Origin of the sequence: Paraburkholderia sp. J11-2 (assembly GCF_905220185.1) — a bacterium.
Taxonomy (GTDB): Bacteria; Pseudomonadota; Gammaproteobacteria; order Burkholderiales; family Burkholderiaceae; genus Paraburkholderia.
Genome location: NZ_CAJMYY010000026.1, coordinates 57,672 through 113,488, shown reverse-complemented (window position 1 = coordinate 113,488; position 55,817 = coordinate 57,672). Strand labels below are relative to the sequence as shown.

The window sequence follows — 55,817 nt, the reverse complement described above, 5'->3', positions numbered from 1 at the left end:
GCAGAAAAGCGGCGAGCCGAGGGCCGACGAGGTCAAAGCCGATTAAGGCCGGGCACGTTTGGGTTCAGGCGGCGCGCCAGGGTGTTTATTTTTAATTTGTCAGACAAAAACAACAGTCCACATCGCTGAGCGTGGAAATCCGCAGCACCCAGCCTGCGCGAATCCGTCTCTGCGCGGCGCCGCGCTCAAGCGGCGTGCGCCATCGCGCCGAATAGCGCGTGGTGCGTTTGCTGGCTCATCGCGATTTCCAGCGCGACGGCATTTTCCACGCCAATGCGCATCGGCGCGCCAAGCCGGGTCAGTTCGATGCCCGTGCGGCGCAGCAGGCGCTCCATGGGCGTCGTGGTGACCGTCACATAGCTGCTGATGCCCGAGCGGTCGGCGAACGAGACAACGGCGCGCATCGCGTTCATGGTCACGTCGGCGAAGCCGAAAGCCTGGTCGTTGCCCGACTCGATGGCGAAGCGGCTCAGCTCCCAGATGTTGCGGGCCGTGGGCGCAGCCTTGCCCTGGAGCAGTTGCGGGAAGGTGTCGCGCAACATGTTCGGGCCCTCGGTGGGCATCATGCGCCAGCAGCCGCGCACGTGGCCCGTGCCGTCCTGAATCAGCATGTAATGGGGCCCGAGCGCGTCGTAGCCGTCGATTTCCATCCCCGCGATGGTAGGAATGTCCCAGCCCATGCGGTCGCGGAACACGCGCGCGCGCAGCCGGTACATCTCATTGATGTCCTCATTGTCGAAATCCTGTCTCTGTCCGATCCGTATCGCAGCTTGCATGACAACTCTCCCGATTTGTGTGGAAGCGCGGCAGTACGGTTCGAAAGCTATGCGTTATGAATATAAAAAAACACCTATCTAGATAGGTAGGTGCGCAGATAGGGCCTCTTAAGGAGAATCAGTTCCGCGGCAGTCACTCATCAGGCATATCTGACAGCGAGAGTCATCATGGAACTTATGGGCAATCAATGGCACTCGGGTGCGAGCACCATGTCGTCCTCCGGAGATTTGTCTTCGGTCGTCGACCGCGTCCTGATCATTGCGTATCGGAAGAAGAAGAAAGAAAGCCAGCGCCGCTTCTGGGCGCGCTTCGGCGTGACGCAGTCGCGCGGCAGCCGGTTCGAGTCGGGCGCGGAGATTCCGCCGCCGGTGTCGATCCTGCTCGGGCTGTATTTCAACAAGACGATTTCGGACGGCGACCTTGGCCGTGCCGAGCGCGTGTTGCGCGGCGAAGCACCGATGGTGCTTAGCCCGGGTCAATAAGACCCATCTGCGTCGCAATCACGGCGGCCGCCCGCCGTGAGTTGACGCCGAACTTCCCGCGAATGTTCTTCATGTGGAAGTTCACGACGGCCTCAGAGCAATTCAGGATGTGAGAAATTTCCCAAGTGGACTTGCCTAGCGCAGTCCACTTGAGGCATTCCTTTTCCCGTGGCGTGAGCTTGGGAATCAGCGACTGGGCGTGGTCGTTCAGGTGCCGCTGGCTCGTGTCCAGCACGAGATCGCGCAGCAGCACGAGATTCGGCAACGCGCGGTTCACGTCCTCCCAGAAGTTGTCCGTGGGATTGGCGTCGTTGACGAAGCACAGCATGCCCACTTCCTGGCGCGGGCCATGGATCGGCAGCGTGATGCCTGCGCGCAGCCCGTACGAGCGGGCCTCCTCATACATCGATTGTTGCTGCTCGGTCGCGAAAAGCTCCGGCGACCAGATGAGCGGCGCCGAGCGCGTTGTGCAATGCGACACGGTAGGGTCGAAGTAGGCCATGCCGTGGTCGTTGTACGTCTGCCGCCAGGCGGCCGAATAGTTCGTGCGGATAAACGCGTCCTCGAGCCTCATGCCCGGGCGCGGCAGGATAGCCAGCATGAGCTGGCTGAATCCCCACGAACTGGCGAGCTTCGCCACCGCGTCGAACCACGCTGCCTCTTCGGGCGCGTCGAGCACGGGCGACATCTGCTCAATAAAATGTAGAGGCACGTTCAACACTCTCCATCAGCGCTGGGCGAGATCGCGGGGCAAGCCCTCAGACACTCGCTCCTCGCTTCTTATGATGTAAGAATTTATCACTAAATTCCTATCCGATCCCCCCTCGTCTGCAATCCTTCCGCCTTGTGGGGTCATTTCTGTCGGATTTCGGTGACATTGGAGAGAATTTCTGCATTTCCTGAACAAGCGCACCGGTCTGCACCAAAGCATTGCACCGGCACTGAAATAAAGCTGGGCGGCATTTCGAAAGCGGCAAAAGCGTGCATCTCGCCGCGATAATGCCGTCGATTTATCCGCTTTCATTTATTTTCAGGCTTTTCATTTCCACTTTTAACCGCACTCGACTGAATACTGGCTGAATCCGCCAGTGCGTCGATATCGCCTGGATAATCGCAAATGGTTCGCCGCACAACGGGCGGCGAACCATCGTTCAGGGCTTGCGCAGCAGCTCGATCACGCGCGTCGGCCGCATGTGGTTGAGCGCGAAGTGCAGGCGCCCGGGGCTGCGGCGCACACCCGCTTCGCGCTCGGCGTCGCGCTGCCAGTCGTAGAAGTCGCTGGGCGCTTCAGGCGCGCTCATGCCGAGGTCGACGAGTTCGTATCCGGACTCGAGCGCGATCGGCAGCCGGTGCACGTCCTTGCGGCTGTCAAAGCCCGCCAGGCCGTCCCCGGCTTCGGGCACGCTGTTGACGAGCGTGGCGTTCGTGGTCGTCACTTCGTCCGGGCAGATGTAGCCATCGCCCGCGAGGCGCGCAGCTTCGCGGTTCTTGCCATCGGTGTCGACCGAGCTATCGTGCGTGCGGTCGTTGTGGAGTTCGGCGCTGCGCGGCCGCGACGGCGACGCGCTCACGTCTCCCACATTCGCTTTTTGCATGTCGTTAGGACGATTCATGATTCTTCCTCCTTGGAAGATCGGGGTGCCTGCGTTCAGCAGGCAAGTCCGCAAACGCTGTTCCGCTGCAGCGCCGCACCCTTGAATCGGGGTGAAAAGCAAGCCGGTTCGCCAGGAGAACGCCTCCAGCGATTTTGCATTTTTTTCGTTGGTTTGGCCTTTTTCCCAGGAGTATGATCCTCTTTCAACGAGTTGGCGCGCTTTCGATTAATGGGCCGGGCGAGGGCCCATGGCGTGGCTTTGCCACACGATCCTGAATGCACGCGCCACAAAAAATGGACGAGGCAGTCAGGGCGGGTGACACACATGCACTTCGACGCTGCATTTACGCATCGTGGCTATTTGCTGAATTGCGCACCGGCGCGCGCCGGTGACGGCACGTATCAACCTTATGTAGTCATATCGCGATCGAGCGATGGCGAACTCGTCGCCAACCGGTTTTTCCCTGCCGATTTGCGCTTCGCCGATGAAGCGGCCGCTATCGCCCATGCGCGCGACTGGGCCGTGCGCTGGATCGACGCGAGCACGGTCACGCTGTGAACGCGCGCGCCCTGCGGGCGTCGCCCGCCGAGAGCGCTTCGGCGAACTCGCGCAAAACGCGGTAATCTCTGGGGTCGATACACTCACTCCTGCGCGGACCTTGCGTCTGCTGCCGCATCACCATGTCCAAAGCTGCTTCCCCCGACTGGGGCCTGGAACAGATCGTCGCCGATCTGCGTGCGTCGCGTGAAGAACGGCACCGCACGCGCCATCCACTCGGCATTCGCGAATTGCCGTCGCGCGACGCGGTCGTCAACATCGTGGCGGGCCTGCGCGCCGCGCTCTTTCCCACGCACTACGGCGCGCCCGACCTGACCGACGAGAGCATCGACTACTACGTCGGCCATACGCTCGACAGCACCCTGCGGCTGCTTGCCGAACAGATTCGCCGGGCGTTGCGCTTCCTGCCGGAAAACTCGCAGGCGAGCGACGACGAACTGCGCGTGCGCGCATTCGAAGTCGCGCGCGAGTTCGGCCGGCAACTACCCGATATTCGCGCGCTGCTCGTGAGCGACATTCAGGCGGCGTTCACGGGCGACCCGGCCGCGCAGCACATCACCGAGATCCTGCTGTGCTATCCGGGCGTGTGGGCCATGACGCATCATCGGCTAGCGCATGCGCTGCATCGCCTTGGCGTGCCGCTGCTCGCGCGTTTCATCAATGAGATCGCGCATTCGGCCACGGGCATCGACATTCACCCGGGCGCGCAGATCGGATCGAGCTTCTTCATCGATCACGGCACGGGCGTCGTGATCGGCGAGACGGCGATCATCGGCGAGCGCGTGCGCGTGTATCAGGCCGTGACGCTCGGTGCGAAGAGCTTCGCCGCCGACCTCGACGGGGCGCTCGTGAAGGGCAATGCGCGCCATCCGATCGTCGAGGACGACGTGGTGATCTATGCGGGCGCGACGATTCTCGGCCGCGTGACGATCGGGCGCGGCTCCGTGATTGGCGGCAACGTGTGGCTCACGCATAGCGTGCCGCCGGGCAGCAGCGTGCGCCAGGGCAAGATTCGCGAGATCGAGCGGGGCGATGAAGGCCCGATGAAGTGAGGAGGCGAACGGGACATGCCGTCCCGTTCGTTTTCCGCGTGCGGGGTATTCAGGTATTCGCGACGCTCATCGAGCTTGAATTGCCGACGATCGCGAGAAACTCTCGGCGCGTGGAAGGGTCGGTGCGGAACGTGCCGAGCATGCGCGACGTCACCATCTCCACGCCTGCCTTGTGCACGCCGCGCGTCGACATACATTGATGCGCCGCTTCGAGTATCACGCCCACGCCCTTGGGCTGCAGGATTTCATTGAGCGTGTCGGCGATCTGCGCGGTCATCTTCTCCTGGATCTGCAGGCGCTTCGCGAATGCGTCGACGAGGCGCGCAAGCTTCGAGATGCCTACCACGCGGTGCTCCGGGAGATACGCCACGTGCGCGCGCCCGATGATCGGCACCATGTGATGTTCGCAGTAGCTCTCGAAGCGAATGTCCTTCAACACGATCATTTCGTCGTAGCCGTCCACCTCCGAGAAGGTGCGCGACAGGATTTCGCGTGGATCGACCTCATAGCCCGCGAAGAACTCCTCATAGGCACGCACGACGCGGCTCGGCGTATCTATGAGCCCTTCGCGAGCGGGGTCGTCCCCGGCCCAGCGCAGCAGTACGCGCACGGCGTCCTCGGCTTCGGCGCGTGACGGGCGCGTGTTGGACGCTACAGCAGCGCTCGTTGCGCTCTTGCGTGGCTTTGCTTTTCCGGCCTTTTTTTCTTCGCTCATGCATGGGCTCCTGTCATGTGGCGCGACGTCGCTTTGGCGTGCTCCACGAGCGCTCATTGTTTCATGTTTTATCGCGCCCGGTGCGAGGGCGCATCATTTTGGCCATTCGTCCAGGGCGTCGTTGAAGAGTTCCGCCACGACGCTGCGCAGCCATTCGCCGCGCGGCGCGTTGTGATACTTGCGATGCCAGTGCTGCTTGAGATCGAAGCGCGGCAATGGCAGTGGAGGCTCGACGAGCGTGATCGATGCATGCTCGGACACATAGGCGAAGCCGATCGCATGAGGCACGGTCGCGATGAGGTCGGAGCGCGTGAGAATGAACGGCAAGCTCATGAAGTGAGGCGTTTCGAGCACCGCGCGGCGGCGCATGCGCCGCTTCTCCAGATACTGTTCCAGCACTTCCTGGCTGCGCCCTTCGGCGCGCACGACGGCATGGCCCATGGCGAGAAACTGCTCGATCGTCATGGCTTTGCCCGCAAGCGGATGGCCGCTGCGCATCATGCAGATGAAGCGGTGCGTGAAGAGGCGCTGCTGGAAGAAGTTGTTGCCGCCTAGATCGGGGAAATAGCCGACCGCGAGATCGATGTCGCCCGACTCGAGGCCGCGCTCGACCTGGCTTGGCGGCAACGACACCGAACGCAGGTTTGCCTTCGGTGCGCGCTGAGCGAACACCTGCAGGAGGCGCGGAAGAAACACGATCTCGCCGACATCGGACAGTGCGATGGAAAACGTGTGGGTGCTCGTGGCGGGATCGAAGTCCTGCGCTTGCAGCATGCCCTTCTCGATACGCACCAGCGCGTCGCGCGCGGCGGGAATGAGGCCGAGCGCACGAGGCGTGGGCTCCATGCCGCGCGAGGTGCGCACGAAGAGCGGATCGCCGAAATACTCGCGCAGCTTGCCGAGCGCCGTGCTCACGCGCGGCTGGCTCACACCGAGCCGCTCGGCGGCGCGGCTCACGTTGCGCGTTTCCTCCATGGCCACGAGAAAGGGGATGAGATTCAGATCGAGGTCTTGCATGAAGGCGAGGGCGGCGCGGCACTATGTCGAAATCAGATAAAGACTAGTCGACGAATTGGAATTCCGGATATTGGGGTATGTGCCCACGGCCCCAAGTGCCCTGAAAGTGCGTCCGTGCACGAGCCCGCGCGTACCAGCCCAGACATGAAGTAGATTGCCTGTGTGGGTACACCCGTGGGTAGACCCGCCTTGACAAGCGCTTGAATCCACTCCGATAATGCGCTGGACGTTCGCTAAACGAATCAGTGTTCGTATATAGAACTTTTCGCGATCGAGTGACGTGGACCTTCCGCGATGCGCATCGCTTTCAGGAACAGGCATGATCAACAAGATTTTCGACTCGCTTCAAGCCGCTGTGGCCGATGTGCATGACGGCGCCACGGTGATGATCGGCGGCTTCGGCACGGCCGGTATGCCCGCCGAACTGATCGACGCGCTCATCGAGCAGGGCGCGCGCGACCTCACCATCGTCAACAACAACGCAGGCAACGGCGACATTGGTCTTGCCGCGCTGCTCAAGGCGAAGCGTGTGCGCAAGATCATCTGCTCGTTCCCGCGTCAGACCGACTCGTACGTGTTCGACGCGCTCTATCGCGCCGGCGAAATCGAGCTCGAACTCGTGCCGCAGGGCAACCTGGCCGAGCGCATCCGCGCCGCGGGCGCCGGCATCGGCGGTTTCTTCACACCTACGGGCTACGGCACGAAGCTGGCCGAAGGCAAGGAAACGCGCCTGATCGACGGCCGCCACTACGTGCTCGAAGCGCCGCTGCACGCCGACTTCGCGCTCATCAAGGCGTATAAGGGCGATCGCTGGGGCAACCTCGTCTATCGCAAGACGGCGCGCAATTTCGGCCCAATCATGGCGAGCGCGGCGAAGGTCGCCATTGCCCAGGTTTCGGAAGTCGTGCCGCTCGGCGAGCTCGATCCTGAAGTGATCGTGACCCCCGGCATTTTCGTGCAGCGCGTCGTTGAGGTGCCGCAAGCGGCCCATCAAGCGCACGTGCAGCATGGCGGCCAGGCAGCCTGAAGGAACGGAGAGAGGCAATGAAACGACTGAATCGCGATGAAATGGCCAAGCGCGTGGCCGCGGACATTCCCGAAGGCGCGTATGTGAATCTCGGCATCGGCGTCCCGACGCTGGTGGCCAACCACCTCGATCCGAGCAAGGAAATTTTCCTGCACAGCGAGAACGGCCTGCTCGGCATGGGCCCGGCGCCCGCGCCCGGCCGGGAAGACGACGAACTGATCAACGCAGGCAAGCAGCACGTGACGCTGCTCACCGGCGGCGCCTACTTCCATCACGCCGACTCGTTCGCGATGATGCGCGGCGGCCACCTGGACTACTGCGTGCTCGGCGCATTCCAGGTGTCGGTGGGGGGCGACCTCGCGAACTGGCACACCGGCGCGCCCGACGCGATTCCGGCCGTGGGCGGCGCGATGGACCTCGCACTCGGCGCGAAGCAGGTGTTCGTCATGATGGAACTGCTGACCAAGCAAGGCGAAAGCAAGCTCGTGAGCGAATGCTCGTACCCGGTCACGGGCGTGGGCTGCGTGGGCCGCATCTATACGGACCTCGCTGCGTTCGACGTGACGCCCGAAGGCCTCGCCGTGCGCGAGATCTATTCGGACATCGACTTCGACGCGCTGCAGAAGCTTGCCGGCGTGCCGCTGATCGACGCGACGCAAAACCGTCGCGCAGCGTAAACTGTTTGTCGACGTGCGAATTCTTCGCACGTGCGTGGCGCGGCAACCGTCGGCATTCGTCGACGGTTGCCGCGCCCGCTTCGTTGCATCGGTACTCTCTGAACGTCTGCTTTTTTCTACGCGCCACACTCCATGATTGAACGCCTCACGAGCCTGATCTGCGGGACCGAGCCGATGAATGCGGTCTGGTCTCCCGAAGCCACGCTGCAACGCATGCTGGACGTCGAGGCGGCGCTCGCGCGCGCCTCCGCTGCGCATGGCGTGATTCCGCAGTCGGCTGTGGCCGCGATCGCCCGGGCTTGCGCGGCGGACCAGCTCGACGCGCCGGCGCTCGCACGCGACGCGGCGCTGGGCGGCAATCTGGCGATCCCGCTCGTCAAGCAGCTCACGGCGCGCGTAAAGGCCGCCGACGCTGAAGCCGCCAAATACGTTCACTGGGGCGCAACGAGCCAGGACATCATCGATACGGCTACCGTGCTGCAGTTGAGCGATGCATTTGCGCTGATCGAGCGAGGTATCGATGCGCTCTGCGCGACGCTCGCGGACCTCGCGCGCACGCATCGCGCGACGCCGGCGGTAGGCCGCACCTGGCTCCAGCAGGCGCTGCCCATCACGCTCGGAATGAAGTTCGCGCAATGGCTCGATGCCATGCTGCGCCATCGAGAACGACTCGCCGCGCTGCGCGAGCGCGCGCTCGTGCTGCAGTTCGGCGGCGCGGCCGGCACGCTCGCAAGCTTGCGCGACGCGGCGCCGAAGGTGAGCGCGGCGCTCGCGCAAGAACTCGGCCTCGCGTCGCCTGCGCTGCCGTGGCACACGCAGCGCGACCGCATTGCCGAAGCCGCGTCGTTCTTCGGCATGCTCATCGGCACGCTCGGCAAGATCGCGCGTGACATCTCCCTGCAAATGCAGACCGAAGTCAGTGAGCTGGGCGAACCGGCGGCGGCGGGCAAGGGTGGTTCTTCGACCATGCCGCACAAACGCAATCCCGTGGGTTGCGCAGCCGTCCTGACGGCTGCCACGCGCGCGCCTGGCCTTGTGGCAACGGTGTTCGCGGGCATGGTTCAGGAACACGAGCGCGCGCTCGGCGGTTGGCAAGCGGAGTGGGATGCGCTGCCCGATCTCGCGCGCCTCGCCGGCGGCGCGCTCGCGCAGATCGAACAAATCACGGCTGGACTCGAAGTGCGGCCCGAACGGCTCGCGGCGAATCTCGACATCACGCACGGACTCATTCTCGGCGAAGCCGTGATGCTCGCGCTCGGCGACCAGATCGGGCGTCTGGACGCGCATCATCTCGTTGAGCACGCATCGAAATCGGCGGTGCAAAGCGGCCGCACGTTGTATGAAGTCCTCGCGGAGGATCCCGCCGTTACGCGACATCTGGACGAAGCGCGCCTCAAGGCGCTGCTCGATCCGGCCAATTACGTGGGGCAGGCGCACGCTTTCGTCGACGCGGTAGTCGCATCGTACGAAGCGAGTGCAAAACAACGCCCGTCCCATTGATCATAGAAGACACACGAGGAGTAACACGCATGCCTTACGCAGCCGTCAACGACACGCATTTGTTCTACCGCATCGACGGTACGGAGAACCGCTCGGCGCCATGGGTGGTCCTGTCGAATTCGCTTGGTAGCGACGTGTCGATGTGGACGCCGCAAATCACGGCGTTCACGAAGCACTTCCGCGTGCTGCGCTACGACACGCGCGGCCACGGCCACTCGGCAGCGCCGCAGGGCCCGTACACGATCGAGCAACTGACCGGCGACGTGATCGGCCTGATGGACCAGCTCGGCATCGAGCGCGCGCACTTCGCGGGCGTTTCGATGGGCGGTCTGACCGGCGTCGGCCTCGGCGCGCGTTACGCCAACCGTATCGATCGCCTGGTACTCTGCAACACGGCCGCGAAAATCGGCTCGCCGGAAGTGTGGGTGCCGCGCGCAGCGAAGGCTCGCAGCGAAGGCATGCTCGCGCTCGCCGACGCCGTGCTGCCGCGCTGGTACACGCCCGAATTCATCGCGAACAATGCGCTCGTGATGTCGCAAGTGCGCGACGTGTTCGTGCATACCGACAAGGACGGCTATGCTTCGAACTGCGAAGCGATCAACGCCACCGACCTGCGCGGCGAGGCGCCGTCGATCAGGGCGCGCACGCTCGTGATCTCCGGCACGCACGATCTGGCCGCAACACCCGCACAGGGCCGCGAACTGGCCGAGTCGGTGCCCGGTGCGCGCTATGTCGAACTCAACGCCGCGCATATCTCGAACGTCGAACTGGCGGACGAGTACAACAAGATCGTGGTCGATTTCCTGCTGGAGGCGTGATGAACGACGAAGAACGCTACGAAGCGGGCATAAAAGTGCGCCGCGCGGTGCTGGGCGACGCGCACGTCGATCGCTCGCTTGCCAACCGTACGGAAGTGACCGAGGAATTCCAGAATTTCATTTCGCGCTATGCATGGGGCGAGATCTGGACGCGCGATGGCTTGCCTCGCCACACGCGCAGCTTGCTGACGATCGCAATGATGGTGGCGCTCAACCGCAGCGAGGAACTCGCGCTGCATTTGCGCGCCGCGCGCAACAATGGCGTCACGCGCGACGAAATCAAGGAAGTGCTGCTGCAAACCGCGATCTATTGCGGCGTGCCGGCGGCGAACTCGGCGTTCCATCTGGCAGACCGCATCTTCCGCGAGCAGGACGCTGAACAGGCTTAAGCAGGCTGTTTGAACGCGACGCGGGGCACTCGCCCCGCGTTCAGTCGAACACCGGCGACTCCACGCCGAGCACCTTGTGCAGGCGCGTGCTGGTCGTTGTGTACTGCAGATGGATTTTCTTCTCGGGAAACACATGATGCGCGGCGCCGAATGCGGCGAGCGCGGCTTCGTGAAAACCTGAAAGAATTAGCTTCTTCTTGCCCGGATACGTGTTGATATCGCCGACGGCAAAGATGCCCGGCACGCTCGTTTCGAAGCGCGCCGTATCCACCGGCAACTGCTTGCGCTCGATTTCAAGGCCCCATTGCGCGATGGGCCCGAGTTGCGGCGACAAACCGTAAAACACGAGCAGGTAGTCGAGTTCCAGCGAGCGCGTGACGCCGTCGCCGCCCGTCACCTTGATGCGCGTGAGCTTGCCGCCTTCGTCGTCGAAGCCGGTCAGTTGGCCGACGATCGACTGCATGCGCCATTCCTCGCATAGCGCGTGCATTTTCGCGACCGTTGCCGGCGCCGCGCGATAGCCCTCGCGCCGATGCAGCAGGATCACGCTCTGCGCGACGTCCACGAGTTGCAGCGCCCAGTCGAGCGCCGAATCCCCGCCGCCGCACACCACGATGTCCTTGTCGCGAAAGCGTTCGAGATCGCGTACGCGATAAAACAGTTGCGTGTCGCGGTATCGCTCGATGCCGCTCAGCTTGAGCGTGCGCGGCTGGAACGAGCCCACGCCCGCCGCGATGAACACCGTTTTCGCAAGAAACTGCGTACCCTTGCTCGTCTGCACGAAAAAGCGGCCGTCCGCGCGCGGCTCGACGATCTGCACTTCCTGGCCGAGGTGGAACGTCGCGCCGAAAGGCTCGATCTGCTTCATCAGCGCATCCACGAGCTGTTGTCCGGTGCACATCAGCACCGCCGGAATGTCGTAGATCGGCTTGTCGGGGTAAAGCTCGGCGCACTGGCCGCCGACCACGGGCAGCGAATCCACTACGTGCGCGTGTATTTCCATCAGACCGAGTTCGAACACCTGGAAGAGTCCCACCGGTCCCGCGCCGATGATGAGCGCGTCGGTTTCGATGAGCTGGGGCGAGAAGTGATCGTTGCGCTCGTTCATCGGCGCGCGCTCCTTGCGAGAAGGGGAATCGGCAGGGGCAATGCTCAAGAGTCCTATTCTTCAGGCTGCACGTCGGCGACATAGCGGCGCAGACAGGCGAGCAGGGCGGCTTCCTCGGCGCGGCTCGCGGCGTCGCTGGCCGAACCCGCGTCGCGCTCTTCGCCGAACATGGCTGCGGGCGCGGGGATCGTATCGACCACGCGGCCGTCGCGGAACACGCGGATTTGATGGGTCGCTTCCACATATTCGGCGATCCAGTGGATGCCCTCGATATGCGTGCCGATACGGACTGGCATCTTCATGAGATTCCCTCCTGGCGCAGCGCACGTCGGTCGATGCGCACGCGCCGCAATCGCGATTGCTATGGCGGATAGGGCAACAATACGCCGATGGCGTGTTCCGTGCTTGATCCCGGTCCCTCGCGCGTCCGGCTGCGGAACCTGGCGGCCGAAAAAAGAAAAGGCGGCCCGAACCCGGGCCGCCCTTGCGGCGTATTGCCAAATGAAAGCAGGCGGAAAGCCGGCGCGAGCGATTGCTCGCGCTTTAGCGCATTACTGCACCGTGGCCAGCACGTCGCGCACCGTGCCGAACAGGCGCGCGATTTCCTCTTCCGTCACGATGAGCGGCGGCGAGAACGCGAGAATGTCGCCCGTGAAGCGGATCAGCACACCTGCCTCGAAGCACTTCACGAAAACCTCGTAAGCGCGCGCGCCCGGCGCGCCGTCACGCGAATTGAGTTCGATGCCGGCAACGAGGCCGAGATTGCGCACATCCTTGACATGCTTTTCGCCGCGCAGCGCGTGTGCGGCGGCCTCGAACTTCGGCGCGAGTGCGTTGGCGCGCTCGAACAGCCCCTCACGGCGATACAGATCCTGCGTCGCGATCGCGGCGGCGGCGGCGAGCGGGTGCGCCGAATAGGTGTAGCCGTGGAACAGCTCGATTGCGCCTTGCGCGCCGGCGTTCACGATCGTGTCGTGAATCGTGCGGCTCGCGGCCACGCCGCCCATCGGCACGGCGGCGTTGTTGATCGCCTTGGCCATTGTGATGATGTCGGGCGTGACGCCGAAGTACTCGCTGGCCGTGGCCTTGCCGAGGCGTCCGAAGCCCGTGATGACTTCGTCGAAAATCAGCAGGATGCCGTGCTTCGTGCAGATCTCGCGCAGACGCTGCAGGTAGCCCTGCGGCGGAATCAGCACGCCGGTCGAACCCGCCACGGGCTCGACGATCACGGCGGCGATGGTCGAAGCGTCGTGCAGCGCGACGATGCGCTCGAGGTCTTCGGCGAGGTGCGCGCCCCAGCCCGGCTGGCCCTTCGAGAACGCGTTGTGTTCGAGATCGTGCGTGTGCGGCAGATGATCGACGGCAGGCAGCAGCTGGCCCGAAAACGCCTTGCGATTCGGCCCGATGCCGCCCACCGAGATGCCGCCGAAGCCCACGCCGTGATAGCCGCGCTCACGGCCGATCAGCTTGGTGCGCTGGCCTTCGCCGCGTGCGCGATGGTAGGCGAGTGCGATCTTCAACGCGGTGTCGACCGACTCCGAGCCGGAATTCGTGAAGAACACGCGGTCGAGCCCGGCCGGCATGATCTCGGCAACCTTCTGCGCGGCTTCGAACGCAAGCGGGTGGCCCATCTGGAAGGTGGGGGCGAAGTCGAGCTTGGCGGCCTGCTGGGCAATCGCCGCGACGATTTCCTCGCGCCCATGGCCCGCATTCACACACCAGAGCCCCGCGCTGCCGTCGAGCACTTCGCGGCCGTCGGTCGTGCGGTAGTACATGCCCTTGGCCGATTCGAGCAGGCGCGGTGCGGCCTTGAACTGGCGGTTGGCGGTGAAGGGCATCCAGAACGACGAGAGATCGTCGATGACGGGGCGCGAAGTCATGCGTGCTTCTCCTCAGGTGGGTTTGGCTCAACTGTAGCGCCGGGGCTTGAACCACGGCATAGACAGTCTCTATACTGATCTGCAAACCGTGCTGGACAATTCTCGCCAACTGTATTGGTCGGCGCCGGGGTCGTTCGGGTTTTCCCTCGCACTATACGCTTGCTTTTCCCATGATCGAACTCGAACTGGAGCGCGGCCGCGGCGCAGCGACTACGCTGGTCGAGCAGCTCGTACAGGGCTTCACGCGCGCAATCGATGCGCAAACGCTGCGCGCCGGCGCGCTGCTGCCCTCGGTGCGGCAACTCGCGCAAACGCACGAGCTCTCCACCTATACAGTGACCGAGGCGTACAACCGTCTTGTTTCGATGGGTTTCGTGGTCGCGCGGCGCGGCTCGGGCTATCGCGTGGCGCAGCGCACCGAGTCGGCGCGGGCGAGCGCGGCGGGTTGGCAGCCGCCCACGCTCACGGCCACGTGGCTGCTCTCCGACGTGTTCGCCGATCATTCGGTGCCGATCAAGGCGGGCTGCGGCTGGGTGCCGGGCGAGTGGATCAACGAAAGCGGCCTGCAGCACGCCTTGCGCGCCATGAGCCGGGTGCCGGCCGTGCGTCTTGGCGACTACGGGCACCCTTTCGGCTACGCGCCGCTGCGCGAGCGCATTGCGGCGCAGCTGGACCGCCAGGGGCTGCCTGTCGAGGTATCGAACGTCCTGCTTACGCAGGGCGCGACGCAGGGGCTCGATCTGATCGTGCGCACGCTCTTGCGGCCCGGCGACACGGTGCTCGTGGAAGACCCCGGCTACTGCAATCTGCTGCAGATCCTCAAGCTCGCGGGGCTCACGGTGCACGGCGTGCCGCGCACGCCCGCCGGGCTCGACATCGAGGCGCTCGAGCGCCAGGTGGCCGCGCATCAGCCCAAGGCGATCTTCGTGAACACGACGCTGCAGAATCCCACCGGCGCGACGTATGCGATGTCCAACGCGTTCCGCTTGCTGCAGATCGCCGAGCGCCAGCGCATGTGGGTCGTCGAGGACGATGTGAGCCGCGAACTCGCGCCGGCGGGCGCCCCGCTGCTCGCCGCGATGGAGGGCCTGCAGCGCGTGGTGTACGTCAGCGGCTTTTCGAAGACGGTCACGCCCTCGCTGCGTTGCGGCTATGTGGTCGCCGAGCGCGATGTGCTGCGCGAACTGGCGCGCGCGAAGATGGCGGTGGGGCTCACGTCGTCGGCGACCATCGAGCGCATGGTCGACAAGGTGCTGCTCGAAGGGCGCCATGCACGGCATGTCGAGCTGGTGAATGAGCGCCTGAAAGCCGCGCATGCGTGCGTGGAGGAGCGGCTGGATGCGCTGGGGCTCGAAATTTTCCACCGGCCGCGCGCGGGGCTCTTCGTGTGGGCGCGCCTTGCGATCGAACCCGAACGGGCCGGCGCGATTGCCACGGCGGCGCTGCGCGACGGCATCTGGCTCGCGCCCGGCTCCTATTTCCGGCCCGACGACGAACCGAGCGCATGGTTTCGCTTCAACGCGCCGTATTCGACGGACGATGCGCTGTGGCGATTCATCGAGCGTGCGCGGTAGGGCGCGTGTTCAGAACAAGCTCTGCTGCCCCGACATCAGCGTGTCGAAATCCTCGCGCAGGAACGGCAGAATCGCGTCCGCGACCGGCTGTAGCTGGCGGCTCACATAGAATGCGTAGTCGAGCGGCGAGCTCAGCGTTTCGAGCGGCTCGGGCCCGGCCGTCGTCATCACGTAGCTGATCCAGCCGCCGTTCTGATACTGGAGCGGACGGCCTTTCGCGCGATTGAACTCGTCCGCGACGCGCGCGGCCCGCACGTGCGGCGGCACGTTGCGCTGGTACTCGACGAGCGGCCGGCGCAAGCGCTTGCGGTAGACGAGTTGGTCGTCCAGTTCGCCATTGAGCGTGCGCCGCACGTAGTCGCGGATGTACTCCACATAGGGCTCGCGCTGGAAAATGCGCCGGTACAGTTCGCGCTGGAACTCCTGTGCGAGCGGCGTCCAGTCGGTGCGCACGGTTTCGAGGCCCTTGAACACGACTTCTTCGCCGCCGCTCTTCGCAAGCGTGAGCCCGGCGTAGCGCTTTTTACTGCCTTCTTCCGCGCCGCGCACCGTGGGCATGAGAAAGCGCGAGTAATGGCGTTCGAACTGCAATTCCAGGGCGCTTTGGAGACCGAAGCGTTCCCGCAGTTCGGCCTTCCACCATGCATTGACGTGCTCGACGAGCTGCTTGCCGGTGCGCGTGGCGTCGGCTTCGCTGTACGCGTGTTTGAGCCAGACGAAGGTCGAATCGGTGTCGCCGTAGATCACGTCGTAGCCCTGCGACTCGATGAGTTGACGCGTTCTGCGCATGATCTCGTGCCCGCGCATCGTGATCGAGGAGGCAAGGCGCGGGTCGAAGAAACGGCAACCGGTTGAGCCGAGCACGCCGTAAAAGGCGTTCATGATGATCTTGAGCGCCTGCGAGAGCGGGGCGTTGTGGTGCCGCTTCGCGTTTTCGCGCTCGTCCCACACCTGGCGCACGATTTCCGGCAGACAGTGCTTCTCGCGGGAAAAGCGTGCACCAAGAAAGCCGGGCACGGACACATCGTCGGCGGGATCGCTCAAACCTTCGATGAGTCCGACGGGATCGATCAGAAACGTGCGGATGATCGAGGGGTAGAGGCTCTTGTAGTCGAGCACGAGCACCGAGTCGTAGATGCCGGGGCGCGAGTCCATGACGAAGCCGCCTGGGCTGTTTTCGCCCACCACGTCGCCGATGTTAGGCGCCACATAGCCGAGCCTGTGCATCTTGGGCAGATACAGGTGCGTGAACGCGGCGACCGAACCGCCGCTGCGATCCACGGGCAGCCCCGTGACGGACGCGCGTTCGAGCAAAAAGGCGATCAGCTCGGTTTTCTCGAACACACGCGTGACCAGTTCGCAGTCCTTGAGGTTGTAGCGAGCCAGCGCGGGTTTGTCTTCGTCGAAGCGGCGCTGGATCTCGTCCATGCGCTGATACGGGTTGTCGATGGACTTGCCTTCACCGAGCAACGCCTGCGCGACGTATTCGAGGCTGAACGACGGAAAGCTCCAGGTGGCCGAGCGCAGCGCCTCGATGCCGTCGATGATGAGGCGGCCCGCTGCGCCTGCGAAGAAGTGATTCTCGCGCATGCCGTGCTCGCGCCACTCCATGACCTCGCCGCCGCGCCCAAGGCGCAGAGGCACGCCGGTTTGCTGCGCGTGCGCGTGCAACACGCGCAAATCGAACTGCACGAGATTCCAGCCGATGATGGCGTCGGGGTCGTGCTGTGCCATCCACGCGTTCAGGCGTTCGAGCATTTGCGCGCGGCTTTCGCAGTATTCGAAATCGAAATCGATCTGGCTCGCGTCGCCGTTTGCAGGGCCGAGCATGTAGACCTGGCGTTGTCCGCAGCCTTCGAGCGCAATGGAATACAACTCGCCCTGCGCGCTCGTTTCGATGTCGAGCGACACGAGTTTCAGGCGCGGGCGATAGCCGTTGGCGGGTTTCATCTCGCCGTCGAGCAGCACGCCGCTTGCGCTGGAGTCGACGGCGTCGCCGCGAAACAGCACGGGTGCGGTGATGAAGCGCTCCATCATGTAGCGGTCCGGCGGCTGGATGTCGGCTTCGTAGACGTCGACGCCCGCTTTGGCGAGGCGTTTCGCATGCCCCGCGAGGGCGCGATATTGCGGCGAGTAGAGCCCAAGCACCGGACGGTGCTGGAAGTCGCACAGATTGAGCGGGCGGAATTCAGTGCGTGCGTCGCCCTTTAGCGCGGCGCGGGCCGCAGCTTGCTGCGCGGCCGGCACGAATGCCACAGAGGGCTGGGGGCGCAGGCGCAGCTGGCGCGGCCCCGCGTCGGTCGCGAGCCAGAAGTCGACCTCGGTGTGTTCGCCCGTATCGCGCCAATGGCGGGTGAGAATAAAACCCGCTTCAAACTCAGACAAAGTGTGACTCCGCCGCCCATGTTTCCCGGTTGCGATTGTAGCGGTTGAACCGGCGTTTACACCGAAAGGCGGCGGGTCGTATTAGCGCTGCAGCAGGTGCGCGAACATCGGATACAGCGAAACGATCAGCGAGAGCGCCATGGCGACGTTGAACAGGCGCAGCCGCCGCGGGTTCGAGAGAAAACGCCGCATGCTCGTGCCGAACGCGGCCCAGATGCAGATGCACGGCAGGCCGATCACGTAGAACAGGAAGGCCATCGCCATCGTATTGGTGCCGAAGTTCGCAGAAAGGCGGATCGTGGTGGCGGCCGTGAGCACCATCATCCACGCCTTGGGATTGACCCACTGGAACGCGATGGCTTCGTGAAAGCGCATGGGCCGGTGCTCGCCGCTCTTTACCTTGAGGTCGCCAGAGGTACCGATCTTCCACGCGAGATACAGCAGGTACGCAATGCTCGCGACTTCCAGCACGACATAGAGCGACGGAATATGCCGGAACACCTGACCAAGCCCGAAACCCACCGAGAGCATGAGCACGACCACGCCTGCACTAATGCCGAGAATGTGCGGCACCGTGCGGCGAAAGCCGAAGTTGACGCCGGAAGCGAGCAACATGGTGTTATTGGGGCCGGGCGTGATGGTCGTGACCACGACGAAGAGCATGCCGGCGGGCAGCGCACTGAGCATTTCGGGCAGCATGATGGGAGGGGCTCCGGAAAGAGAAGGCAGATTCGATGGAGATCAGTTTATCGACAGTGCGCGGTACAGTACCGGTACAGTTGTGAAGACGCTGAACAGTACGGCTTGGGGCGCGATGGCGCGGTTCGGCCGAACCCTTTGAGCGCCACAGCGGATGAGACTGCTTTGGTGGACTGAAACAAGAGCCGCGGTATCGTAGACGTAGTTGAGAAGTGGACAGGCCTGAGGGGTAGCTGCCAGCGTGCAATGTTGGCTATCCACTGTCGCGTCGGGTGATGGCTGGACGACTTCTCGCACACGGGAGAGCCCGATGCGTTCTCTGGAAGCAAGGCAGACCGCGACACGAAGCTTGATCTGGCGGCTTCTTTTCTGGATGTGTCTGGTTGCTCCGATGCTTCCCGGCTTTGCGCGAGGGATGGACTTCCGTATCTATTACCAACCCCAGCTCAAGCTGAAGATGATCATCGGGGAGGGGCGGATCGAGGACGGCGATGCCCGGAAATTTCTAACGTTTGCGAGCAGGGCCGACCGCGATGGTGATGGACTGGTCGTATTCGTTTTAAGCAGTCCAGGGGGAAATGTTGAAGCGGCATTCCGTGTCGTCGATGCCATGGACAAAGTGCGCGTCCACACGCTGGTTCCGAGCGACGCCAGGTGTGCGTCCGCCTGTGCTTCCATCCTCTTTGCCTCAGGCGAACGCCGAAGTGTCCTTGGCAGCGGTCTGCTCGGGTTTCATAGTTGCTATCGGAAAGCGGGGCAAACCTATGCCGAAGACTCGCTTTGCAACGAAATAATCGCCGCGAACGCCATGCAAAGGGGCGTCAGTCACGCTGCCATCAATCGTTTCGTCAAGCAATACGGTGCGCAAGACATGGCATGGGTTCGGCGCGATGGCGCATGCCAGTCGCTTCAGGGGCTCTGCAAGCCAGGGCGGCTGGAAGCACAACCGGATGCGAAGGCCGCGTTGATGAGCAGTCTCGATTGCAGCAAGCTCATATCCATTCAGGCACAGCTTGTTTGCGGGGACGCCGAGCTTTCCCGTGTCGACAAGAGGCTCACTGAAATCTATAACCAACGGGTCAGTGTGTCGGCAAACAAGGCGCGGTTGCGAGCGGAGCAACGGACATGGCTTCGCGATGTTCGCAATGCGTGTAGCGATAAGGCCTGCTTGCTGCGCAGCTATCGACAGCGTATCGACGATCTAAAGGAGTCCCGATCTTGAGGGGTGGCGGAGACGCTGGCCGCGTGCGGGGATTTTCTCTAATGGCTTAATGCAGGACTGAAGAAAGCACCCCGTGGGACCCGCATGACGCACAACCGTCATATGGCAGAGCGTGACGTGCTTGCGAACGTCTACTCGGCATGCCATGGACGGCGCGGCCGCATCCAGACGGTCGCGGGCCTCCACCGATGGCCCCGGCGTTCCCGGTCCATCAAGATCGGGGTACCGAACTGCCGACTGTTTCATATACTTCTCGTAGCAACATCTCCCGTTGGCAGCTAGCGCAACGTCGCGTTGCCTATTTCGAGTCGAGGCCATATGAGCACGATCATGCCGGCCGGACGCGCCGAGCCCGAACAGCGCGAGCCGATTCTCAATACCGTCGACCGTGTCTGCGAAATATGTTTTGGTCTGTTCATGGCATTGACGTTCGTCGGCGCCGTCAAGGCGGTCACCGCGGGCGAAGACGAGGGGTACAAGATGTTCTTCGCCGCGCTCGGGTGCAATCTTGCGTGGGGCCTCGCCGACGCCGTGATGTATCTCGTACGAACGCTCGCCGATCGGGGGCAGCGTCTGCAACTCGCGCAGACCGTCAAGCGCGAGCAGGACCCGTCGGTTGCCGTACGGGCGCTGCGCGATGCATTGCCCGAAAAAATGGCTACGCTCGTCGAAGATGCCGACCTCGAGCGGATCCGCGTGCGCCTCGCGGCAGCCCCAACGCTGCCGCCTCGGGCGAATTTCGTGAGAGGGGATTTCGTCGGCGCGCTTGGCATTTTTCTGCTTGTGGTCCTGGGAACGTTTCCCGTCGCGTTGCCGTTTCTCGTCGTCAAGGACGTGACAACGGCGCTCATCGCCTCGCGCGTGCTCACACTCGTGATGCTTTTCATCGCCGGCTTTGCGCTGGGGCGCTACACCGGCGCAGGGGCGATGAAGGCAGGTATCGCGATGATCGCGCTCGGCATTCTGCTGACGATGGCCATTATCAAGCTGGGCGGCTAACCGTCGCGACTTTGGCCGACCTGATCCTGCCTGGCGGCGGCGCAGGCATGCCATCGTAGTGGGTGCCGGGACGGATGCGGCACGCCGTTTCGTACTGAAGGGCACGACGCGAGCGCGTAGCCGGGTTGAGCGCGCAGATCGCGCGCTGGTGAAGCGCGCGTCATCCAGGCTGGCGTCCGTCTTCCCAACGCGGGTCCGCGGTGATCTGCATGGTGAGCCGGTTTTCTAGCGGATTCGTGCTGAGTGTTTCCCATATCCGTTCGCGCAATCTGTCCTGCGAGGCGAGATCGCTTAACGCGGACGTTGCGCCGACAAGCACGCTGATTTCGACAAAATTACGCCGGCCCGCCTGGATGACGTGCGTGTGATGGCGCAGAATGCCAAGCTCGCGTTCGAGCTTTGAAAGCGTTTTCTCGATCTCCGAGCGCGGATTGTTCTCTTCGGGGCTCATGTGCAGCAATTCAGCAAAGCTCGTGCGCACGATTTTCACTGGCGCGGAGAGAAATATCAGCGACAGTCCCGCGGTCATTGCACTGTCGACATAGCGCGCCCAGAGATAGTGAACGCTTTCGGGCAAGATCGAATAGACGAAAAAGCCGAGCAGCGTGGCCGCACTGAACGCGAATTTCATGATCCATTTCCAGCCGTCGGTTTTGAGCAGCTTGGAATTGATCTGCGCGGCCGCGCGTTTTTTATAGACCACCATGGCCAGGCAGATCACGCAACTCGCGAGGCTGATCAGCATGACGCCGCGTGCATTCACGACGTGGCCGCCCGAGCGGATCCCCTCGATCCCGTTCACGAGGCCATACACGCAAACGAGCAGCATCATGAGTCCGTTTATGCCATTCACGAGCGGCTCGAGAAACCAATATCCATATTCGAAGCGGGTCGTCGCGGGCCGGCTGACCACGGTGGCCGCGAGCAATCCGAGCGCGGAACTCACGAGGTTGAGCAGATAGAAAATGGCGGTCAGCAGCAGCGTGTCGGACTGCACGAAGAAGCCATAGCCGATGTTGGCCGCGAAACCGAGGCACACGACGTAAATGGAAACTTTCATCGCGCGCTGCTCGACCGCTGCGAGTTGCGCCTTGCGGAGCGCGTAGCTGATAGGCATGGTTCCTCGCTGTCGAACGTTGGGACGTTTGAATGGCGGCGGTGAGACGAAAAGCGGTCAGGGGACCGACGGATGCGGGCGAGCGCGACGGCGTGCGGCTAACGCCATGCAGAGGCGCTCAGCCCGAAGATCGCAACGAGTCCGCCGCCCATCACCACGAGAAATGCGCACCACTCGGGCCGGGAAAAAAACGCCTGCCCGCGCTCGCGCCGCGCCCACATGTAAAGCAGGCTGCCGGGTCCATATAAGAGCGCGGACATGACGAGCAGTTCCACCCCGCAAGCGTAAAGCAGGAACAGCGTATAAATCGTGGCGACGGCCGCTGTGGCATAGCTCTGTGCGCGCTTTCTCGTGCTCATGGCCGATTCCGGGAGCGCACGGATCGCCTTGAGCCCGAAGGTTGCCACGAAAAAATAAGGGATGAGCGCCATGGCGCTCGTGAGGCGCAGCATGAGCGAGAACGCGTCGGTGGACCAGTACGTGCTGATGACGAAGCCCTGCACCACGCTGCTCGTGAGCCATATTGCGGCGGTGGGAAGCTGCCGCGCGTTGCGGCGCGCGAAGATGGTGGGCATGGCGTTCGCTTTCGCGCTGGCATACAGCACTTCCGCGCAGATCAGCGACCATGCAAGGTAAGCGCCGAGCACGGAGACGATGAGCGCGCCGCCAATGAACACCGCACCTGGCGAGCCGATCACGGCGCCAAGCACCGACGCCATGGAAGGTTGCCGCATGGCCGCGATGTCCGCGCGCATGAGATGCGCGTAGGGCAGCAGCGTGACGAGCACGAGCAGCAACAGCACGAAGGCGAAGCCGAGTATCGTGGCAGCGCCCACGTCGGAGCGTTTTTTCGCGTAGCGCGAATACACGCTCGCCCCTTCAATGCCGAGAAACACGAATACCGTGACGAGCATCGTCCCTTTAACCTGCGTGGAAAGCCGCCCGGCACTTTCCGCGAGATTGTTCGTGAATGGCTCCGCGCTTGCGTAGACACTCAAAATACCGATAAAAACGAAAATCGGCAAAATCTTCACGACAGTAAGAATCGCATTGATGAGCGTGGCCTGCTGAATGCCCCGCAAAAGCATCCAGTGAAATGCCCAAATGCCGACCGACGAAACCGCAATGGCAATCGGCGTATTGCCGTTTCCAAATGCCGGCACGAATGCGCCGAGCGTGGATTTGATCAGCACCCAATAGGAGACGTTGCCAAAGCAACCGGCCATCCAGTAGCCGAATGCGGAGAGGAAGCCGGCGTAGCCGCCAAAGCCGTCGCGTGCATAGGCAAAGATGCCGGAGTCGAGGTCGGGCCGGATTTCCGCAAGTAGCTGGAAGACGCGGGCCAGCATATACATGCCGCCTCCCGCAATGCACCATGAGACAACGGCGGCTGTTGGGCCCGCTTCGAGCGCGAAGTTGCGCGGCAGCGAATAGATGCCCGCGCCGACCATGGACCCCACGACCATGGCTGTGAGTACCGGCAGCGACAACTTCTGGTCATCCGTCGATTTCATGTTCGAGCCTTTATCCGATCTTCGATCTGTCGTAATGCGAGCGCGGGAAATCGCGGATTGAAAATGCGCGCCACATTGAATTGCTGAACGATTCTCGAGCGAATGTCACGTTGAATGCATCATGTGCGAATCGTATTCCATAATGTTCGTCAGGTGTCCGGAGGATGGATGGCAAAAGGAGCGTCGCCGGGCACGTATTGGCTGAATGTTCGCTAATGAGTGTGCATGCAATCGTTAGCAAACAGGTCGAACGAATTGGCGAATCCGCAATGCGCCGCATCAGGGGAATGTCATGCGATATCTCGCTGCAGCACTTCTTGGCTCCGTAGTTGGCTCGCTTGCGCTTTCCGGCTGCGAGGCGCCCACTTCAGGTTCCACCTTCACGCCGGCTCAGGCGCAGCAGGTGTTCGTGGTCGAACTCGGAGCGGTCGAATCCGTGCGGCCCGTCACCATCCAGCCAGGTCCGACCGGCATTGGCGCAATCACGGGTGGCGCGCTTGGCGGCATCGCGGCAGGCAGCAACATCGGGCGCGGCACGGGTTCGGTTGCGGCGGGCATAGGCGGTGCTGTGCTGGGCGGCGCGGCGGGCAATGCCGTGGAGCAGCGCGTCACACAGCGCGCGGGCCTTGAAATTGTGGTGCGCCTGGATTCGGGGCAACTGATGTCGGTGGTCCAGGATGCGGATCAGCAGTTCGTGCCGGGCGACCGTGTGCGTGTATTGCTCGGCAACAACTCGGTGCGCGTGACCCGATGAAGTGAACGCAGGTGGGGTTGGTCTCTCGATAAAGCGAAGTTCTGAACAAAGCGAGGAAACCGATGGCCGATACCGAGCAGAAGATGAGTCGCGTGCAGTTGACCGCGATGGTAGTCGGGGGCATGGTGGGCGCCGGGATCTTTTCTCTGCCGCGAACCTTCGCCAATGCAACGGGACCGGTCGGCGCGGCCATTGCGTGGCTCGTGGCGGGCGTGGGCATGTACACGCTCGCACGCGTCTTTCAGTCGCTCGCGGAGCGCAAGCCGAACCTCGACGCCGGTGTGTTCATGTACGCCAAAGAGGGCTTCGGCGACTATCCCGGCTTCCTCTCCGCGTTCGGTTACTGGATCGGCAGTTGCATTGGCAACGTCTCGTACTGGGTGCTGATCAAGTCCACGCTGGGCGCATTTTTCCCGGTTTTCGGCGACGGCAATACGGTTACAGCGATTGTTGTGGCTTCGATCGGCATCTGGCTGTTTCACTTTCTCATTCTGCGCGGCGTGAAGCAGGCCGCGTTCATCAACACGATCGTGACGTTCGCCAAGGTCATCCCGATCCTGGTGTTCGTCGTCATTCTCCTGTTCGTATTCAAGTACGGGACCTTCCAGCTGAATATCCAGTCCGCGGCGCAAGAGGGCGGGCTCATCCAGCAGGTTCGCGCGACGATGCTGGTCACCGTGTTCGTGTTCATCGGCATCGAAGGTGCGAGTGTGTATTCGCGCTACGCGAAGGAGCGCGCGGACGTTGGGCGCGCAACGATATTCGGCTTCGCGGGCGTGACGGCGCTCATGGTGCTCGTTTCCATGCTGCCTTTCGCCGTGCTGCCGCGCGCTGACGTGGCGGGCATGCGCCAGCCCTCCATGGCGGCCGTGCTCGAAAGCGTGGTCGGACCGTGGGGCGGCATCTTTGTGAGCGTGGGTCTAATTGTTTCCGTGCTGGGCGCGTATCTGGCGTGGTCCCTCATCTGTGCCGAGGTGATGTTCGCGGCGGCGCGCAATCAGGACATGCCGGCCGTGTTCGCACGCGAAAACGCCAACAACGTGCCGGCCAATGCGCTCTGGATCACCAATATCGTCGTGCAGTTGCTGGTGGCCAGCACGTATTTCTCGCGCGATGCGTTCTCGCTGATGCTCAACCTCACGAGTTCGATGTCGCTGATTCCGTATCTCTTCGTCGCGGCCTATGGGTTCATGGTTTCGAACCGAGGTGAAAGCTACGAATTGCGGCCCGAAGAGCGCAAGCGCGATCTCGCGCTGGCAGCGGTCGCTGTGATCTACACGTTGTTCATGATCGTTGCCGGGGGGCTCAAGTTCATCCTGCTTTCTGCGATTCTTTACGCGCCTGGCACGGTGTTGTATTTCCTCGCGCGGCGTGAACGCAAGCTGAAGGTTTTCCAGCGTACGAGCGACTGGGTCATTTTCATCGTGGCGGCTGTCGCGGCGATCGTAGGCGTCGTGGCGCTGGCCACGGGCGCCATGGCAATCTAATGAGAACGAGCGGAGATCGATATGTCCAAGGCAAAGGGCGGTGGGAAGAGTGAAAAGAGCGAGAAAGCAGATAAATTAGAAAAGGCCGCGAAGGGGGGCAAGGGCAAGGCGAAGGAAGACAGTGCGTTGGGGGTGTATTCCGAAGTCGGCCAGCTGCGCAAGGTCATGGTGTGTGCGCCCGGCATGGCGCACTCGCGTCTCACGCCGAGCAATTGCGATGAGCTGCTGTTCGACGACGTGCTGTGGGTCGACAACGCGAAGCGCGACCATTTCGACTTCGTCACGAAAATGCGCGACCGTGGTGTAGAGGTCGTGGAAATGCACAACCTGCTCGCCGAAACTGTTGCCGTGCCCGAAGGCAAGAAGTGGATTCTCGACAATCAGATCGTGCCGAACCAGGTCGGGCTGGGGTTTATCGACGAACTGCGCAGCTATCTGGAAGGGCTTGAGGATCGCAAGCTGGCCGAGACCTTGCTTGGCGGCCTGTCGATCTACGACTTCCCCGAATCGCACGGCGGCGCTGCGCTCAAGGTCGTGCGCGAAGCGGCCGGCTCTACTGAATATCTTTTGCCGCCGTTGCCGAACACGCTATACACGCGCGACACCACGTGCTGGATTTACGGCGGCGTGACGCTCAATCCGCTGTACTGGCCCGCGCGCCATGAGGAAACGATCCTGGCGGCGGCAATCTACCGTTTTCATCCGGACTTCGCAGGCAAGGTCAACGTGTGGTGGGGCGACCCCACTGAGGACCACGGCATGGCGACGCTCGAAGGCGGCGATGTCATGCCCATCGGCAACAAGACCGTGCTGATCGGCATGAGCGAGCGCACGTCGCGTCAGGCGATCAGCCAGCTCGCTGCCACGCTGTTCAAGAAGGGCGCGGCCGAGCAGGTGATCGTCGCGGCGATGCCGAAAATTCGCGCGGCCATGCACCTCGATACGGTTTTCACGTTCGCAGATCGCGATTGCGTGCTGATCGCGCCAGATTTCCTCGCGCGCACTCGCACCTTTACCTACCGGCCTAGCGATCACCCGGCGGGTGTGGAATTGCATCAGGAGAAAAAGTCCTTCGTCGAGGTCGTGAGCGCCGCGCTCGGCATCAAGAAAATGCGCGTGGTGGAAGCGGGCGGCAACGACTACCAGCGTGAACGCACGCAGTGGGACAGCGGCGCGAACCTGGTTTGCACTTCGCCTGGCGTCGTGTTCGCTTACGACCGCAACACTTATACGAACACGCTGCTGCGCAAGGCTGGCATCGAAGTCGTGAGTATCGTGGGTGCGGAGCTCGGGCGTGGGCGCGGCGGCGGCCATTGCATGACGTGCCCGATCATTCGCGATGCGGTGGACTTCTAGCGTCGAAGTGCGAGGGGACCGTTGCGGGCGCAAGCAATTGCGCCGCGATGGTGCCGAATAACAGAGGTGGGCGAAGCCGGGTTACGGGTAGGCGGACAGCTACCCGTCCGGCGGCGGCGCGCGCTTGCGGGTGCGCGCATGACGAGCGCCAACGCGGCGCTCACGCAACGCTAGCCCCAGTCAAAGCACGTTGAGCATGGCGAGCGCGCTTTCCTGCAGATGCGGCAGGACGCGCTGAAGCGCGGCCTCCGGGCTTTCATCGCCCATCGGCATGTTGGTGCTGAGCGCGGCGACCACTTCGCCGTTGCGATTCCTGAGCGGCACCGCAATGCCGCGCACGCCCACCTGCAACTGCTGTTCGATGAGCGCATAGCCATCTACGCGCGCACGCCCGATCTTCTCGCGCAGGCGCGCGCCGCTCGTGATGGTATGCGGCGTGAAGGGCGTCAGCTCGACCGTATCGAGCCACGCGGAAACCGCTTCCTGGTCGGCCTCGTGCGCGAGCAGCACCACACCGGGTGAGATGAGCGGCGCGGGCACGCGCGCGCCGAGCACGAAGCCCGTCGTCATCACGCGCGAAACACCATTGCGCGCGATCACCACGAGGTCCCAGCCATCGAGCACGCTCACATAGGCCGATTCGTTGAGCGTCGCGCTCAACTGCTGCAGATACGGCTGCACGGTGCGCGGTAGGCGCGCCGAATCGAAATACGACCAGCCCACGCGCAACACGCGCGGCGTGAGGCCGTACAGCCGGCCGTCCGTGTACACATAGCCCAGCGATTCGAGCGTGAGCAAATAGCGGCGCGCGGCGGTGCGCGAGAGGCCCGTGCGCTCCGCCGCCTGGGTGGGGGTCATGCGCGCGTGCTCGCTGTCGAAGGCTTCGAGAATCGCGAGGCCTTTTTCAAGCCCCGCAATCCAGTCGCGCGGGTCCAGTGGCGGTTTCTTCATCGGCGAACAAGACCCTCTGCCGCAAGTTGCCAAATCAATGGAAAAAGGCGCAGGCGCCAAACGCCTGCGGCTCGCCAGCCTTCGATGTGCGCGCGCTCACGCCGGCTTCATGCGCGCCGCCACGATCAGCGAGATCAGGCAGCCAATCGCCAGATACGCGGCCACGAGGTGCCACGAACCGCCGCCAACGCCCACCAGCGCCACCGCGATGAACGGCGTGAAGCCGCCGCCCACCACGCTCGCGAACTGGTAGCCCACGCCTGCGCCGCTGTAGCGGTACTCCGCGCCGAACAGTTCGGTGAAGAGCGGTTGCTGCACGCTCACGACCATGTCGTGGGCGATGTTCGCGAGCATCACCGAGAAGATCACGATCCAGACCGTGGAGCGCGCTTCGAGCGCGAGGAAGAACGGCACGGCGCTCAGCAAGCCGATGACCGCGCCGATCAGATAGATACGGCGCAGCCCGAGGCGGTCGGCGAGCCACGCGAAGCAGGGGATCGTCACGCAGCTGAGCGCGCCCACGAAGAGGCCGATGCCGAGAAAGAGATCGCGCGACATGCCGAGGTTGCTCGTCGAATAGCTCAGCGCGAAAGCGGTCACGATATACATCGTGAAGAGTTCGGCCAGACGCAGCGCGACGATATAGAGGAAGGCCTTCGGGTGACGCGTGAGCGCCTCGATCACCGGCATCTTGAGCTTGCGATGACCGTGCTCGACCTTTTCGACGAACTCGCGCGACTCGTCCATGCTCGAGCGCACCCAGAGGCCGATCAGCACGAGCACGACGCTGAACACGAACGGCAGGCGCCAGCCCCACGAGCGGAACGACGCCTCGCCGAGCAGGTGGCTCAGGATCGCGACAATGCCCGTGGCGAGCACGAGGCCCACGCCGTAGCCGACCTGCACGCCGCTGCTGTAGAACGCCTTCTTGCCGCGCGGCGCGCTTTCCACGGCCATGAGCGCAGCGCCGCCCCATTCGCCGCCGACCGCGAAGCCTTGCAGCGCGCGGAACGCGACGAGCAGCGCGGGCGCCCACAAGCCGATCGTCGCGTAGGTCGGCAGCAGGCCGATGGCCACGGTGGACAGGCCCATCATCATCACGGTGATCACGAGCATGCGTTTGCGTCCGAGCCGGTCGCCGAAGTGGCCGAACACGATCCCGCCGAGCGGGCGGAACAGGAAGCCCACGCCGAAAGTCGCAAAGGCGGCGAGGGTGCCCGTCGATTTGCTGACCTGAGGGAAGAACGCCCCGTTGAAAACCAGCGCGGCGACAATGCCGTAGAGCAGGAAGTCGTACCAGTCGACTACCGCGCCGACAAAGCTGCCGAGCGCCGCCTTGCGGGCCTGGCTGCGCGACGGCGAAAGAGGGGCGGTGTCGGGCGAGCCGGTGGTGTCGAGGCTTGGGGTCATCAGTTGTCTCCAGACTTTTGCGCATGTGCCATGCTGCGGTATGCGCTAAACGTGAGTCGCAGCATAGGGCGGCCCACGCTATCCGGCAATGCGTGGCGGCGCCGTTTTGCGCGATTATCGCCCAAGTGCGTGCGATTATCGAACGCTTTGCGGGTTTGCACCGAGATGGCGCGTGGACCGCCCGCATACGACGGTCTTCGTCAAAATGAACGAAATGGTTAAAATCGCGCTGCTTCGCCCGTCCGTGCCGGCGAAGTGCCCGTTTCAGCGCTTGCGTCAGGAGCCTATTGCATGTCCAGCCCCTCTAATCCTCCGCCGCAGGCGGACAATCCGCTCGGCATGGCCGGCCTCGAATTCGTCGAGTTCGCCGCGCCCGAGCCGGCCGAACTCGGCCGCCGCTTCGAGCAGTTAGGCTTCAAGGCGATCGCGCGCCATGTGAGCAAGGCGGTCACGCTCTACCGGCAGGGCGAGATGAATTTCCTGCTGAACGCCGAGCCCGACTCGTTCGCCGCGCGTTACGCGCAGGAGTACGGCATGGGCATCTGCGCGATCGGCGTGCGCGTCGACAATGCGAAGCGCGCGTTCAAGCACGCGATCTCGCTCGGCGCGTGGGCGTTCGAAGGCGAGCGCCTCGGGCCTGCGGAGCTGCACATTCCCGCGATCCAGGGCATTGGCGATTCGCACCTCTATTTCATCGACCGCTGGCGCGGACGCGGCGGCCAGCGCGGGGGCGTGGGCGACATTTCGATCTTCGACATCGACTTCCGGCCCATCGACGTCGCCACGGCGCATACCGATCTCGATCACGGCGGCACGGGCCTCACGCGCGTCGATCACCTCACGCAAACGGTGGGCGAGGGGCGCATTGGGGAATGGCTCGACTTCTACCGCGACCTGCTGCATTTCCGCGAGATTCACGAGATCAACGCGAACTGGCATGTGTCCGAGGAGTCGCGCGTGATGGTATCGCCCGACGGCGAGCTGCGCATTCCGGTGTACGAGGAAGGCACGCGGCGCACGCAGCTATTGCACGACTATCTGCCCGAGCATCCCGGCGAAGGCGTGCAGCACATTGCGCTGGCGAGCAACGACATCCTCGCGAGCGTCGACGCGCTCGTGGCCAATGGCGTGGAGTTCGTCGAGCCGCCGCCCGCTTACTACGACACCGTGGATGCGCGTTTGCCCGGCCACGGCGTGGACCTGGCGGCGTTGCGCAAGCGTCACGTGCTGATCGACGGCGAGATTGGCGAAGACGGCGTGCCGCGGCTCTTTTTCCAGACGTTTGCAAAACGCCATCCCGGCGAGATCTTTTTTGAAGTCGTGCAGCGCAGCGGCCACCACGGTTTCGGCGAGGGCAATCTCGACGTGCTCGCGCGAGCGCGCGAGGCGGGCGCGAACCAGGGCTAAAAGCAGGGCTAAAGCAGGTTAAGCCTCAGCAGGCCAAGCCGCGCAATCCGCAACGTTACGGTTCCAAACGTGATTTCGCCGCGCTGCCCGCCGTTTTGCGCGCACGCGCTGTGCCGAGCGCGGCGGCACGCGGCGGGACCATCGTGCGGCAACGATGGCGAATTTCCTTGCTGAACTCGGTGCAAGCTTGGGTCATCAGGTCCGTGGACCGGTACACCATGAACACATGGAAGTCGGGCAACTCGTCGCGAATGGGCAGCGTGTGCAATGCATCGCGCCTGAGGACGAGCGGCCCGCTCATGCCGTAGAACACGAAGTCCGACCACATGCTGATCACATCCGTGCAGGTCGCGAGCTGCAAGCCAAGCAGGTTTGACACGCTGTGCACGATGCGCTTGGGCATGTCGAGGCGGTTGACGCGCATGAGGCTCGCAAGCGGGCTGCCGGGATCGTCCAGCGGGTCGAGCGTGAGCCAGTCGGCCTCGAGCAGATCGCGCAGGCGCGTCGTGTCTGCAAGCGGATGGCCGGGGCGCGCGGCGAGCACCATGCCCACGGAGAACAGCGGCTCCCACTGAAACGCGCTCGTGCTGGGGCCGCTGTTCGTCGAGATGAGCGCGAGGTCGAGGCGGCCTTCGCGCAGCCCTTCGAGTATCTGTTGCGGCCGCATTTCATAGGCGTGCACCTCCACGCCCGGAAAGCGCGCGCGAAACGCCGCGATGGATTCGGGCAGCGGCCCGCTCGACGCCACGGCGGAAAAGCCGATGTTCAGTTGCGCTTCAGCATGGCCGCGCATGCCTTCGATATCTTCCAGCGCGTGGCGCAATTCCTGTTCGACCACGCTCGCGCGCTTCGCGAGCGCGCGCCCGTAATTCGTGAGGCTGACGCCGCGCACCGAGCGCGACATGAGCGTCACGCCCAGTTCGCGCTCCAGCTCCGCAATCGCCTTGGAAAGCGCGGGCTGCGAGATGTGCAGGCTGCGCGACGCCTCGTGCATGCTGCCGTGCTGCGCGAGCGCGAGCAAAACGCGCAACTGGTGCAGTTTCATCCGTGTGCTCCAACGGTTTCCGATCGGAAGAGATTCTAAACGTTGTGCAACGCGGCGACGATGGCTGCGCGGGACCCCCGCCGTTATGTCGAGACCTTGCCGACCAGATGAAAACGCGAAGACGGATGCCAAAGCTCGACAGCCGTGGCAACGGCGCTGCCCACCCACGTACGCCGCCACATCAGCAGGCAGGGCTCGCCGATATTCATCGCAAGATGGCGCCGTATGTCCGCGTCCGGCTTTTGCGCGTAGATCCGGAACTCCGCGCGTTGAACCGGCGCGAGCCGCATCATGTAGTGATTCGGCGTTTCCTGCGTGAAATCCTGCGCCAGATATCCGGGAAACACATGCGGGTTCACATAGCGGTCCTCGTACAGAATCGCTTCGTCTTCCTCGTAGTGAACGATGCGCGAATGGAACACGGAACCGCCGCTGAGCTCGAGCGCGGCCAGCGCCTGATCGTTCGCGCTTGCTTCCAGCGTCAGCACCCGTGCGCTGTGCCGGTGACCCCGCGCGGCGATTTCGTCGGCAATATTGCGCACCTCGAGGACGGTCGATTCGACATCGCGCGACGCGACGAACGTTCCCGCGCCCTGAACGCGCTTGAGGACATGCTCGGCCGACAGTTCGCGCAGCGCGCGCGATACGGTCATTCGCGCGACGCCGAATTCCTTGACGAGCTCCGTTTCCGACGGAATGGCCTCACCGGGTTTCCATGTCCCGTCCGTGATGCGATCGACCACGTAGCGCTTGATCTGCTCATACGCTGGAGCGACCTTGTGCGCGGTAGCGGAACGCGTTGAGGTGTCGATGAGCGAAGAAGGCGCGTGCATGCCTGTCCTCGCTTCAGACGCCGACCGCGCCGGGCAGCGCGTCGTTGCTTGCCGGGGCTGCGGTACTGCGCGCCACGGAGCGCATGTCGGGTTCCGCCTCCCGCGAGATGCCAGGCGAGCGCTCATGCGCGGGGCCGGGAAGCGGCGGCGGCGCGCCGTCGGCCACGAGGCGAAACGCAAACGTCATGTCGTCGGAGAGCGGGCGGTCGTCGCGATAGGTCGGCAGCGCGGCGCGCACGCTGGCGTAGAGCGCGTCCGTGTACGGCGCACGCGCCGCATCGAGCGGCTGCAGATCGTAGGCTTGCGCCGCGGCGAGCAGTTCGATGCCGAGAATCCGGTTGCTGTTCTCGATGATCGTGAGCGCCTTGAGCGCCGCGGGCGTCGCATGGCACAAGTGGTCTTCCTGCAACCCCGAGGTCACGCCGCCGTCGAGACTCGCGGGCGCGGCCTCACGGCGGTTTTGCGCGACGAGCGAGGCGGCCGTGTACTGCGCGATCATGAAACCCGAGCGCGTGCCGCTCGCGTGAGCGAGGAAGGCCGGCAGGCCGCTCACGAGCGGGTTCACCAACCGGTCGAGACGCCGTTCGGCCATGGCGGCGACCTGTGCAATCGCGGTTGCGAGACTGTCCATCGCCAGGGCGATCGAGGCGCCGACCGCGTGCGCCTGCGAGTACACCTGCGGCGATTCCGGTGTGCCCGCAACGATCGGGTTGTCGGTCACCGAGGCAAGCTCGCGGTTCACGACTTCGACCGTCGCGGCGAGCGTGTCTCGCGCGGCGCCGTGCACGTGCGGAATCGTGCGCACGCTGAGCGGGTCCTGCGTGCGCCGCCCGAGCGACTTTTCGAGCAGCGAACTGCCGGTGAGCGCTGCGCGCAGGCGCTCGCCCACACGCGCGAGGCCCGGCGACACGCGAAACGCGAGCGAATGCGTGTCGAACGCCGCGATCTGGCCGCCCAGATTCTCGAAGCTCATCGCGGCGACGACGTCCGCCCAGTCGAGCAGCCGCTCCGCGCGCTGAAGCGCGAGCGCCGCGAGCCCGGTTACGCACGGTGTGCCGTTTACGAGGCTCAAACCCTCTTTCGCCTCGAGCGAGAGGGGCTGCAGACCGAGCCGCTGCAGGGCGTGCGCGCCGCTCAGGCGTTCGCCGTTCCAGCGCACATGTCCCGCGCCCACGCACACGAGCGCGATGTGCGCCATGTGGCTCAGATAGCCGACGGAGCCGAACGCGGGCACTTCGGGCAGGCAATTCGCATCGAGCAGCGCGGCGAGCCGCTCGACGACATCGAGCCGCACGCCCGAATGGCCATGCGCAAAGTTGTTGATGGCCGCAGCCATGATCGCGCGCGTTTCCTCGGCGCCGAGCGGCTCGCCCACGCCCACGGCGTGGCTCATCAGGATGTTGTGCGACAGGTCGTGCTGTTCGTCTTGCGAGACGACCACGTCGCACAGCGCGCCGACGCCCGTGTTCACGCCATAGGCGCGGATGCTGCGCGCGACGATCTGTTCGACGAGGGCACGGGCGCTGCGAATGCTCGCCTGTGCGTGCGCGCCGAGCATCAGCGGTTCGCCCGCGGCAATGGCGGCGATTTCGCGCCAGTCGAGCGGATTCTGGGTACGTGTGATTGCCATGAGAGAGCTTGTGCGTTGCGCGGGTTCAGTGAGCGTTGCGATCCTGGTGACTCGAGACGAACTGGCGGAAGCGTTCGGATTTCAGCTCGCCGAAGACCTCGTCTGGCGTGCCGTCCGAATCCACCTGGCCCTGGTGCAGGAACATCACGCGATTCGAAACGTGGCGCGCGAAACCCATCTCGTGCGTGACGACGAGCATCGTGCGGCCTTCTGCGGCGAGCGTGCGCATCACGCGCAGCACTTCGCCGACCAGTTCGGGATCGAGCGCCGAAGTCGGCTCGTCGAACAGCATTACCTTCGGATGCATGGCGAGCGCGCGCGCAATGGCGACGCGCTGCTGCTGACCGCCCGACAGATGCGCCGGATAGTAGCCGCGCTTGTCCGCGAGACCGACCTTGGCGAGCAGCGCTTCGGCTTCTTCGACCGACTCGGCGCGGCTGCGCTTGAGCACGCGCATGGGCCCTTCGATCAGGTTCTCGAGCACGGTCATGTGCGACCACAGGTTGAAGTTCTGAAACACCATGCCGAGCTGCGAGCGCACGCGGTCGACCTGGCGGCGGTCGCCCGGATGCAGCTTGCCGTCGCGGCGGCGCTTCATCTTGAGCTCTTCGCCCGCGAGCGCGACCGAACCGTCGTCGGGCGTCTCGAGCAGGTTCAGGCAGCGCAGCAACGTGCTTTTGCCCGAGCCGCTCGCGCCGAGAATCGAAATGACGTCGCCTTCGTGTGCGTCGAGCGAAATGCCCTTCAGGACGTGATGGTCGCCGAACGATTTGTGGATGTTGCGTACCGACAGTGCAACGGGTGCAGATGGGTTCATCAATCTCTCCGGATAGGGCGGCGGGTCACGATACGGCGCGGCTGGCTTCGAGCGGCGCGGCGGGCTTGCGTACGGCGGGCGGCGCCGCGCGCAGATGGCGCGAGAGCCGTTGCTCGAGGAAGCCGATCACGCGCACGACGACGAAGTTCAGGAACAGGTAAATGAGCGCCGCGCACGTGAACACCTCGGTCGTGCGATAGGTCTGCTGGATGATCTGCTGCGCGACTCCCGTCACTTCCCACACGGTGACGAGGCTTGCCAGCGCCGTCGACTTGACGAGCAGCACGGCTTCCGTCGAATACGCGGGCAGGCACTGACGCAGCGCGATGGGTCCGATCACGCGGCGCAGCAGGGCGAAACCGGAAAGGCCGATCGAGTACCCGGCTTCGATCTGCCCGACGGGCACGGCCATGAGGCCGCCGCGAATGATCTCGGCCGTATATCCCGCCGTGCACAGCGCGAGCGACAGGACGGCGCAAACATAGGGTTCGCGCAGCACCGGCCACAGAAAGCTCTCGCGAATCACGCCGAACTGCCCGAGGCCGTAATAGACGAGGAACATCTGGATCAGCAGCGGGGAGCCGCGAAATACGAGGATGTATGCGCGCGCAAAGCGGTTCGGCAGCCAGTGCGGCGACACCCGCATCGTGACGATCACGAGCGAGAGCAGGCCGCCCAGCACGAGCGAGGCGAAGAAAAGGCCCAGCGTTGTCGGCACGGCGCCGATGAGCTGGCGCAAGGTGTCGAGCAGGAACGCGAAATCGATGGTCATGATTGAGCGCTCCGTGATCAGTTGCGCGCGAAGTTGCGCTTGAATGAGCGGCCGACGATCGCTTCGGCACGCCCGAAGACACGGTTCGACACGCCCGTCATGGCGAGATACAGCACGCCGCCGGCGACGAAGAAGAGGAAGTACTGGTGGGTCGAGCCCGCCGCGATCTGGCTCGAACGCAGCAGCTCGGCGAGCCCGGTCACCGATATCAGCGCGGAATCCTTGAGGCTCAGTTGCCAGACGTTGCCGATGCCGGGCAGCGCGTAGCGCAGCACCTGCGGGATCAGGATGCGGCGGAACATCGTGAGCGTCGGCATGCCGATCGCGCGAGCGGCTTCGATTTCGCCGCGCGCAACCGCGAGCACGGCGGCGCGATAGACCTCGGCCTGATAGGCGCCCGAAATCATGCCGACCGCGAACGCGCCAACGGCAAAGGGCGGCACGCCGACGAAACCGTCTGCGCCGAACCACTGGCCAACGGTGGTGACGAGCGAGGAGCCGCCGAAGTAGAACAAATAGATGACGAGCAGTTCGGGCACGCCGCGAAACACGGTCGTGTAGAAGTCGCCGAATACGCGCAGCACGCGCCAGCGCGAGAGTTTCGCGGCGGCAATGAGCGCACCGAACACCGCGCCGATCGCGAGTGCGGCAAGCGTCAGGACGACAGTCATCAACGCGCCGAGCAGCAGTACGCTACCCCAGCCGTCCGGCCCGAGGCCGAGTGTGTTGAAGATCGATAACAGAGACATGGCTTGGATCCACGCGGGTCGGGAAACAAAGGCGCGCGCCGGAGGCGGCGCGCGCGTGGCCTGGATGCGGCGCTTATGGCGTCACGTCGGTCTTGAACCACTTCAGGGCGAGTTTCTTCACGGTGCCGTCGGCAAGCGCCGCGGCGATCGCGGTGTCGAACTTCGCCTTCAGGTCGGCGTCCTGCTTGCGGAATGCAAGGCCTTCGCCGGGACCCCAGATCGGACCGGAGATCATCGTGCCGGCAATCACCACAGGCGACTTGTCGGAGTTGGCGGTGTAGTAGGTCACGTCGTCGAAGGTGGCGTCGATGCGGCCGTTTGCGAGGTCGAGGTCTCGCTCGGGCGCGGTCTTGTACACGCGCACCGAGGCGACGTCCTTGAAGTTCGCGTTGATGAAACCCGTATAGACAGTGCCCGACTGGATGCCGATGGTCTTGCCCTTCAGCGCGTGGCGCATCGACTCGATGGCGGGCGCGTTGCTGCGCGAGTCGGCGTCGAGCTTCAGAGGCGGCGTGTTCGGGCCGCCCTTGGGCAGAACCTTCGTATCGGACACGGCGAACGTTGCCGGCGTGGATGCATAGGGCTTCGAGAAGGCGATGATCTTCTCACGCTCGGGCGTGATCGAGATCGCATCCATCAGGACATCGAACTTTCCGGCCTGGAGACCCGGAATCATGCCATCCCAGTCCTGAGCGACGAGCTTGCACTGGATCTGTGCACGCGCGCACAAGTTTTCGACCAGTTCCGGTTCGAAGCCACCGAGTTTGCCGCCGGGCAGCGTCAGGTTCCAGGGGGCATAGCTGCCGTCGAGCGCGATCGTCACGCTTTTCCATTCCTTCGCGCCGGCACTGCCGCTTCCAAGCAGCGTGACGCCGAGTGCTGCGCCGATCAGCGCTTTTGCCAGCCGGGTGTACTTCGCCTGCATGACCATGCTCCTTTGTCGGTGGGTACTGTGGACCCGTGGGTACGTTATTTCGCTCGCGTGACTTGCATAGACAAGAATGGCGAGAAAAGAATTTGAGTGCAAGAGAATTTCAGAAATACGGGCTCATGGAAAACCCTGTAAATCCGCGTGTAATGGCGCTAAATCCATGCGCTTGCGCGCGACGTTGCGTTGCCGGGCGGGCGGCGCTGGTGCTCAGACACGTTCCTTACAAATTTGTCTAGTCATGTCGATAGCCGGGAAATTGGGCCCCGGCGCGATGGCCGTTGCATTTCGCTGCGATTCCATCCGGTTATCAAGATGAAAATTTGTGACTTCTTTCAAAAATGAGAGCGGCCTGAATATCGTTCGGCCAGTTCCCATTCCCGCTGTCCCACCGCACCACCGCTCGCGGAGATCTGCCATGAATGACGCAACGCTCAGCGCCGCCGCCCCGATTGCACCGCCCGCGGCCACTCGCCAGAGCCAGTTCCGCCTGATCGCCGCGTGTTCGATCGGCAATGCGCTCGAAATGTACGACTTCACGGTGTACAGCTTTTTCGCGCTCCTGATCGGCCGGCTCTTTTTCCCCTCGGACAGCCCTTACGGCTCGCTGCTGCTTGCCGTGGCGACGTTCGGCATCGGCTTCGTCATGCGCCCGCTGGGCGGTCTCGTGATCGGCAGCTACGCCGACCGGCGCGGGCGCAAGGCCGCCATGACGCTGACCATCGCGCTGATGGTGGCGGGTACGCTGTGCATTGCGTTCGCGCCCACCTACGCGCAGGCCGGCGTGATGGGCTCGCTCGTGATCCTCGCGGGGCGGCTCCTGCAAGGCTTCTCGCTCGGCGGCGAAATCGGCGCGTCCACGGCCATGCTGATGGAGTCCGGCGAAGTGGGGCAGCGCGGCTTTCGCGTGAGCTGGCAACTGGGCAGCCAGGGCATCTCGGCGCTCATCGGCGCGCTCACGGGGGCCGTGCTCTACGCCACGCTTTCGCCGCAGGCGCTGGAGAGCTGGGGCTGGCGTCTGCCGTTTCTCGGCGGTCTGCTGATCGCGCCGGTGGGCCTCTATATCCGCTCGAAACTCGACGAAACGCACGAAGCCGAACCCGACGCACCGAGCCCGCTCCGCACGCTCATGCGCGAGTACGGCGCAAAGGTGGGACTCGGCATTCTCTCGATCACGGCGGGCACGGTGGGCATGTATCTCGTGGTGTTCTTCATGCCGACCTACATGATCCGCGTGCTCAAGATGCCGCCGTCGCTCTCGCTGCTGTCGGGCTGCGCCACGGGCTTCACCATGCTCGTCGCCTCGCTCGTTTCGGGGCGGCTGGCCGACCGGCTCGCGCGCCGCAAGCGGCTCGTGATGGGGGCGCTCCTCTTCAATATCGTGGCCATCGTGCCCGCGTTCTGGCTGATGACGCGCATGCCGAGCGTGCCGCTCGTGCTCGCGCTCTCGGTCATGATCACCGCCGCCGCGAATCTCGGCTCCACGCCCATGCTGCTGATGCTCATGGAAATGCTCCCCGCCAGCGTGCGAGCAAGCGGTCTTTCGGTCATCTATAGCGTGGGCGTGACGGTGTTCGGCGGCAGCTCGCAATTCATCGTCACGTGGCTGCTCGCGAAGACCGGCAATCCGCTTTCGCCTGCGTTCTATCTCGTTGTTTGCGGGCTCATCTCGCTGTGCGCCATCGGCGCGATTCGCGAGCAGCGCGTCGGCTAACGCTGCGTTGCGCGTGGTCGCAAGCCTTTTGATCCTTCACACGAATAACGGAATCCTCATGAAACGTGAACCGTCGCTCACCCCGTTCCAGTTGCTGCCGACCTTGCTGCCCGAGATCGAAATCGACGCCGAGACTTTCATCGGCATTCGTCGCCAGATTCATTCGCAGCCCGAACTAGGTTTCGAGGTCGGCGCCACGGCGAAGCTCGTCGCGATGCTGCTGGAGAAGTGGGGCTATGAAGTGCATACGGGCATCGGCAAGAGCGGCGTGGTGGGGCAGCTCAAAGTGGGCGAGGGCAAGCGGCGCCTGGGCATTCGCGCCGACATGGATGCGCTGCCGATCGTCGAGAACACGGGCCTGCCGTACGCGAGCCAGACGCCCGGCAAGATGCACGCATGCGGCCACGACGGCCACACGGCGATCCTGCTTGCCGCTGCGAAAACGCTGGCGGAGCGCCGCGACTTCGACGGCACGCTCAACCTGATTTTCCAGCCCGATGAAGAAAATCTGTGCGGCGCGAAGGCGATGATCGAAGACGGTCTCTTCGAGCGCTTTCCCTGCGATGCCGTCTACGCGCTGCACAACATGCCGGGCGTGCCGGCCGGGACGTTCCGCGTGCTGCCGGGGTCGGTGAGCCTTTCATCGGATGTGGCCGACGTGACGCTCAAGGGCGTGGGCGGCCATGGCGCGATGCCGCACCGCGTGAAGGACCCCATCGTGGCCGCGGCGGCGCTCGTGACGGCGCTGCAAACCATCGTGGCGCGCAACGTGGCGCCCGACGAATCCGCGGTGGTGTCCGTGGGCTACATTCGCGGCGGCGCGACCCACAACGTGATACCGGAGACGGTCACGCTCGGCCTGAACATCCGCGCGGCGCGCCCCGAAACGCGAGCGCTCGTGGAAGCGCGCGTGCGCGAGATCGTGACGCTCACGGCGCAGGCGCACGGCGTCGAGGCGCAGATCGACTACCGGCAGCTCACGCCGCCGATGGTCAATACGCCGGAAGAAACCACGCTCGCGCAGCAGGTTTGCGCGGAGCTGGTGGGGGAGGACAAGGTGGTCATGCAGGCGCCGAAGGGCTTGAACGGCAGCGAGGACTTCGCGTGGATGCTGAACGCGGTGCCCGGTTGCTACCTGCTGCTCGGCAACGGCGAAGGGGAATTCGGCGGCTGCATGGTGCACAACCCCGGCTACGACTTCAACGACCAGGTGCTGCCACTCGGCGCGGCGTGCTGGGTGCGGCTCGCGCAGCGGTTCCTCGTGGCATGACGAGGCGCGATTAGTTAGTCATTCGAATCATCTGCGTGGGTGCTCAGCAACTCGGGCGTCAGGCCCAGCCGCTCGCGCAGATCGATCCAGCCGCGCGGCGTGACCTGCACCGCGCGCGAAGCATTTGTGCGCCGCATCCAGCCGCGTTCGCAGAGCAGCGTGAGAAAGGCCACGCCGAGCGGCCCGGCCAGATGATGCTGGCGCTCGGTCCAGTCGAGACATTGGCGGGCGATGCCGTGACGCCCCGGCTTGAGCGCGGCGACGTCGAGCCCGAGTTCGCCGAACCATGCCGCGCCTGCGGGCGTCACCGCGAAGCGCTTGTCGGCTTCGGCGGTGATGAGGCCGGCATGCGCGAGACGCGTCGTTAGCGCCACGCCGACCTGGCCCGCGAGATGGTCGTAACAGCAGCGCGCGAAACGCAGGTTCTGCGCTTCGCGGCCGAGCGGCTTGCGGCGCACCGGCACGCGCGCGCCGACTGTCGCGAGGTTTTCGAGCAAGGCGGCGACCTGCGCATCCGCGAGCCGGTAGTAGCGGTGGCGGCCTTCCTTTTCCACGGCAAGCAGCCCGCCGTCCAGCAGTTTCGCCAGGTGGCTGCTCGCGGTTTGCGCGGTCACGCCGGCCGCGTAAGCCAGTTCGCCGGCGGGCAGGGCGCGGCCGTTGGCGAGCGCCATTAGCATCGCGGCCCGCGCGGGGTCGGCGATCAGGAATGCCGTGGCGGACACCCTCGGGTGCAGGTTCATGCGTTTCTCCAGGACATACCCATAGCGTAACGCGCGAGCAGGGTCGCATGTTTCGATACGCATCGAAGCATCGCCGCTGCCGTGCAACTGATACTGGGCTCATGGCCGGTGCCCAACGCGCGCCGGCGTTGCAGGAGAGCCCATGCAGACGCACGAATCACACAGCATCGAACAGCCACGCCGCGTGCTTTGGGCCACGAGCATCAGCTATGTCGTGGTGATCCTCGACACCTCGATCGTCAACGTCGCGCTGGAGCGTATCGGCGCGAGTCTTGCGGGCGGCGTGTCCGGGCTGCAGTGGGTCGTGAACGCCTATACGCTCACGTTCGCGAGTCTGCTGCTTTCAGGCGGCACACTCGGCGACCGGCTCGGCGCGCGCCCTGTCTATATGGCCGGCCTCGCGGTCTTCACCGCGGCCTCGGTGTTGTGTGGCGCCGCGCCGAGCCTCGCGCTCCTCACGCTCGGACGCGTGCTGCAAGGCATGGGCGCGGCGCTGCTCGTGCCCGCTTCGATGTCGCTCATCAACGGCGCGTGCGCCAACGCGCGCGAGCGCGCCGCCGCCTTCGGCGTGTGGGCCGGGATGGGTGGCATCGCGATGGCGGCGGGTCCGGTGCTGGGCGGCGTGCTGATCGGGCTCGTCGGCTGGCGCAGCATTTTCCTGCTCAACGTGCCGGTGTGCCTTGCAGGCATCGTCATGGCCGCGCGCGTGGCGCCGCAACCGCGAGGAGGCGTGCCGCGCAGGCTCGATCTCGCGGGCCAGACGGCGGCCATCGCGGCGCTGGCGCTGCTCAATGCGGCCATCATCGAGGCGCCTGCGTACGGCTGGCATGCACCGATCGTCGCGGGCGGTCTCGTGCTGGCGCTTGTGGCGGCGATCGCCTTCGTCGCGCTCGAAAAGCATCACGCGCAGCCGATGCTGCCGCTCGGCTTCTTCCGCGAGCCCGTGTTCAGCGCCGCCGTGCTGGTGTCGATGATTTCGGCGTTCACGTTCTACGGTCTGCTATTCGGACTGAGCCTCTATCTGCAGCAGGAGCGCGGCTATGCGCCGTTGCGCGCGGGCCTCGCTTTCTTGCCGCTCACGGTGATGGTGCCGCTCGGCAGTCTGCTTTCGCGGCGCGCAGTCGCGTGGCTTGGGCCGCGCGCGCTAGTTGCGCTCGCGTGCCTGCTCGCGGCAGCGGGCTACCTCAGTGCGGCCATCGGCGGCTCGACGGCGCGATACGGCTTGCTGGCCGTGCCGCTGCCGGCCATTGGTTTCGCCGCGAGCCTGATGATGCCCGCGTGCACGGCGGCGCTCATGGCGACAGTCGATCAGGGCCGCGCGTGCATCGCGGCTGGCGTGCTCAATGCCGCCCGGCAGACGGGCGCGGCGCTCGGCGTGGCCGTTGCGGGCGCGATGATCGCACGGCGCGCGTCGATCGGTGCGGGCATGCGTGTGAATCTGCTGATCGCCGCCGTGCTCTCGGCGGGCGCCGCGTGGGTGTGGTGGCGTGCGTGGTCCCACCGCGCCCATGCCGCCCAGCCGGGCGACGAAGCAAAGACGCGTGCCGCCAGGCAGGGAGCCTGAGTCCTCCCTGCGCGCGCCCCGAATCATTCGCTGTGAATTCTGGGATAAAGTGCCGTTGCATGCATCGCGCATTCGCGCGGGCCGTGCGCCATAGGAGGAGTTTGTCATGGCCGAGTACGGGCAACATCCCTCGTCGGTGCTGTCGCTCAAGAGCGCGCACGACTTCGACACGACGATCGCGCGCCTGAAGGCGGCGCTCGCCAAGGCGGGCGCGGATATCTTCGCCGACGTCGACCAGCGCGAAGCCGCCGAGACCGCCGGGCTGAGCCTGCGCCGCACGCGTCTGATCCTGTTCGGCAATCCGAAGGCCGGTACGCCCGTCATGGCGGCCAACCCGCACGCGGCGGTGGAACTGCCCCTGCGCATGGTGATCTGGGAAGACAACGAAGGGCACACGCGGCTCGACTATCGCGACGTCTCGCAGACGCTCGGCCCGCTCTACGGCATCGACACCGAAGTGCTCGTGCCGCTGCAGCGCGTGGTGGGGCTGCTGCAGGTTGCCGTGCAATAAACGGCCAACGCGACGCCGGCAAGTGAGCAAACCGGGCGAACTGGGCACCCATCTTCGGCGGATGCTTAACAAATTGACAGACGCGGCGCGCTTCGCTTAACGTAGGCGCCTTGCAGCTTCACCCGGCAAGCGGGTGAAGCGCGTTGCCCGCCGCTGCCTCGATCCGCCGATGACCTCCCGCGCAGAAGACCCCGACGATCCGCCACGCGATCGCGCCGGGGCGTCCGCTTCGACTTCCGTTTCTTCATCCACGCCTTCGCCCGCCGTATCCGGCGCGAAGCCAGCGCGACCCGAAAATCCGCACGATGCGGCGGTTGCGCAACACTGGCGGCGCAATCTCGCGGTCTGCGTGGTGGGATCGTTCACGACGCTCGTCGCCATGACCCTGATGCTGCCGTTCCTGCCGCTCTACGTGGAGGAGCTGGGCGTGCGCGGCCACGCAGCGATCGTGCAGTGGTCGGGCATCGCGTACAGCGCGACGTTCTTCACGGCCGCGCTCGTCGCGCCGGTGTGGGGGCGCCTTGGCGACCGCTACGGCCGCAAGCCCATGCTCGTGCGCGCGAGCCTCGGCATGGCGATCGCGATGTCGCTCATTGGCATGTCGCGCAACATCTGGCAGCTTGTCGCGCTGCGTCTGCTCGCGGGTTTCGCAGGCGGCTATTCGTCGGGTTCGACCATCCTCGTTGCGACACAAACGCCGCGTCACCGGTCGGCGTGGGCGCTCGGCGTGCTGTCGTCGGGCATCATGGCCGGCAATCTCATCGGGCCGCTGCTGGGCGGCGCACTGCCGCCGCTCATCGGCTTGCGCGCCACGTTCTGGGTGGCGGGCGCAACGATCTTCGCGGCCTTCATCGCGACCTGCGTGTTCGTGAAGGAAGCGCCGCGCCCCGCGCGCGTAGCGCATGCCGCGCACAAGGGCGGCTGGTCGGCGCTGCCCGACAAGCGCCCGATCGCCGCCATGCTCGTGACCGGCATGCTGCTCATGCTGGCCAACATGTCGATCGAACCCATCATCACCGTGTACGTGGCGACGCTCGTGCACGACCCCGCGCGCGTGACTTTCGTCGCGGGCCTCGCGATGTCGGCGGCGGCGCTCGGCAGCATCGTCGCGGCTTCTCGCCTCGGGCGCGTCGCGGACCGCGTGGGGCACGCGAAGGTGATCGTCGGCGCGCTCGCGGTCTCGGCCGTGCTGCTCGTGCCGCAGGCGTTCGTCACGGCGGGCTGGCAGCTCGTCGCGCTGCGCTTTCTCATGGGCGTGTCGCTCGCGGCGCTCCTGCCGTGCATCGCGACGGTCATTCGTCACAACGCGCCGGACCATGCCGCGGGCAGTGTGCTCGGCTATTCGGTGTCGGCGCAATTTGCGGGGCAGGTGCTCGGGCCGCTGATCGGCGGCTTCGTCGGCGGACATCTGGGCATGCGCGCCGTGTTCCTCGGCACGAGCCTGCTGATGCTGGCGGGCGCGCTGTTTACCTGGCGCGCCGTGGGTTTCGCCCGGCGCGCGTAAAGCGGCCCAGGCGGCGACTGCGGCGGCGACCACGCCGCGCGCAGGCATTCAACGATCGAAAGACGAGGGCGGCGGATCGTGCACGCCGCCGCTTCGGGCGTGCCGGCGCTCGATTAGCGGGCGCGGCCCAGTGGCCCAACAGCAGTGGCCCAACAGCAGTGGCCAAACCTCGGCAGCCAGATTTCAGTGACCGAAAAACACGTCGCAATCGGGACGCGGCCAGCACATCTTGCCCGTGCGGTGGCCCGAGGCGCTGTGCGTTTCGGGCGTGCCGCCGTACGACATGTCGGTGCTGGCCTGAGCCGAAGCGTCGGCGTCATCGGTCATCGTCTGATGGGCGCGCTCCTGCGAGGCAGGGTCTTCCTTCGCGCGCGCCGTGCCGGGCGCAACGGCGGCCACGGCCGCCACGCATATGGCGATCAATGCCAGGCGTAATGTCATATCAACCTCCTTTCTCGAGTTCGTGAGTGCGCCTTCGCGGCAATGACGAAGTCACTGCGGGATAACTGCGGAGCAACTCCGCGGCGAAGGTGCGCGCGAGCAAGAGGCCAAGCCTGAAGTCGCACACTCATCTGGAAAGTCGGGATGCCTGCGCGCAGCGCACGGCTGCCGAACGTCTTAGCTCACTACTCACGTAAGAAGCGCGCCCACGCATTCGGGGGCGGCACAGCGCGGCGCGACGCAAGAAGAAGGGGCGAGCGGGCGCGCAGAGAACATCCGCACTGTATTTCCAGTTATAGCTCGCGCCGCACGGAGTGCAATGGACCGAACCGGACCTCGCGCGCAGCCGCAATCCGGGGCCGAATCCACAGCTCAGCGCACACGGCTGCTTGCGCGATTCTTTCGGCGGTGAAATCCGATGAAAGTATTCGGAAATTAAACGTTCGCCGTGTAGTCATCTTGCGATGTTGTAATGCGCTCGCTCTGATGTAAGGCGCATGGGGGCCCGTGCGCAGAATCGATCGGGCCTCACTGAAGGCGTGGCGGCAGGGCGCACTTGTGCGCGCCGCGTCGGCAGGACTCTAAAAAGCAACTCAAACAATCGATGGAGCCTAACTACATGTTGTATCGCCGAGCATTACTCGCCCTGCCTTGTGCGGGCCTCGCTGCCGCGCTGTTTGCATGCGGCAGCAGCAATTCGAATCCGGGGACCTCTGCCGCCGCCGCGTCGGCGCAAGACACGTTGACGACGGCCACGCCGATCAAGCATCTCGTCGTGATCTACGGCGAGAACGTTTCGTTCGACCACTACTTCGCCACCTACCCGAACGCCACGAACCCGGGCGGCGAGCCGGCCTTCACGGCTGCTTCGGGCACGCCGACGGTCAACGGCCTCACGGGCGCGCTGCTCACGGCGAACCCGAACTCGAACACGACGCTCAACGGCACGGACGCCGCCAATCCGTTCCGCCTCGACCGCACCCAGGCCGCCACGGCCGACCAGAATCACGCCTACACGGCCGAGCAGCAGGCCGGCGACAACGGCGCACTCGACCTGTTCCCGAAGTACACGGGTAAGGGCACGAGCGGCGGCGCGGGCGCCTTCGGCACGAAGGGCCAGGTGATGGGCTATTACGACGGCAACACCGTCACGGCAATGTGGAACTATGCGCAGAAGTTCGCCATGAGCGACAACGCATGGACCACGACCTACGGTCCGTCGACGCCGGGCGCGCTCGAAGTCGTGTCGGGCCAGACCAACGGTCTCGAACTCGTGAACACGTCGAAGCAGCCTTCGACGGTTGCCACGCCCACGTACTACATCGAAGACGGCGCAGGCGGCCTGACGCTGATGGGCGACGTGGACCCGGGCTACGACACGTGCTCGAGCAAGACCGACCAGGGCATGATCAACGCGCAGAACATCGGCGACCTGCTGAACGCGCAGAAGATCACGTGGGGCGGCTTCATGGGCGGCTTCAACCTGCAGACGGTCAACGCGAACGGCACGACGGGCTGCCTGCGCAGCACGGTCGCGACGGCCGTGAATGCGGCGACTGCCGACTACAGCCCGCACCACAACTGGTTCCAGTACTTCAAGACGACGGCAAACCCGCAGCACTTGCGCCCGAGCTCGACGGCGGCCATTGGCTCGACGCTCGAAACGGACGGCAAGACGCTCGACCCGGCCAACCACCAGTACGACTCGGACGACTTCTTCGCGGCCGTGAAGGCGGGCAATTTCCCGTCGGTGAGCTTCCTGAAGGCGCCGGCTGCCCAGGACGCGCACGCGGGCTATTCGGACCCGCTCGACGAGCAGCAGTTCGTGACCAAGGTCGTGAACTTCCTGATGCAGCAGCCCGACTGGAAGAACACGGCAGTCGTCGTGACCTATGACGACTCGGACGGCTGGTACGACCACCAGTACATGGCGCCGGTGCATTCGTCGCTGAACGCGGCCGACCAGCTCAACGGCAACGCCGTGTGCGGCACGGGCACGCAGCCCACGGGTATCGCGGGCGCGCCGGTCAACGGCCGTTGCGGTCCGGGCACGCGCATTCCGTTCCTCGTGATCTCGCCGTGGGCGAAGGCCAACTACGTCGACCACACGTTCATCGATCAAGCATCGGTGGTGCGCTTCATCGAAGACAACTGGCTCGGCGGCGCACGCCTTGGCGGCGGTTCGTTCGACTCAGCCGCAGGCGACATGCGCGCGCTGTTCAACTTTGGCGGTACGGGTAATTTGCCGGTGTTGTATCTCGACGGCACGCTGGGCACGCAGTTGAGCTCCGCGCCGTCGATCTGAACGACGTCCGGCGCGAGTCCTGGCCGCCCGCACGCATAAGTCTCGCGCGTGCAGGGCGGCCGGCCTCGCGCCGTTGTCACGTCGTGTGGCTCTCGCCGCGTTGCACGCCAGCTTCGATGTTCGCTGGCTGCTCGCGGCGTTCGGCTTTTCCTTCTCGTGGTATTACGCAAAGAAAGATCGAATCATGTCCGAGCTTTCCACTTCGCCTGGCTCCTCCTCACCCAAACCGCGCAGCGCGTCGAGCCCCGTGCGGCTCGTTCTGCGCGCCGTAGCCGCCGTGATCGCGCTCGGCGCACTGGGCTTTTGCGCCTACGCCGTGGCGTTTCCGGCCAACGTGCCGGACGCCGTGGGCGAGGTCGTCGAGAACCTGACCGGCGCGAATCCGCACCCCGTGGTGCTGCAGCGCCCGCCAGTCGCGCCGCTTTCGGCGATGGCGCAGCTCGGCAAGCAGCTTTTCTTCGACCCGGCGCTCTCGGGCTCCGGTCAGCAGTCCTGTGCTTCGTGCCATAGCCCCGAGCGTTCCTACGGTCCGCCCAACGGACACGACGTGCAGATGGGCGGCCTCGCGATGAACCAGCAGGGTTATCGCCCGCCGCCTTCGCTGATGTACCTGTACCGTCAGCCGAACTTCAGCATCGGTCCCGATCAGGGCGAAAACGACGACGCGCCGACGGTCGCGCAGCAGGCCACGGCCGCAGCCGATATCGTGAAGTCGCAGAAGGTGGCGGGCGGCGCATCGACCTCCGTGGAGATGGTGCCGCAGGGCGGCCTCTTCTGGGACGGCCGCGCCGACACGCTGCAGCAGCAGGCGTACGGCCCGCTGCTCAATCCCGTGGAAATGGCGAACACGAGCATCGAACAGGTGGCCACGAAGCTCACGAAGGCGCCGTACGCCAAGCACTTCACGGAGTTGTTCGGAGACCGAATCTTCAGCGACCCGAAGATGGCCGTGGCGGAGGCCATGTTCGCGATCTCGCGCTACCAGGTGGAAGATCAGTCGTTCCATCCGTATAACAGCAAGTACGACCGCTGGCTCGAAGGCCACGCGCGCCTCTCGCAAGCGGAGCTGCGCGGCCTGCGTCTGTTCAACGACCCGAACAAGGCGAACTGCGCGGGCTGCCACCTTTCGAAGCCCGGCAAGGACGGTCTGCCGCCCATGTTCACGGACTACCAGTACGAGGCGCTCGGCGTGCCGCGCAACAACAAGCTCGCGCAGAACCAGGACCCGCACTTCTTCGATCTGGGGGTATGCGGCCCGTTCCGTTCGGACTTCAAGGACCAGACGCAGTACTGCGGCATGTTCCTCACGCCCACGCTGCGCAACACGGCCACGCGCACGGTGTTCTTCCACAACGGCGTGTATCACAACCTCGACGACGTGATGGCGTTCTACAACGATCGCAACACGGACCCAGGCAAGTTCTATCCGCGCGGACCCGACGGCAAGATCGACAAGTACGACGACATTCCGCCGCCGTTCCAGAAGAACGTGGACGTGACCGATGCGCCGTTCGACCGCAAGTTCGGCGACAAGCCCGCGATGACTCAAAGCGACATTCAGGACATCATCGCGTTCCTCAAGACGCTCAACGACGATCCGGTGTCGTCGAAGCAGTGAGCGCGGGTGCGGGCCGCTACTTCGGCAAGCCGGCCGGGTAGCCGCCCGCATCCGTCACTGCGTGCCACCTCGCGCTTCAACGCGCACCCGTGCCGCCGACGAACCGCTCGATCGCAGCGATTGTCGGTCCCGGCGCTTCTTCCATGAGCCAGTGCCCCGCGCCCGGGATGACCACGCCTTGCACGTTCGTATCGACGAGCCGGGCCTGATCGATGAGGAACGTGCCGGAGGCCTTCTCCCCGGCCAGCACGAGCATGGGCATCGTGAGCGGCGTTTGCGCGAACGCCGCGAAATCGGCGGCGTCCTGCGGGAACGCGTGGAAGTATTCGAAGCCGGCCTTCATGCGGCCTGGTCGGGCGTAGGCAGCGGCATAGCGCTCGCGGTCCGCTTCGGGTACCGAGTGCTTCGGGTCCGCGGCGAAGTCATTCCAGAAGTGCTCGAAGTAGATGCGCTCGCGGCCGTCCACGAGCGCAAGCGGCGTGGACCCGTAGAAGTTGAAGTGCCACTTGTCGCGCAGCAGCCAGACCTTTTGCCAGTCGCCAACGCCGGGCAGGAAGGCGTCCATCAGTGTGATGCTCTCGACTTCGTCCGGATATTGCGCGGCGTACGCATACGCGACCATTAGCCCGATGTCGTGACCCACGAGCTTGACCTTGCGATAACCGAGGGCCTGGACCATTGCGTGGATGTCCTGCGCGAGCGTCTTTTTGTCGTAGCCGCTCGCCGGGATTGCCGAATTGCCCGCGCCGGGCAGATCCGGCGCGATCACGACGCGCTGCTCGCCCAGTTGCGTCATGAGCGGTTGCCACATATGGCTGGTCTCGGCATAGCCGTGCAGCAGCAGAACCGGGGTCGCGTCGTTCTGCGGGTTGCCCGCCTGCAGATAATGCAGGCGCAGGCCGTTCGCTTCGATGTCGTGTTGCGTAATGGCAGCGGCAACGCCAGCGGCAGCGGGTTGCGGGACGGTTGCCGACATCGAGGGCATGGCCGGCGCCAGCGCGGCAGCGCAGAAGAGGGCGGCGCCAAGCCGCTTGAGCAAGCGTAAGGGTTTCATCGCGGAACTCCGTGGGTTGTCTGAACGCGTTTGCGTTGGAACCCATGATCGTTCCGCTGGCACGGTTTGCCGTGCTACGGGAGTGATGCAGACGTTCGAAAGTTTCGAACGAGTTAGCGGGGCGGCCCCAAGGCGCGGCTACTTGCCCCCATGCGCAAGATAGCGTCGTCGAGCGCTTCCAGCGCGTGCTTTTCGCCGCCGCCGAGCAGCAGCATGTCGCCGGCGTGCATGGTGCGCGGGTCGCCGTTCACGAAGAAGCGGATCACGCCTTCCACGCACTGCACCGTGATCTCGCCGGGCACGCTGTGCTCCGGCAGGCGCTTGCCTGCCGGCAGCACGATGCGCATGACTTCGAGTTGCTGCGCGCGGATCAGGGTGATCGACTTCGCACTCTTGAGCGCGCCGCCTAGCGGCCGTACGTCGAAGACCTCACCCGGCGCAGCATGGGGGATGGCCATGAGCGTCTCTCAAACGAGCTTCGCGTTGAGCGTAATCGTCGCGTTGTTGGCGAACAGCTTCGACACCGGGCAGTTCTCCTTGGCGCCCTTCGAAAGCTCGTCGAACTTCGCTTGATCGATGCCCGGAATCTTCGCGGTCATGTCGAGCTGGCAGCTCGTGATGGCAAAGCCTTCGCCGACCTTGTCGAGCGTAACGGTCGATTTCGTCTCGATGCTCTCGGCCGTGAAGCCCGCCTGGGTCAGGAAGAGCGAGAAGGCCATGGTGAAGCAGCCCGCGTGGGCCGCGCCGATCAGCTCCTCGGGGTTGGTGCCGGGACCGCCTTCGAAGCGCGAGGCGAAGCCATAGGGTGCCTCTTTGAGCACGCCGGTTTGCGTCGAGATCGTGCCCTGACCGTCCTTGATGCCGCCGTGCCATTTTGCCGATGCCGTCTTTTGCATGATGTCGCTCCGCGAGGTTGGGTAACGATGTTGAGGTGAGGGACGTGCAGGGCGCGCAATTTGCCTACCGCCGCACGCCCCGCGTGGTTGGGTTCAGGGTTTGGCCGGCGGCGTTTCGCCCGCGTACCAGGCGGCGGCCGCGTCGATTTCCTCGGGCGTCATGTTGCGCGCGATGTTGCGCATCTGCTCGGAAATGTCGTTATGGCGCGTGCCGTTCGCGAACGCGAGCAGTTGCGCCTTCGTGTATGCCGCGGGCAGGCCGTCGAGCCACGGGCTGCCGACCTTGCTGTCCACGCCGCCATGGCAGGACGCGCAGGCGGGAATATTGCGCAGCGGCGCGCCGTGCGCCACGATGCCGGGCGCGCCGCCATGCAGGTGCGCGATCGGCTGCAGCGAGGCGTAATAGGCCGCGAGATCGCGCATGTCCTCGTCGGACAGGTCGCGCGCCATGGGCGACATCACCGCGTTCTGGCGCGCGCCCGTCTGGAAGTCGTGCAGTTCCTTGAAGACCACGATGGCGAACTGGCCCGCCAGATTCGGCGAATTGGCCATGCTGATGCCGCGCGGGCCATGGCACATCGTGCAGCGCAAGGCGAGCGTCGCGCCGCGGCCAATCGAGAGGGAAGTCGCGCCGTCTAGCATGTGCGGCGTGAGTTCGACCTGGCTCAGCTGGTAGCCCGGAGCGACCGCCGACTCGACCGGATGCCACGCGCGCGGCACGCCGGCCGCGCTGCAGATCGCCGTCCAGATGCCCTGAAAATACGGGTCGCTCTTGGCGGAAGGCAACCAGATGAAGCCGATCAGCACGGAGACGACGAACACGACGATCGTCGCGCCCACACCCGTGCGAAACCACACATTGCGAAACGAGAACAGGCGTTCGTCGCTCATCGCTGCGCTCCAATCGGGATCGCGGGCACGGCCGTTTCGGGTGTCGCCAGCAGTTGCGCGATCGGGTAGCCGTAGTTGGTGATCGTCAGGGCGATCATCAGCACGATCCACAGCCCGAAGCTATTGAGCGCCACCGGCAGCGTGGCCGACTCGTGCACCGGCTTGGCGAAGCGATATTCCTCGGGCGCGGCCGCCTCGCTGCGGTGACCCTGGAGCAGCACGACGAAGAACAGCACCGCCGAAATCACGAGGATCAGACCGCCAATTGCAGAAAGCACCACGAGCGCGCCCTGGCCCGCGAGCGCCGGGTCGCTGTAATCGTAGTAGGCCATGCGCCGCGGCATGCCCATGAGGCCGACCAGGTGCCACGGGAAGGTCGTGACGATCATGCCGATGAACCACAGCCAGAGCTGCCAGCGCATGAGGCGCCAGTTGTTGAGCGCGCGGCCGGTGATCTGCGGCCACAGGTCGTAGGCGATGGCGAAGTACATGATGACGATCGCGCCGCCATAGATGAGGTGAAAGTGGCCCGTGATCCACTGCGTGTTGTGCACCGCCTGGTCGAGCTGGTAGCTCATGTTGATGAGGCCGCCCGCGCCGCCGAAGCCGAGCATGACGAACGAGAACGCCACGGCCAGCATTTGCGGGTTCTCCCACGGCAGCTTCGCGATCCAGCCGAACGGCCCCGTGCCGCCGCGCAGCCGCCCGGCGATTTCAACGGAAGCGCAGATCGTGAACACGGTGAGGAGCGTGGGCACCGAGACGAGCGCCGTGAACACCGACTGCACGAACTTGAAGCCCGAGCCCACCTGCGGATCGGTGAACAGGTGGTGCAGGCCGATCGGCATGGCCACCACGAGGAACAGGATGAACGAGATGCGCGCCATCACGTCGCTGTAGAGCCGGCCGCCAATCGCGCGCGGAATGATCGTGTAGTACGCGATATAGGCGGGCATGAGCCAGAAGTAGACGATGGCATGCAGCGTCCAGGAGAAGAACACGCGCGCGAGGCCCGCGTCGATCGTATTGCGCCAACCGAAGGCCACGGGCAGGATCTGGAACAGCACTTCGATCGCCGCGCCCACCGCGGTCCAGCCCCAGAGGTACGCGCCCGCCGTGGTCGCGAACATGGCGAGCGGCAGGGGTTTGCCGCGATTCTCGCGCTTCCATTTCGCGGTGTTCACGCCCATCAGCGCGACCCAGACCCACGAGCCCACCACGACGAGCACGACACCGAGGTAATAGAACACGTTGCCGATCATCGGCGGATAGAACGTGTAGAGCACTGAGGCGAGGCCGAGCGCGACGGGCACCGAGGCGGTGACGGAGCCGAGCGCGAGCAGGATGAAGCCGAGCCATGCCCACTTCACGCCCACGAGCGGGCGCTTGAGCGCGAGTTCGCTGACCGCGTAGCCAAAGCCCATGGCGATGAGCGTGGGAAACACGTAGCCCATCACGGTGCCGTGCTCCGTGACCGAGCGGTAGTAAAGCTCGGGGTCGTTAAGCCACGGGTGCATGGGGCTGCGCACAAACATCTGCCACGCGCCAAGCAGCAGCGCCACGCCGAACACAATGAACGCGAGCCAGAAGTGGGCGAGTACGAGTCGCTTGTTATTTAACACAGCTGAGTCTCCGCGCTGAATTGCCTGCCTGGTTCGCCATCTGCATGAAGGCATCCTTGTCGATGACCTTCACGTGGGCCCACATGCCCTGGTGGCCCGTGCCGCAATATTCGTGGCACGGCATGAGGTGGTCGGCGGGTTTGTCGAAGCTCGTGCGGAACGTGGAGATGTAGCCCGGCTCGACCATCGAGTTCAGGTTGGTGTCCGTGACGAGAAAGCCGTGCACGACATCGGCGCTCGTCGCGCGGAACGTAATGGGCGTGTTGGCCGGCACGACGATGCATTGCGGCGTGAACGAGTACTGCTGCGCAAGAATGCGCACGGTCACGGAGCCGTCGGTTTCGACTGCGCTGCCGAGATTCGATTCGACGAATTCGCCGGACACGTGCAGCGTTTCCGGATTGACGAGTTCCACGCGCGAGGGCGGCATCATGGCCCAGTGCAGGCCCGTGAAGACCACCACGGCCACGAGCAGGGAGACGAACGCCACCATGAGCGTCGCCCAGCGGCGCTCCACGCGCGCGGCGACTTCGGCACTGGCATGGTTATCGAGCGGATTCGACATGAGGCCGGCCTTTTCTTGTCTGTCTGGTCTATTGGATGACGCCGCGCGGCAGGAACACGACGAAGTAGAAGACGAACCAGATCGCAGCCACGATCGCCGTGGCGATGCCCGCTACCGCGAGCGCGCCGCCCGGGCCGCTGGCCACGATCTCGTCGACCTGTTCGTGTTGCGGGCGCTCGCCCGGTTGTTCGGGTACGGGAGTTTCGATCATCGCAGCCTCAGAAAAGCGGCGCGGAACGCAGCGCGTTCACTTCATGTTCGGAAACCGGCGTGCCGTGGTTGCCCCACGCCGTGCGGATATACGTGACCACGGCCGCCACTTCTTCGTCGGAGAGCGACTGTGCGAAGGGCGGCATGCCATAGGGCATGGGGTTCTTTTGCGTGCCCGGCGCATAGCCGCCGTTGAGCACCATGCGGATGGGGTTCACGGCCGAGTTCATCTGAATGGACTGGTTGTCGGCGAGCGGCGGGAAATGCGGCGGCTTGCCCTGGCCTTGCGCCGCGTGGCACACCGCGCACTGCGACTCGTAAATCTTCTTGCCGAGCGGCACGAGGCGCGCGGCTTCCTCCGTCACGAAGGTGCTCTTGGGCGACTTGTCGACCTCGTTGTTGTGGCCCGGCAGCGACTTCAGATACACGGCCACGGCGCGCACGTCTTCTTCCGTGAGGTACTGGAAGCTGTCGTAGACCACTTCGGCCATCGGTCCGTACACGGCGCCGCGTTTCGACACGCCCGCGTGCAGCAGATCGACGATGTCCTCGATGCTCCAGTCGCCGAGGCCCGCTTCCTTGTTCGACGTGAGCGAAGGCGCATACCAGTTCTGCACGGGAATCAGGCCGCCCTGGAACTCCTTCGAGGCCGAGTTGCCGCCGAGCGCGTTGATGGCCGTGTGACACATCGTGCAGTGGCCGAGGCCTTGCACGAGATACGCGCCGCGATTCCATTCGGCGGACTGCGCCGGGTCGGGCTTGAATTCGCCCTGGCGGAAGAACAGCGTGCGCCAGCCGAGCAGCAGCGCGCGCTTGTTATACGGGAAGCGCAGATCGTGCGCGCGGTTCTCCTTGTGCACGGGCGGCGTGGAGAGCAGGTACGCAAAAATGGCGTCCGAGTCCGCGCGCGTGACCTTCGTGTACGACGCGAACGGCATGGCCGGATAGAGCAGCGTGCCGTCGCGCGATTTGCCCTCGTGCAGCATGCGGTAGAACTCATCGGCGGTCCAGGCGCCGATGCCGAACGTCTTGTCCGACGAGATGTTTGGCGTATAAAGCGTGCCGAACGGCGTTTCCATTGGACGGCCGCCGCCGAACATCTGCTGGGAAGGCACCGTGTGACACGCAATGCAGTCGCCGGCGCGCGCGAGATATTCGCCGCGTGCGATCTGCTCGGCGTTGCTCGCGATCGGCTTCGCATTGGCCGCGGCGGCTGCCGCTGCGGCGCTGGCCGCGTTGGCTGCGTTCGCGCTGGGCGCGGCCGTTTGCGCGTGCGCGAGCCCGGCGCCCATGCAGAGCGTGAGCGCCGCGCACGACAGGCGAAGCGAAGTGGGGAGAAGGGATCGAAGTCTGCGCACGTCGAGGCCCCGGCTAGTTATGGACGCTGCCGCACGCGAGCGGCAGCGGCGAGGCCGCCGCTGGCGTCGTATCGGCAGGCGCGGGTTGCGACGAGAGCCACGCCGCGATCGCGGTGATGTCGCGGTCGGCGAGACGGCTGGCGATGTCGTGCATGCAGTCCGGCGCGGCGGCTCGGCGCGTGCCGTAGCGGAACGCGCCGAGCTGCGCGCTGATGTAGTTCGGATGCAGGCCCACGAGACCCGGAATGGCCGGCTGCATACCGGTGAGCGAGGCGCCGTGGCAGAGCGCGCAGGCGGGCACGTTGCGCTT

Annotated in this window: 55 protein-coding genes (2 of these 55 cut by a window edge); 23 read left to right on the top strand and 32 right to left on the bottom strand. The window is 64.7% G+C overall.

The annotated features are described in order from the left end of the window. A protein-coding gene (locus U5A57_RS30895) for an MFS transporter (protein WP_321915498.1) crosses the window boundary here: on the top strand, window positions 1–46 show its end. The gene continues 1,517 nt to the left of window position 1, outside the view; the window shows 46 of its 1,563 coding nt (coding positions 1,518–1,563); the start codon falls outside the window, past its left edge; it ends in the stop codon at window positions 44–46. A gap of 139 nt (window positions 47–185) precedes the next feature. Here U5A57_RS30895 and U5A57_RS30890 read toward each other — a convergent pair whose 3' ends face one another. Further along, window positions 186–776 (bottom strand): acyl-homoserine-lactone synthase, encoded by a 591-nt coding sequence (locus U5A57_RS30890; RefSeq protein WP_321915469.1) that lies wholly within the window; start codon window positions 774–776, stop codon window positions 186–188. Window positions 777–944: 168 nt separating this feature from the next. Here U5A57_RS30890 and U5A57_RS30885 point away from each other — a divergent pair, with 168 nt between their 5' ends. Beyond that, complete coding sequence (locus U5A57_RS30885) at window positions 945–1,259, top strand: XRE family transcriptional regulator (protein ID WP_415764775.1); 315 nt, start codon at window positions 945–947, stop codon at window positions 1,257–1,259. Here the strand turns inward: U5A57_RS30885 and U5A57_RS30880 are convergent. Then, window positions 1,243–1,947 carry a LuxR family transcriptional regulator gene (locus U5A57_RS30880; protein WP_321915496.1) on the bottom strand — a complete coding sequence of 235 codons (705 nt, stop codon included), beginning with the start codon at window positions 1,945–1,947 and terminating at the stop codon, window positions 1,243–1,245. The two genes, U5A57_RS30885 and U5A57_RS30880, sit on opposite strands and share 17 nt — an antisense overlap. Before the next feature lie 463 nt (window positions 1,948–2,410). Continuing rightward, on the bottom strand, window positions 2,411–2,872 hold the full coding sequence (locus tag U5A57_RS30875) for a DUF3005 domain-containing protein (RefSeq protein ID WP_415774680.1): 462 nt from the start codon (window positions 2,870–2,872) through the stop codon (window positions 2,411–2,413). Between the two features lie 306 nt (window positions 2,873–3,178). Between U5A57_RS30875 and U5A57_RS30870 the strand changes: the two genes are divergently transcribed. Next, window positions 3,179–3,412, top strand: a complete 234-nt coding sequence (locus U5A57_RS30870) for a hypothetical protein (protein ID WP_321915468.1) — start codon at window positions 3,179–3,181, stop codon at window positions 3,410–3,412. 122 nt (window positions 3,413–3,534) lie between these two features. Then, on the top strand, window positions 3,535–4,464 hold the full coding sequence (epsC, locus tag U5A57_RS30865; protein ID WP_321915467.1) for a serine O-acetyltransferase EpsC: 930 nt from the start codon (window positions 3,535–3,537) through the stop codon (window positions 4,462–4,464). Window positions 4,465–4,513: 49 nt separating this feature from the next. Here epsC and folE read toward each other — a convergent pair whose 3' ends face one another. Continuing rightward, complete coding sequence (gene folE, locus U5A57_RS30860) at window positions 4,514–5,179, bottom strand: GTP cyclohydrolase I FolE (protein WP_321915466.1); 666 nt, start codon at window positions 5,177–5,179, stop codon at window positions 4,514–4,516. 93 nt (window positions 5,180–5,272) lie between these two features. Further along, window positions 5,273–6,196: a LysR family transcriptional regulator gene (locus U5A57_RS30855; protein WP_321915465.1), complete on the bottom strand. Its 924-nt coding sequence runs from the start codon at window positions 6,194–6,196 to the stop codon at window positions 5,273–5,275. A gap of 319 nt (window positions 6,197–6,515) precedes the next feature. Between U5A57_RS30855 and U5A57_RS30850 the strand changes: the two genes are divergently transcribed. The 5 genes from U5A57_RS30850 (at window position 6,516) to pcaC (ending at window position 10,607) form a co-directional block, all read left to right on the top strand. Beyond that, window positions 6,516–7,223, top strand: coding sequence for a 3-oxoacid CoA-transferase subunit A (locus U5A57_RS30850; RefSeq protein ID WP_321915464.1), 708 nt, complete (start codon window positions 6,516–6,518; stop codon window positions 7,221–7,223). A 17-nt stretch (window positions 7,224–7,240) separates the two neighbouring features. Then, window positions 7,241–7,900: a 3-oxoacid CoA-transferase subunit B gene (locus tag U5A57_RS30845; protein WP_321915463.1), complete on the top strand. Its 660-nt coding sequence runs from the start codon at window positions 7,241–7,243 to the stop codon at window positions 7,898–7,900. Between the two features lie 132 nt (window positions 7,901–8,032). Next, window positions 8,033–9,400 (top strand): 3-carboxy-cis,cis-muconate cycloisomerase, encoded by a 1,368-nt coding sequence (locus tag U5A57_RS30840; RefSeq protein WP_321915462.1) that lies wholly within the window; start codon window positions 8,033–8,035, stop codon window positions 9,398–9,400. Between the two features lie 29 nt (window positions 9,401–9,429). Then, window positions 9,430–10,218, top strand: a complete 789-nt coding sequence (gene pcaD, locus U5A57_RS30835) for a 3-oxoadipate enol-lactonase (protein WP_321915461.1) — start codon at window positions 9,430–9,432, stop codon at window positions 10,216–10,218. Next, on the top strand, window positions 10,218–10,607 hold the full coding sequence (pcaC, locus tag U5A57_RS30830; RefSeq protein ID WP_321915460.1) for a 4-carboxymuconolactone decarboxylase: 390 nt from the start codon (window positions 10,218–10,220) through the stop codon (window positions 10,605–10,607). The genes pcaD and pcaC overlap by 1 nt, the downstream gene beginning before the upstream one ends. 40 nt (window positions 10,608–10,647) lie before the next feature. Here the strand turns inward: pcaC and U5A57_RS30825 are convergent, their stop codons facing one another. From U5A57_RS30825 to U5A57_RS30815, 3 genes are all read right to left on the bottom strand, one after another. Continuing rightward, window positions 10,648–11,715: an NAD(P)/FAD-dependent oxidoreductase gene (locus U5A57_RS30825; RefSeq protein WP_321915459.1), complete on the bottom strand. Its 1,068-nt coding sequence runs from the start codon at window positions 11,713–11,715 to the stop codon at window positions 10,648–10,650. 53 nt (window positions 11,716–11,768) lie between these two features. Further along, the gene (locus tag U5A57_RS30820; protein ID WP_201695812.1) at window positions 11,769–12,017 is read right to left on the bottom strand and encodes a hypothetical protein; all 249 of its coding nucleotides are present in this window, start codon (window positions 12,015–12,017) and stop codon (window positions 11,769–11,771) included. A 249-nt stretch (window positions 12,018–12,266) separates the two neighbouring features. Beyond that, window positions 12,267–13,595 (bottom strand): aspartate aminotransferase family protein, encoded by a 1,329-nt coding sequence (locus U5A57_RS30815; protein WP_321915458.1) that lies wholly within the window; start codon window positions 13,593–13,595, stop codon window positions 12,267–12,269. Window positions 13,596–13,765: 170 nt separating this feature from the next. Between U5A57_RS30815 and U5A57_RS30810 the strand changes: the two genes are divergently transcribed. Beyond that, a complete protein-coding gene (locus U5A57_RS30810; protein ID WP_321915457.1) occupies window positions 13,766–15,169 on the top strand; it encodes a PLP-dependent aminotransferase family protein in 1,404 nt (467 codons plus the stop codon). A gap of 9 nt (window positions 15,170–15,178) precedes the next feature. On the opposite strand, the gene U5A57_RS30805 is transcribed toward U5A57_RS30810, so the two are convergent. Both U5A57_RS30805 and U5A57_RS30800 read right to left on the bottom strand, forming a co-directional pair. After that, window positions 15,179–17,554, bottom strand: coding sequence for a DNA polymerase II (locus U5A57_RS30805; protein WP_321915456.1), 2,376 nt, complete (start codon window positions 17,552–17,554; stop codon window positions 15,179–15,181). A gap of 81 nt (window positions 17,555–17,635) precedes the next feature. After that, window positions 17,636–18,253 carry a LysE family translocator gene (locus U5A57_RS30800; RefSeq protein WP_321915455.1) on the bottom strand — a complete coding sequence of 206 codons (618 nt, stop codon included), beginning with the start codon at window positions 18,251–18,253 and terminating at the stop codon, window positions 17,636–17,638. A gap of 310 nt (window positions 18,254–18,563) precedes the next feature. Here U5A57_RS30800 and U5A57_RS30795 point away from each other — a divergent pair, with 310 nt between their 5' ends. Continuing rightward, entirely contained in the window at window positions 18,564–19,475 is a 912-nt protein-coding gene (locus U5A57_RS30795) for a lysozyme inhibitor LprI family protein (RefSeq protein WP_321915454.1), read from the top strand. A gap of 318 nt (window positions 19,476–19,793) precedes the next feature. Next, window positions 19,794–20,474, top strand: coding sequence for a VIT1/CCC1 transporter family protein (locus U5A57_RS30790; RefSeq protein WP_321915453.1), 681 nt, complete (start codon window positions 19,794–19,796; stop codon window positions 20,472–20,474). Between the two features lie 160 nt (window positions 20,475–20,634). On the opposite strand, the gene U5A57_RS30785 is transcribed toward U5A57_RS30790, so the two are convergent. Continuing rightward, the gene (locus U5A57_RS30785) at window positions 20,635–21,591 is read right to left on the bottom strand and encodes a cation diffusion facilitator family transporter (RefSeq protein ID WP_321915452.1); all 957 of its coding nucleotides are present in this window, start codon (window positions 21,589–21,591) and stop codon (window positions 20,635–20,637) included. 98 nt (window positions 21,592–21,689) lie between these two features. Further along, complete coding sequence (locus U5A57_RS30780; protein ID WP_321915451.1) at window positions 21,690–23,105, bottom strand: basic amino acid/polyamine antiporter; 1,416 nt, start codon at window positions 23,103–23,105, stop codon at window positions 21,690–21,692. 292 nt (window positions 23,106–23,397) lie between these two features. Here U5A57_RS30780 and U5A57_RS30775 point away from each other — a divergent pair, with 292 nt between their 5' ends. The 3 genes from U5A57_RS30775 (at window position 23,398) to U5A57_RS30765 (ending at window position 26,702) form a co-directional block, all read left to right on the top strand. After that, complete coding sequence (locus U5A57_RS30775; RefSeq protein WP_321915450.1) at window positions 23,398–23,859, top strand: hypothetical protein; 462 nt, start codon at window positions 23,398–23,400, stop codon at window positions 23,857–23,859. Between the two features lie 62 nt (window positions 23,860–23,921). After that, entirely contained in the window at window positions 23,922–25,346 is a 1,425-nt protein-coding gene (locus U5A57_RS30770) for a basic amino acid/polyamine antiporter (RefSeq protein ID WP_321915449.1), read from the top strand. 165 nt (window positions 25,347–25,511) lie between these two features. Continuing rightward, window positions 25,512–26,702 (top strand): arginine deiminase, encoded by a 1,191-nt coding sequence (locus tag U5A57_RS30765; protein ID WP_233271811.1) that lies wholly within the window; start codon window positions 25,512–25,514, stop codon window positions 26,700–26,702. A 180-nt stretch (window positions 26,703–26,882) separates the two neighbouring features. Here the strand turns inward: U5A57_RS30765 and U5A57_RS30760 are convergent, their stop codons facing one another. Together U5A57_RS30760 and shiA are read right to left on the bottom strand one after the other, a co-directional pair. Next, complete coding sequence (locus tag U5A57_RS30760) at window positions 26,883–27,653, bottom strand: IclR family transcriptional regulator domain-containing protein (protein WP_321915447.1); 771 nt, start codon at window positions 27,651–27,653, stop codon at window positions 26,883–26,885. A gap of 96 nt (window positions 27,654–27,749) precedes the next feature. After that, a complete protein-coding gene (gene shiA / locus U5A57_RS30755) occupies window positions 27,750–29,063 on the bottom strand; it encodes a shikimate transporter (RefSeq protein ID WP_321915446.1) in 1,314 nt (437 codons plus the stop codon). Between the two features lie 291 nt (window positions 29,064–29,354). Between shiA and U5A57_RS30750 the strand changes: the two genes are divergently transcribed. Continuing rightward, a complete protein-coding gene (locus U5A57_RS30750; protein WP_321915445.1) occupies window positions 29,355–30,470 on the top strand; it encodes a 4-hydroxyphenylpyruvate dioxygenase family protein in 1,116 nt (371 codons plus the stop codon). Window positions 30,471–30,525: 55 nt separating this feature from the next. On the opposite strand, the gene U5A57_RS30745 is transcribed toward U5A57_RS30750, so the two are convergent. The 7 genes from U5A57_RS30745 to U5A57_RS30715 form a co-directional block, all read right to left on the bottom strand. Beyond that, the gene (locus tag U5A57_RS30745) at window positions 30,526–31,515 is read right to left on the bottom strand and encodes a LysR substrate-binding domain-containing protein (protein ID WP_321915444.1); all 990 of its coding nucleotides are present in this window, start codon (window positions 31,513–31,515) and stop codon (window positions 30,526–30,528) included. A gap of 83 nt (window positions 31,516–31,598) precedes the next feature. Continuing rightward, entirely contained in the window at window positions 31,599–32,348 is a 750-nt protein-coding gene (gene hutC / locus U5A57_RS30740; protein WP_321915443.1) for a histidine utilization repressor, read from the bottom strand. A gap of 13 nt (window positions 32,349–32,361) precedes the next feature. After that, complete coding sequence (locus U5A57_RS30735) at window positions 32,362–33,978, bottom strand: histidine ammonia-lyase (protein WP_321915442.1); 1,617 nt, start codon at window positions 33,976–33,978, stop codon at window positions 32,362–32,364. Window positions 33,979–34,003: 25 nt separating this feature from the next. Continuing rightward, window positions 34,004–34,795, bottom strand: coding sequence for an ABC transporter ATP-binding protein (locus U5A57_RS30730; protein ID WP_321915441.1), 792 nt, complete (start codon window positions 34,793–34,795; stop codon window positions 34,004–34,006). Window positions 34,796–34,820: 25 nt separating this feature from the next. Then, the gene (locus U5A57_RS30725; RefSeq protein WP_321915440.1) at window positions 34,821–35,567 is read right to left on the bottom strand and encodes an ABC transporter permease; all 747 of its coding nucleotides are present in this window, start codon (window positions 35,565–35,567) and stop codon (window positions 34,821–34,823) included. A 17-nt stretch (window positions 35,568–35,584) separates the two neighbouring features. Then, window positions 35,585–36,316, bottom strand: coding sequence for an ABC transporter permease (locus U5A57_RS30720; RefSeq protein ID WP_321915439.1), 732 nt, complete (start codon window positions 36,314–36,316; stop codon window positions 35,585–35,587). Between the two features lie 73 nt (window positions 36,317–36,389). After that, window positions 36,390–37,241 (bottom strand): transporter substrate-binding domain-containing protein, encoded by an 852-nt coding sequence (locus tag U5A57_RS30715; RefSeq protein WP_321915438.1) that lies wholly within the window; start codon window positions 37,239–37,241, stop codon window positions 36,390–36,392. Between the two features lie 421 nt (window positions 37,242–37,662). Here U5A57_RS30715 and U5A57_RS30710 point away from each other — a divergent pair, with 421 nt between their 5' ends. Continuing rightward, window positions 37,663–38,958, top strand: coding sequence for an MFS transporter (locus tag U5A57_RS30710; protein ID WP_321915437.1), 1,296 nt, complete (start codon window positions 37,663–37,665; stop codon window positions 38,956–38,958). Window positions 38,959–39,016: 58 nt separating this feature from the next. After that, window positions 39,017–40,228, top strand: coding sequence for a M20 aminoacylase family protein (locus U5A57_RS30705; protein ID WP_321915436.1), 1,212 nt, complete (start codon window positions 39,017–39,019; stop codon window positions 40,226–40,228). A gap of 14 nt (window positions 40,229–40,242) precedes the next feature. Here U5A57_RS30705 and U5A57_RS30700 read toward each other — a convergent pair whose 3' ends face one another. Beyond that, window positions 40,243–40,968: a helix-turn-helix domain-containing protein gene (locus U5A57_RS30700; protein WP_321915435.1), complete on the bottom strand. Its 726-nt coding sequence runs from the start codon at window positions 40,966–40,968 to the stop codon at window positions 40,243–40,245. Window positions 40,969–41,110: 142 nt separating this feature from the next. Between U5A57_RS30700 and U5A57_RS30695 the strand changes: the two genes are divergently transcribed. The 3 genes from U5A57_RS30695 to U5A57_RS30685 all read left to right on the top strand — a co-directional run bounded on the left by U5A57_RS30695 (window position 41,111) and on the right by U5A57_RS30685 (window position 44,547). Continuing rightward, on the top strand, window positions 41,111–42,532 hold the full coding sequence (locus U5A57_RS30695) for an MFS transporter (protein ID WP_321915434.1): 1,422 nt from the start codon (window positions 41,111–41,113) through the stop codon (window positions 42,530–42,532). A 106-nt stretch (window positions 42,533–42,638) separates the two neighbouring features. Further along, on the top strand, window positions 42,639–43,043 hold the full coding sequence (locus U5A57_RS30690; RefSeq protein WP_321915433.1) for a DUF302 domain-containing protein: 405 nt from the start codon (window positions 42,639–42,641) through the stop codon (window positions 43,041–43,043). Window positions 43,044–43,212: 169 nt separating this feature from the next. Further along, window positions 43,213–44,547 (top strand): multidrug efflux MFS transporter, encoded by a 1,335-nt coding sequence (locus U5A57_RS30685; RefSeq protein ID WP_415764760.1) that lies wholly within the window; start codon window positions 43,213–43,215, stop codon window positions 44,545–44,547. Window positions 44,548–44,730: 183 nt separating this feature from the next. Here the strand turns inward: U5A57_RS30685 and U5A57_RS30680 are convergent, their stop codons facing one another. Continuing rightward, complete coding sequence (locus tag U5A57_RS30680) at window positions 44,731–44,988, bottom strand: hypothetical protein (protein WP_321915432.1); 258 nt, start codon at window positions 44,986–44,988, stop codon at window positions 44,731–44,733. Between the two features lie 622 nt (window positions 44,989–45,610). Here U5A57_RS30680 and U5A57_RS30675 point away from each other — a divergent pair. Then, entirely contained in the window at window positions 45,611–47,293 is a 1,683-nt protein-coding gene (locus U5A57_RS30675) for an alkaline phosphatase family protein (protein WP_321915493.1), read from the top strand. A gap of 184 nt (window positions 47,294–47,477) precedes the next feature. After that, complete coding sequence (locus U5A57_RS30670; protein ID WP_321915431.1) at window positions 47,478–48,911, top strand: cytochrome-c peroxidase; 1,434 nt, start codon at window positions 47,478–47,480, stop codon at window positions 48,909–48,911. 76 nt (window positions 48,912–48,987) lie between these two features. On the opposite strand, the gene U5A57_RS30665 is transcribed toward U5A57_RS30670, so the two are convergent. From U5A57_RS30665 to U5A57_RS30625, 9 genes are all read right to left on the bottom strand, one after another. After that, window positions 48,988–49,965 (bottom strand): alpha/beta hydrolase, encoded by a 978-nt coding sequence (locus U5A57_RS30665; RefSeq protein ID WP_321915430.1) that lies wholly within the window; start codon window positions 49,963–49,965, stop codon window positions 48,988–48,990. Window positions 49,966–50,078: 113 nt separating this feature from the next. Further along, window positions 50,079–50,423 carry a cupin domain-containing protein gene (locus tag U5A57_RS30660; RefSeq protein WP_321915429.1) on the bottom strand — a complete coding sequence of 115 codons (345 nt, stop codon included), beginning with the start codon at window positions 50,421–50,423 and terminating at the stop codon, window positions 50,079–50,081. 9 nt (window positions 50,424–50,432) lie between these two features. After that, entirely contained in the window at window positions 50,433–50,861 is a 429-nt protein-coding gene (locus tag U5A57_RS30655; RefSeq protein ID WP_321915428.1) for an OsmC family protein, read from the bottom strand. 93 nt (window positions 50,862–50,954) lie between these two features. Then, window positions 50,955–51,752, bottom strand: a complete 798-nt coding sequence (locus tag U5A57_RS30650) for a c-type cytochrome (protein ID WP_321915427.1) — start codon at window positions 51,750–51,752, stop codon at window positions 50,955–50,957. Further along, entirely contained in the window at window positions 51,749–53,374 is a 1,626-nt protein-coding gene (locus U5A57_RS30645) for a cbb3-type cytochrome c oxidase subunit I (RefSeq protein ID WP_321915426.1), read from the bottom strand. Before U5A57_RS30645 ends, U5A57_RS30650 begins: the two co-directional genes overlap by 4 nt. Further along, a complete protein-coding gene (locus U5A57_RS30640; RefSeq protein WP_321915425.1) occupies window positions 53,364–53,939 on the bottom strand; it encodes a cytochrome C oxidase subunit II in 576 nt (191 codons plus the stop codon). Before U5A57_RS30640 ends, U5A57_RS30645 begins: the two co-directional genes overlap by 11 nt. 28 nt (window positions 53,940–53,967) lie before the next feature. After that, entirely contained in the window at window positions 53,968–54,150 is a 183-nt protein-coding gene (locus tag U5A57_RS30635; RefSeq protein WP_158759912.1) for a hypothetical protein, read from the bottom strand. Window positions 54,151–54,157: 7 nt separating this feature from the next. Further along, window positions 54,158–55,441 carry a c-type cytochrome gene (locus U5A57_RS30630; RefSeq protein WP_321915492.1) on the bottom strand — a complete coding sequence of 428 codons (1,284 nt, stop codon included), beginning with the start codon at window positions 55,439–55,441 and terminating at the stop codon, window positions 54,158–54,160. 79 nt (window positions 55,442–55,520) lie between these two features. Beyond that, on the bottom strand, window positions 55,521–55,817 hold the final stretch of the coding sequence (locus U5A57_RS30625; RefSeq protein WP_321915491.1) for a c-type cytochrome. 309 nt of this gene lie beyond the right edge of the window; the window shows 297 of its 606 coding nt (coding positions 310–606); its start codon lies off the right edge, out of view; its stop codon occupies window positions 55,521–55,523.

Coding starts and splice junctions, on each gene's coding strand:
- U5A57_RS30815 (WP_321915458.1), bottom strand. CDS start 13,595: ATGACTTCGCGCCCCGTCATCGACGATCTCTCGTCGTTCTGGATGCCC.
- U5A57_RS30685 (WP_415764760.1), top strand. CDS start 43,213: ATGACCTCCCGCGCAGAAGACCCCGACGATCCGCCACGCGATCGCGCC.
- folE (WP_321915466.1), bottom strand. CDS start 5,179: ATGAGCGAAGAAAAAAAGGCCGGAAAAGCAAAGCCACGCAAGAGCGCA.
- pcaC (WP_321915460.1), top strand. CDS start 10,218: ATGAACGACGAAGAACGCTACGAAGCGGGCATAAAAGTGCGCCGCGCG.
- U5A57_RS30650 (WP_321915427.1), bottom strand. CDS start 51,752: ATGAGCGACGAACGCCTGTTCTCGTTTCGCAATGTGTGGTTTCGCACG.
- U5A57_RS30710 (WP_321915437.1), top strand. CDS start 37,663: ATGAATGACGCAACGCTCAGCGCCGCCGCCCCGATTGCACCGCCCGCG.
- U5A57_RS30795 (WP_321915454.1), top strand. CDS start 18,564: ATGCGTTCTCTGGAAGCAAGGCAGACCGCGACACGAAGCTTGATCTGG.
- U5A57_RS30765 (WP_233271811.1), top strand. CDS start 25,512: ATGGTGTGTGCGCCCGGCATGGCGCACTCGCGTCTCACGCCGAGCAAT.
- U5A57_RS30705 (WP_321915436.1), top strand. CDS start 39,017: ATGAAACGTGAACCGTCGCTCACCCCGTTCCAGTTGCTGCCGACCTTG.
- U5A57_RS30670 (WP_321915431.1), top strand. CDS start 47,478: ATGTCCGAGCTTTCCACTTCGCCTGGCTCCTCCTCACCCAAACCGCGC.
- U5A57_RS30775 (WP_321915450.1), top strand. CDS start 23,398: ATGCGATATCTCGCTGCAGCACTTCTTGGCTCCGTAGTTGGCTCGCTT.
- U5A57_RS30665 (WP_321915430.1), bottom strand. CDS start 49,965: ATGAAACCCTTACGCTTGCTCAAGCGGCTTGGCGCCGCCCTCTTCTGC.
- pcaD (WP_321915461.1), top strand. CDS start 9,430: ATGCCTTACGCAGCCGTCAACGACACGCATTTGTTCTACCGCATCGAC.
- U5A57_RS30885 (WP_415764775.1), top strand. CDS start 945: ATGGAACTTATGGGCAATCAATGGCACTCGGGTGCGAGCACCATGTCG.
- U5A57_RS30680 (WP_321915432.1), bottom strand. CDS start 44,988: ATGACATTACGCCTGGCATTGATCGCCATATGCGTGGCGGCCGTGGCC.
- U5A57_RS30730 (WP_321915441.1), bottom strand. CDS start 34,795: ATGAACCCATCTGCACCCGTTGCACTGTCGGTACGCAACATCCACAAA.
- U5A57_RS30820 (WP_201695812.1), bottom strand. CDS start 12,017: ATGAAGATGCCAGTCCGTATCGGCACGCATATCGAGGGCATCCACTGG.
- U5A57_RS30780 (WP_321915451.1), bottom strand. CDS start 23,105: ATGAAATCGACGGATGACCAGAAGTTGTCGCTGCCGGTACTCACAGCC.
- U5A57_RS30855 (WP_321915465.1), bottom strand. CDS start 6,196: ATGCAAGACCTCGATCTGAATCTCATCCCCTTTCTCGTGGCCATGGAG.
- U5A57_RS30640 (WP_321915425.1), bottom strand. CDS start 53,939: ATGTCGAATCCGCTCGATAACCATGCCAGTGCCGAAGTCGCCGCGCGC.
- U5A57_RS30630 (WP_321915492.1), bottom strand. CDS start 55,441: ATGGGCGCCGGGCTCGCGCACGCGCAAACGGCCGCGCCCAGCGCGAAC.
- U5A57_RS30715 (WP_321915438.1), bottom strand. CDS start 37,241: ATGCAGGCGAAGTACACCCGGCTGGCAAAAGCGCTGATCGGCGCAGCA.
- U5A57_RS30875 (WP_415774680.1), bottom strand. CDS start 2,872: ATGAATCGTCCTAACGACATGCAAAAAGCGAATGTGGGAGACGTGAGC.
- U5A57_RS30660 (WP_321915429.1), bottom strand. CDS start 50,423: ATGGCCATCCCCCATGCTGCGCCGGGTGAGGTCTTCGACGTACGGCCG.
- U5A57_RS30690 (WP_321915433.1), top strand. CDS start 42,639: ATGGCCGAGTACGGGCAACATCCCTCGTCGGTGCTGTCGCTCAAGAGC.
- hutC (WP_321915443.1), bottom strand. CDS start 32,348: ATGCACGCGCCTTCTTCGCTCATCGACACCTCAACGCGTTCCGCTACC.
- U5A57_RS30850 (WP_321915464.1), top strand. CDS start 6,516: ATGATCAACAAGATTTTCGACTCGCTTCAAGCCGCTGTGGCCGATGTG.
- U5A57_RS30695 (WP_321915434.1), top strand. CDS start 41,111: ATGCAGACGCACGAATCACACAGCATCGAACAGCCACGCCGCGTGCTT.
- U5A57_RS30870 (WP_321915468.1), top strand. CDS start 3,179: ATGCACTTCGACGCTGCATTTACGCATCGTGGCTATTTGCTGAATTGC.
- U5A57_RS30735 (WP_321915442.1), bottom strand. CDS start 33,978: ATGGCAATCACACGTACCCAGAATCCGCTCGACTGGCGCGAAATCGCC.
- U5A57_RS30750 (WP_321915445.1), top strand. CDS start 29,355: ATGTCCAGCCCCTCTAATCCTCCGCCGCAGGCGGACAATCCGCTCGGC.
- U5A57_RS30760 (WP_321915447.1), bottom strand. CDS start 27,653: ATGAAGAAACCGCCACTGGACCCGCGCGACTGGATTGCGGGGCTTGAA.
- U5A57_RS30840 (WP_321915462.1), top strand. CDS start 8,033: ATGATTGAACGCCTCACGAGCCTGATCTGCGGGACCGAGCCGATGAAT.
- U5A57_RS30725 (WP_321915440.1), bottom strand. CDS start 35,567: ATGACCATCGATTTCGCGTTCCTGCTCGACACCTTGCGCCAGCTCATC.
- epsC (WP_321915467.1), top strand. CDS start 3,535: ATGTCCAAAGCTGCTTCCCCCGACTGGGGCCTGGAACAGATCGTCGCC.
- U5A57_RS30635 (WP_158759912.1), bottom strand. CDS start 54,150: ATGATCGAAACTCCCGTACCCGAACAACCGGGCGAGCGCCCGCAACAC.
- U5A57_RS30890 (WP_321915469.1), bottom strand. CDS start 776: ATGCAAGCTGCGATACGGATCGGACAGAGACAGGATTTCGACAATGAG.
- U5A57_RS30785 (WP_321915452.1), bottom strand. CDS start 21,591: ATGCCTATCAGCTACGCGCTCCGCAAGGCGCAACTCGCAGCGGTCGAG.
- U5A57_RS30720 (WP_321915439.1), bottom strand. CDS start 36,316: ATGTCTCTGTTATCGATCTTCAACACACTCGGCCTCGGGCCGGACGGC.
- U5A57_RS30745 (WP_321915444.1), bottom strand. CDS start 31,515: ATGAAACTGCACCAGTTGCGCGTTTTGCTCGCGCTCGCGCAGCACGGC.
- U5A57_RS30790 (WP_321915453.1), top strand. CDS start 19,794: ATGAGCACGATCATGCCGGCCGGACGCGCCGAGCCCGAACAGCGCGAG.
- U5A57_RS30880 (WP_321915496.1), bottom strand. CDS start 1,947: ATGTCGCCCGTGCTCGACGCGCCCGAAGAGGCAGCGTGGTTCGACGCG.
- shiA (WP_321915446.1), bottom strand. CDS start 29,063: ATGACCCCAAGCCTCGACACCACCGGCTCGCCCGACACCGCCCCTCTT.
- U5A57_RS30700 (WP_321915435.1), bottom strand. CDS start 40,968: ATGAACCTGCACCCGAGGGTGTCCGCCACGGCATTCCTGATCGCCGAC.
- U5A57_RS30810 (WP_321915457.1), top strand. CDS start 13,766: ATGATCGAACTCGAACTGGAGCGCGGCCGCGGCGCAGCGACTACGCTG.
- U5A57_RS30770 (WP_321915449.1), top strand. CDS start 23,922: ATGGCCGATACCGAGCAGAAGATGAGTCGCGTGCAGTTGACCGCGATG.
- U5A57_RS30825 (WP_321915459.1), bottom strand. CDS start 11,715: ATGAACGAGCGCAACGATCACTTCTCGCCCCAGCTCATCGAAACCGAC.
- U5A57_RS30655 (WP_321915428.1), bottom strand. CDS start 50,861: ATGCAAAAGACGGCATCGGCAAAATGGCACGGCGGCATCAAGGACGGT.
- U5A57_RS30800 (WP_321915455.1), bottom strand. CDS start 18,253: ATGCTGCCCGAAATGCTCAGTGCGCTGCCCGCCGGCATGCTCTTCGTC.
- U5A57_RS30845 (WP_321915463.1), top strand. CDS start 7,241: ATGAAACGACTGAATCGCGATGAAATGGCCAAGCGCGTGGCCGCGGAC.